Source organism: Pantoea sp. Ap-870 (assembly GCF_011752515.1).
In the GTDB taxonomy this organism is placed as follows: domain Bacteria; phylum Pseudomonadota; class Gammaproteobacteria; order Enterobacterales; family Enterobacteriaceae; genus Pantoea; species Pantoea dispersa.
This window is the reverse complement of the sequence record NZ_VWXG01000001.1, coordinates 1,147,120-1,204,626: the sequence shown is the minus strand read 5'-3', so window position 1 is coordinate 1,204,626 and position 57,507 is coordinate 1,147,120. Positions and strand designations below refer to the sequence as shown.

Annotated in this window: 52 protein-coding genes (2 of these 52 cut by a window edge); 35 read left to right on the top strand and 17 right to left on the bottom strand. The window is 59.5% G+C overall.

Going from position 1 to position 57,507, the window contains the following annotated elements; all coding sequences use genetic code 11:
* The 3 genes from F3J41_RS05825 to F3J41_RS05815 form a co-directional block, all read right to left on the bottom strand.
* A protein-coding gene (locus F3J41_RS05825; protein ID WP_059012964.1) for a carbon starvation CstA family protein crosses the window boundary here: on the bottom strand, positions 1–711 show its start. It extends 1,356 nt beyond the left edge of the window; only the first 711 of its 2,067 coding nucleotides appear in the window; its start codon is at positions 709–711; its stop codon lies off the left edge, out of view.
* A gap of 184 nt (positions 712–895) precedes the next feature.
* Positions 896–2,830, bottom strand: a complete 1,935-nt coding sequence (locus F3J41_RS05820; RefSeq protein WP_166710204.1) for an exoribonuclease II — start codon at positions 2,828–2,830, stop codon at positions 896–898.
* Positions 2,831–2,956: 126 nt separating this feature from the next.
* Positions 2,957–5,266, bottom strand: coding sequence for an FdhF/YdeP family oxidoreductase (locus tag F3J41_RS05815; RefSeq protein WP_166710202.1), 2,310 nt, complete (start codon positions 5,264–5,266; stop codon positions 2,957–2,959).
* A gap of 247 nt (positions 5,267–5,513) precedes the next feature.
* On the opposite strand from F3J41_RS05815, the gene F3J41_RS05810 reads away from it, so the two are divergent.
* Positions 5,514–7,103: a PTS transporter subunit EIIC gene (locus F3J41_RS05810; RefSeq protein ID WP_104092982.1), complete on the top strand. Its 1,590-nt coding sequence runs from the start codon at positions 5,514–5,516 to the stop codon at positions 7,101–7,103.
* 188 nt (positions 7,104–7,291) lie between these two features.
* Complete coding sequence (locus F3J41_RS05805) at positions 7,292–8,188, top strand: LysR family transcriptional regulator (RefSeq protein WP_132462945.1); 897 nt, start codon at positions 7,292–7,294, stop codon at positions 8,186–8,188.
* Here the strand turns inward: F3J41_RS05805 and F3J41_RS05800 are convergent.
* From F3J41_RS05800 to sapA, 7 genes are all read right to left on the bottom strand, one after another.
* Positions 8,185–9,315, bottom strand: coding sequence for an oxidoreductase (locus F3J41_RS05800; RefSeq protein WP_166710200.1), 1,131 nt, complete (start codon positions 9,313–9,315; stop codon positions 8,185–8,187). The two genes, F3J41_RS05805 and F3J41_RS05800, sit on opposite strands and share 4 nt — an antisense overlap.
* Positions 9,316–9,509: 194 nt before the next feature.
* Entirely contained in the window at positions 9,510–10,298 is a 789-nt protein-coding gene (gene fabI, locus F3J41_RS05795) for an enoyl-ACP reductase FabI (protein WP_021505963.1), read from the bottom strand.
* Positions 10,299–10,439: 141 nt separating this feature from the next.
* Positions 10,440–11,243 carry a putrescine export ABC transporter ATP-binding protein SapF gene (gene sapF / locus F3J41_RS05790; RefSeq protein ID WP_058758607.1) on the bottom strand — a complete coding sequence of 268 codons (804 nt, stop codon included), beginning with the start codon at positions 11,241–11,243 and terminating at the stop codon, positions 10,440–10,442.
* Positions 11,243–12,238, bottom strand: coding sequence for a putrescine export ABC transporter ATP-binding protein SapD (sapD, locus tag F3J41_RS05785; RefSeq protein ID WP_058774637.1), 996 nt, complete (start codon positions 12,236–12,238; stop codon positions 11,243–11,245). Before sapD ends, sapF begins: the two co-directional genes overlap by 1 nt.
* Positions 12,238–13,128 carry a putrescine export ABC transporter permease SapC gene (gene sapC, locus F3J41_RS05780; protein WP_021505967.1) on the bottom strand — a complete coding sequence of 297 codons (891 nt, stop codon included), beginning with the start codon at positions 13,126–13,128 and terminating at the stop codon, positions 12,238–12,240. Before sapC ends, sapD begins: the two co-directional genes overlap by 1 nt.
* On the bottom strand, positions 13,115–14,080 hold the full coding sequence (gene sapB / locus F3J41_RS05775) for a putrescine export ABC transporter permease SapB (protein WP_058771287.1): 966 nt from the start codon (positions 14,078–14,080) through the stop codon (positions 13,115–13,117). The genes sapC and sapB overlap by 14 nt, the downstream gene beginning before the upstream one ends.
* A 2-nt stretch (positions 14,081–14,082) precedes the next feature.
* The gene (gene sapA, locus F3J41_RS05770) at positions 14,083–15,705 is read right to left on the bottom strand and encodes an ABC transporter substrate-binding protein SapA (protein ID WP_166710198.1); all 1,623 of its coding nucleotides are present in this window, start codon (positions 15,703–15,705) and stop codon (positions 14,083–14,085) included.
* Positions 15,706–15,875: 170 nt separating this feature from the next.
* Between sapA and F3J41_RS05765 the strand changes: the two genes are divergently transcribed.
* The 16 genes from F3J41_RS05765 to F3J41_RS05690 all read left to right on the top strand — a co-directional run bounded on the left by F3J41_RS05765 (position 15,876) and on the right by F3J41_RS05690 (position 30,499).
* On the top strand, positions 15,876–16,103 hold the full coding sequence (locus tag F3J41_RS05765) for a hypothetical protein (RefSeq protein WP_166709609.1): 228 nt from the start codon (positions 15,876–15,878) through the stop codon (positions 16,101–16,103).
* A gap of 2 nt (positions 16,104–16,105) precedes the next feature.
* Positions 16,106–17,035, top strand: coding sequence for an ABC transporter substrate-binding protein (locus F3J41_RS05760; RefSeq protein ID WP_141495403.1), 930 nt, complete (start codon positions 16,106–16,108; stop codon positions 17,033–17,035).
* An 83-nt stretch (positions 17,036–17,118) separates the two neighbouring features.
* Positions 17,119–18,138 (top strand): dipeptidase, encoded by a 1,020-nt coding sequence (locus F3J41_RS05755; RefSeq protein ID WP_349844529.1) that lies wholly within the window; start codon positions 17,119–17,121, stop codon positions 18,136–18,138.
* Between the two features lie 149 nt (positions 18,139–18,287).
* Complete coding sequence (gene pqqA, locus F3J41_RS05750; RefSeq protein ID WP_010617686.1) at positions 18,288–18,359, top strand: pyrroloquinoline quinone precursor peptide PqqA; 72 nt, start codon at positions 18,288–18,290, stop codon at positions 18,357–18,359.
* 55 nt (positions 18,360–18,414) lie between these two features.
* Positions 18,415–19,341 (top strand): pyrroloquinoline quinone biosynthesis protein PqqB, encoded by a 927-nt coding sequence (pqqB, locus tag F3J41_RS05745; RefSeq protein ID WP_166710194.1) that lies wholly within the window; start codon positions 18,415–18,417, stop codon positions 19,339–19,341.
* Positions 19,338–20,093 (top strand): pyrroloquinoline-quinone synthase PqqC, encoded by a 756-nt coding sequence (pqqC, locus tag F3J41_RS05740; RefSeq protein ID WP_021505974.1) that lies wholly within the window; start codon positions 19,338–19,340, stop codon positions 20,091–20,093. The genes pqqB and pqqC overlap by 4 nt, the downstream gene beginning before the upstream one ends.
* 4 nt (positions 20,094–20,097) lie before the next feature.
* Complete coding sequence (pqqD, locus tag F3J41_RS05735) at positions 20,098–20,376, top strand: pyrroloquinoline quinone biosynthesis peptide chaperone PqqD (RefSeq protein ID WP_021505975.1); 279 nt, start codon at positions 20,098–20,100, stop codon at positions 20,374–20,376.
* Positions 20,363–21,505 carry a pyrroloquinoline quinone biosynthesis protein PqqE gene (gene pqqE, locus F3J41_RS05730; RefSeq protein ID WP_021505976.1) on the top strand — a complete coding sequence of 381 codons (1,143 nt, stop codon included), beginning with the start codon at positions 20,363–20,365 and terminating at the stop codon, positions 21,503–21,505. Before pqqD ends, pqqE begins: the two co-directional genes overlap by 14 nt.
* Entirely contained in the window at positions 21,505–23,829 is a 2,325-nt protein-coding gene (pqqF, locus tag F3J41_RS05725) for a pyrroloquinoline quinone biosynthesis protein PqqF (RefSeq protein ID WP_166710192.1), read from the top strand. Before pqqE ends, pqqF begins: the two co-directional genes overlap by 1 nt.
* Before the next feature lie 120 nt (positions 23,830–23,949).
* Positions 23,950–24,300: a hypothetical protein gene (locus F3J41_RS05720; protein ID WP_058758599.1), complete on the top strand. Its 351-nt coding sequence runs from the start codon at positions 23,950–23,952 to the stop codon at positions 24,298–24,300.
* Positions 24,301–24,349: 49 nt separating this feature from the next.
* On the top strand, positions 24,350–26,353 hold the full coding sequence (locus F3J41_RS05715; protein ID WP_166710190.1) for a protein-disulfide reductase DsbD: 2,004 nt from the start codon (positions 24,350–24,352) through the stop codon (positions 26,351–26,353).
* Entirely contained in the window at positions 26,353–27,075 is a 723-nt protein-coding gene (locus F3J41_RS05710) for a DsbA family protein (protein ID WP_166710278.1), read from the top strand. Before F3J41_RS05715 ends, F3J41_RS05710 begins: the two co-directional genes overlap by 1 nt.
* Positions 27,072–27,575, top strand: coding sequence for a thioredoxin domain-containing protein (locus tag F3J41_RS05705; protein WP_166710188.1), 504 nt, complete (start codon positions 27,072–27,074; stop codon positions 27,573–27,575). The genes F3J41_RS05710 and F3J41_RS05705 overlap by 4 nt, the downstream gene beginning before the upstream one ends.
* Before the next feature lie 257 nt (positions 27,576–27,832).
* Positions 27,833–28,669, top strand: a complete 837-nt coding sequence (locus F3J41_RS05700) for an MBL fold metallo-hydrolase (RefSeq protein WP_166710186.1) — start codon at positions 27,833–27,835, stop codon at positions 28,667–28,669.
* A gap of 115 nt (positions 28,670–28,784) precedes the next feature.
* Complete coding sequence (locus F3J41_RS05695; protein ID WP_021505986.1) at positions 28,785–29,207, top strand: DUF2231 domain-containing protein; 423 nt, start codon at positions 28,785–28,787, stop codon at positions 29,205–29,207.
* Positions 29,204–30,499 carry a sorbosone dehydrogenase family protein gene (locus F3J41_RS05690; protein WP_021505987.1) on the top strand — a complete coding sequence of 432 codons (1,296 nt, stop codon included), beginning with the start codon at positions 29,204–29,206 and terminating at the stop codon, positions 30,497–30,499. Before F3J41_RS05695 ends, F3J41_RS05690 begins: the two co-directional genes overlap by 4 nt.
* Positions 30,500–31,026: 527 nt before the next feature.
* On the opposite strand, the gene F3J41_RS05685 is transcribed toward F3J41_RS05690, so the two are convergent.
* A complete protein-coding gene (locus tag F3J41_RS05685) occupies positions 31,027–31,920 on the bottom strand; it encodes a LysR family transcriptional regulator (protein ID WP_058758595.1) in 894 nt (297 codons plus the stop codon).
* Between the two features lie 102 nt (positions 31,921–32,022).
* On the opposite strand from F3J41_RS05685, the gene F3J41_RS05680 reads away from it, so the two are divergent.
* On the top strand, positions 32,023–33,117 hold the full coding sequence (locus tag F3J41_RS05680) for an NADH:flavin oxidoreductase (protein ID WP_058774647.1): 1,095 nt from the start codon (positions 32,023–32,025) through the stop codon (positions 33,115–33,117).
* 44 nt (positions 33,118–33,161) lie between these two features.
* Here F3J41_RS05680 and F3J41_RS05675 read toward each other — a convergent pair whose 3' ends face one another.
* Together F3J41_RS05675 and F3J41_RS05670 are read right to left on the bottom strand one after the other, a co-directional pair.
* Positions 33,162–33,311, bottom strand: a complete 150-nt coding sequence (locus F3J41_RS05675) for a hypothetical protein (protein WP_166710184.1) — start codon at positions 33,309–33,311, stop codon at positions 33,162–33,164.
* 39 nt (positions 33,312–33,350) lie between these two features.
* The gene (locus F3J41_RS05670) at positions 33,351–34,253 is read right to left on the bottom strand and encodes a ParB/Srx family N-terminal domain-containing protein (protein ID WP_058774648.1); all 903 of its coding nucleotides are present in this window, start codon (positions 34,251–34,253) and stop codon (positions 33,351–33,353) included.
* Positions 34,254–34,390: 137 nt separating this feature from the next.
* On the opposite strand from F3J41_RS05670, the gene F3J41_RS05665 reads away from it, so the two are divergent.
* Positions 34,391–35,023: a DapH/DapD/GlmU-related protein gene (locus F3J41_RS05665; RefSeq protein ID WP_058774649.1), complete on the top strand. Its 633-nt coding sequence runs from the start codon at positions 34,391–34,393 to the stop codon at positions 35,021–35,023.
* A 3-nt stretch (positions 35,024–35,026) separates the two neighbouring features.
* Here the strand turns inward: F3J41_RS05665 and F3J41_RS05660 are convergent, their stop codons facing one another.
* Both F3J41_RS05660 and F3J41_RS05655 read right to left on the bottom strand, forming a co-directional pair.
* Complete coding sequence (locus F3J41_RS05660) at positions 35,027–36,346, bottom strand: MFS transporter (protein ID WP_166710276.1); 1,320 nt, start codon at positions 36,344–36,346, stop codon at positions 35,027–35,029.
* A gap of 201 nt (positions 36,347–36,547) precedes the next feature.
* Entirely contained in the window at positions 36,548–37,516 is a 969-nt protein-coding gene (locus F3J41_RS05655; protein WP_166710182.1) for a GT-D fold domain-containing glycosyltransferase, read from the bottom strand.
* Positions 37,517–38,087: 571 nt separating this feature from the next.
* On the opposite strand from F3J41_RS05655, the gene F3J41_RS05650 reads away from it, so the two are divergent.
* Positions 38,088–40,448, top strand: coding sequence for a membrane-bound PQQ-dependent dehydrogenase, glucose/quinate/shikimate family (locus F3J41_RS05650; protein ID WP_166710180.1), 2,361 nt, complete (start codon positions 38,088–38,090; stop codon positions 40,446–40,448).
* Between the two features lie 59 nt (positions 40,449–40,507).
* On the opposite strand, the gene F3J41_RS05645 is transcribed toward F3J41_RS05650, so the two are convergent.
* Positions 40,508–41,974 carry a catalase gene (locus F3J41_RS05645; RefSeq protein ID WP_021505996.1) on the bottom strand — a complete coding sequence of 489 codons (1,467 nt, stop codon included), beginning with the start codon at positions 41,972–41,974 and terminating at the stop codon, positions 40,508–40,510.
* A gap of 477 nt (positions 41,975–42,451) precedes the next feature.
* On the opposite strand from F3J41_RS05645, the gene F3J41_RS05640 reads away from it, so the two are divergent.
* From F3J41_RS05640 to F3J41_RS05630, 3 genes are all read left to right on the top strand, one after another.
* Positions 42,452–43,873 (top strand): carbohydrate porin, encoded by a 1,422-nt coding sequence (locus tag F3J41_RS05640; RefSeq protein WP_071813574.1) that lies wholly within the window; start codon positions 42,452–42,454, stop codon positions 43,871–43,873.
* A 167-nt stretch (positions 43,874–44,040) separates the two neighbouring features.
* Positions 44,041–44,718 carry a glutamate racemase gene (locus F3J41_RS05635; RefSeq protein WP_166710178.1) on the top strand — a complete coding sequence of 226 codons (678 nt, stop codon included), beginning with the start codon at positions 44,041–44,043 and terminating at the stop codon, positions 44,716–44,718.
* An 80-nt stretch (positions 44,719–44,798) separates the two neighbouring features.
* Positions 44,799–45,503 (top strand): pirin family protein, encoded by a 705-nt coding sequence (locus tag F3J41_RS05630; protein WP_166710176.1) that lies wholly within the window; start codon positions 44,799–44,801, stop codon positions 45,501–45,503.
* A gap of 116 nt (positions 45,504–45,619) precedes the next feature.
* Here the strand turns inward: F3J41_RS05630 and F3J41_RS05625 are convergent, their stop codons facing one another.
* Positions 45,620–46,078, bottom strand: a complete 459-nt coding sequence (locus tag F3J41_RS05625; RefSeq protein ID WP_021506001.1) for an RpiB/LacA/LacB family sugar-phosphate isomerase — start codon at positions 46,076–46,078, stop codon at positions 45,620–45,622.
* 433 nt (positions 46,079–46,511) lie between these two features.
* Here F3J41_RS05625 and F3J41_RS05620 point away from each other — a divergent pair, with 433 nt between their 5' ends.
* From F3J41_RS05620 to F3J41_RS05570, 11 genes are all read left to right on the top strand, one after another.
* A complete protein-coding gene (locus F3J41_RS05620) occupies positions 46,512–47,864 on the top strand; it encodes an MFS transporter (RefSeq protein WP_166710174.1) in 1,353 nt (450 codons plus the stop codon).
* Positions 47,848–49,593, top strand: coding sequence for a dihydroxyacetone kinase family protein (locus F3J41_RS05615; protein ID WP_166710172.1), 1,746 nt, complete (start codon positions 47,848–47,850; stop codon positions 49,591–49,593). Before F3J41_RS05620 ends, F3J41_RS05615 begins: the two co-directional genes overlap by 17 nt.
* Positions 49,594–49,595: 2 nt before the next feature.
* Positions 49,596–50,372: a triose-phosphate isomerase family protein gene (locus F3J41_RS05610; RefSeq protein ID WP_125308638.1), complete on the top strand. Its 777-nt coding sequence runs from the start codon at positions 49,596–49,598 to the stop codon at positions 50,370–50,372.
* The gene (locus F3J41_RS05605) at positions 50,369–51,187 is read left to right on the top strand and encodes a sugar phosphate isomerase/epimerase (RefSeq protein ID WP_166710170.1); all 819 of its coding nucleotides are present in this window, start codon (positions 50,369–50,371) and stop codon (positions 51,185–51,187) included. The genes F3J41_RS05610 and F3J41_RS05605 overlap by 4 nt, the downstream gene beginning before the upstream one ends.
* On the top strand, positions 51,184–52,041 hold the full coding sequence (locus tag F3J41_RS05600; RefSeq protein WP_166710168.1) for a phosphogluconate dehydrogenase C-terminal domain-containing protein: 858 nt from the start codon (positions 51,184–51,186) through the stop codon (positions 52,039–52,041). The genes F3J41_RS05605 and F3J41_RS05600 overlap by 4 nt, the downstream gene beginning before the upstream one ends.
* A 108-nt stretch (positions 52,042–52,149) precedes the next feature.
* Positions 52,150–53,115 (top strand): sugar-binding transcriptional regulator, encoded by a 966-nt coding sequence (locus F3J41_RS05595; protein ID WP_021506007.1) that lies wholly within the window; start codon positions 52,150–52,152, stop codon positions 53,113–53,115.
* A 156-nt stretch (positions 53,116–53,271) separates the two neighbouring features.
* A complete protein-coding gene (locus tag F3J41_RS05590; protein WP_058758581.1) occupies positions 53,272–54,375 on the top strand; it encodes an ABC transporter ATP-binding protein in 1,104 nt (367 codons plus the stop codon).
* Between the two features lie 27 nt (positions 54,376–54,402).
* A complete protein-coding gene (locus F3J41_RS05585; protein WP_058774660.1) occupies positions 54,403–55,680 on the top strand; it encodes an ABC transporter substrate-binding protein in 1,278 nt (425 codons plus the stop codon).
* Between the two features lie 10 nt (positions 55,681–55,690).
* Complete coding sequence (locus F3J41_RS05580; protein ID WP_166710166.1) at positions 55,691–56,602, top strand: carbohydrate ABC transporter permease; 912 nt, start codon at positions 55,691–55,693, stop codon at positions 56,600–56,602.
* Positions 56,599–57,417: a carbohydrate ABC transporter permease gene (locus tag F3J41_RS05575; RefSeq protein WP_021506011.1), complete on the top strand. Its 819-nt coding sequence runs from the start codon at positions 56,599–56,601 to the stop codon at positions 57,415–57,417. Before F3J41_RS05580 ends, F3J41_RS05575 begins: the two co-directional genes overlap by 4 nt.
* A gap of 12 nt (positions 57,418–57,429) precedes the next feature.
* Positions 57,430–57,507 carry the 5' end (the start) of a metallophosphoesterase gene (locus F3J41_RS05570; RefSeq protein ID WP_058774662.1) on the top strand. The gene runs 867 nt beyond the window's last position, so only the first 78 of its 945 coding nucleotides appear in the window; it begins with the start codon at positions 57,430–57,432; the stop codon falls past the right edge of the window.

The window sequence follows — 57,507 nt, the reverse complement described above, 5'->3', positions numbered from 1 at the left end:
ACCGCCGTAAATGATCGCCGCCATCATCAGCACAAAGCCGATGATCGACACTTCGGCGATTTTACCCGGACGCAGAAAGCGCATATACACGCCCATGAACAAGGCAATCGGAATGGTGGCGGCGATGGTAAACAGCCCCCACGGACTGTTAGCCAGCGCTTTCACCACCACCAGCGCCAGCGCGGAGAGGATAATGATCATCACGCCGAGCGCACCGAGCATGGTGACCACGCCGGCGAACGAGCCCAGTTCCTGGCGCGCCATCTCACCCAGCGAACGACCGTCGCGGCGCGTGGAGATAAACAGCACCAGAAAATCCTGCACCGCGCCGGCCAGCATCACGCCGACCAGAATCCAGATGGTGCCGGGCAGAAAACCCATCTGCGCCGCCAGGATCGGCCCGACCAGCGGACCGGCACCGGCGATGGCGGCAAAGTGGTGGCCAAATAGCACCCATTTGTTGGTAGGAACATAGTCCAGCCCGTCATTGAAGCGCTCTGCCGGCGTGCGGCGCCGGTCGTCCAGCTCAAAAATGCGCCTGGCGATAAACAGGCTGTAGAAGCGATACGCGATGCTATAGCAGGCGACGGAGGCGATCACCAGCCAGACGGCATTAACGTGCTCGCCGCGACTGAGCGCCAGCATGGCGAACGCAGCCGCACCAATTAACGCCACCGCTAACCAGATCAATCCGGTTCTAACGTTGTTCATGAGTTAACTCCTTGTAGGGACCGGGAAAAAGGCGATCGGAATACAACAAGTTAAAAGTAATGTAATGAATTGTTAACGACAGGGAATCGAATCAGAAGTGTGAAGCGGGAAACAAATTTAACAACCGTTCAGGCGGGCGGGGAAAAATGCGGGATAACGGCTGTTATCCCGCACGATTTCATGCTCAGGCGGCCGGACGGGCCACCACGCTGCGTGTTTCCATGCGCACTTCGGCGATGGTTACATCAATCACATCGGTCACGCGGTAGGCCACTTCACCTTTGATCTGCACGGTGCCGCTCTCCTGCGAGCACACCAGTTCGTCACGTACTGCGTGAATGAACGGGGCAGGGATAAAGGCGACCGCACCGTTCTCCAGCAGGCGCACGCGCATGCCGCCGCGCGAAACGTCGATGATCTCCGCGCTGAATTTACGGTCAGTGCCGGCAAACGGCGCGAGGAAGCGCGCGTACAGCCAGTCACCGACATCGCGCTCGGCCATGCGGTTGAGACGGCGACGCTCACTCATGATCAGGGTCACGTCATCCTGTGGCCGCGCAATGCTTTCGCCGCGCACGATAGCCTTCAGCAGACGATGGTTGATCATATCGCCGAATTTACGAATCGGTGACGTCCAGGTCGCGTAGGCTTCGAGGCCGAGACCAAAGTGCGGGCCCGGTTCGGTGCTGATTTCGGCGAAACTCTGGAAACGACGAATGCGGCTGTCGAGATACTGGGTTGGCTGCGCATCAAGCTGACGACGCAGCTGACGGAAGCCTTCCAGCGTGGTAATGGCCTGCGGATCAACCGTGATACCGTGACCAGCCAGTACCCCAGCCGCCTGTTCCGCGTTCGCCTGGTCGAAACCGGTGTGCAGGTTGTAGATACCGAAGCCAAGCTTCTCCTGCAGCACTTTAGCGGCGCAGACGTTGGCGAGGATCATCGCTTCTTCCACGATGCGGTTAGCGATGCGGCGCGGTTCCGCAATAATATCCAGCACTTCGCCTTTCTCACCCAGCACGAAGCGGTAGTCAGGGCGATCTTTAAACACCAGCGCGTGCGTCTGACGCCACTCGCCGCGCGCCAGGCACAGGCGATGCAGCAGGCGAATCTGCTGCGCGATGGTGTCATTTTCCGGCTGCCAGCTGCCGCTGTTCTCCAGCCAGTCCGACACTTCGTCGTATACCAGCTTGGCTTTGGATTCGATCCACGCGGCAAAGAAGTGGGCATCGTCAGCCAGGCTGCCATCCGGCAGCACAGTGACGCGACACACCAGCGCCGGACGCCTGACGTTAGGGCGCAGCGAGCAGACATCATCTGACAGTTCGCGCGGCAGCATCGGGATGTTAAAGCCCGGCAGATAGTTGGTGAAGGCGCGTCTGGAGGCCAGCTGGTCGAGTTCGCTGCCGGCAGCAACGTAAGCGGTCGGGTCGGCAATGGCGATGGTCAGCGCCAGCTTACCTTCTGCCAGCTCTTCAACATATAGCGCATCGTCCATATCTTCGGTGCTGGCGCTGTCGATGGTGACAAAGTTCAGCGCGGTGAGATCTTCACGCTGCAGCTGTTCGTCCAGCATCTCGCCAAAGCCCACTTCCGGCGCTTCGCGCTCCAGATTGTGGCGCGACAGCGTGACCCACCACGGCGCGAGGTGATCGTCCGCGGTGACAACAAATTCGGTCAGTTCGGCATAGAAACCGCGATCGCCTTTCAGCGGATGGCGGCGCATCTCTGCCACGGCCCAGTCACCGTTCTGGAAATCGTGGGTCAGGCCACGCACCGCACGGCACTGAATCGCGTCTTTCAGCAGCGGATGATCCGGCACGATAGACAGGCGGTCATCTTTTTTCTGCACGCGGCCGACAAAGCGCGTCAGGAACGGCTCAATCAGGGTTTCCGGCTCCGCGCTCTCGCGGTCTTTATCAGTGTGGATCACGGCGGAAATGCGGTCGCCGTGCATCACTTTCTTCATCTGCGGAGGGGGAATGAAGTAGCTTTTCTGAGCGTCAACTTCGAGGAAGCCAAAGCCTTTTTCCGTGCCTTTCACAACACCTTCGGCGCGCGGGGTCTGCGCGTGAAGCTTCTCTTTCAGCTGCGCGAGCAGCGGGTTATCCTGGAACATAATATATTTAGTTTCGTGGCCTAAGAGCGGTGGACAGTTTTACGCGAATCAGGTCCGCGCGGCAAGGCTAAAACAGGCGAAAAAGCCGCTTTACGCGGCTTTTTACTTTCTGGTAACGCACAGAACTCAGGCGATACGCTGGGTGGGCGCGGCGGCGGTCAGCGCCAGCTTCACCGGTACCGATTTGGAGGTGGGCGTACCGCTGCCGTCACCGTAGCTGGAGAGCGGTACCAGCGGATTGGTCTCCGGATAGTAGGCGGCAAGGTTACCGCGCGGAATATTATACGGCACCAGCTTAAAGCCGCTGACGCGACGCGTCAGACCGTCATTCCACAGGGTTTCAATGTCAACCAGCTGCCCTTCGCTGAAACCGAGGGACGCCATGTCGTCCGGGTGGATAAACACCACTTCACGCTGACCGTACACGCCGCGATAGCGGTCATCCAGGCCATAAATGGTGGTGTTGTACTGGTCATGTGAGCGCAGCGTCTGCAACGTGAACGGCACTTCAACGTCATTGCCCAGCTGCGGGAACAGCGAGGTCGGCAGTGCCGCCGCGCTGAATTCTGCCTGACGCGATGGCGTATTGAAGCGCAGTTCTGCGGCAGCGTTACCAAGGTAAAAGCCGCCGGGAATATCACACTGACGGTTAAAATCAGCGAAGCCGGGGATGGTCGCCGCAATGTGATCGCGAATGACGTTATAGTCAGAGGCCATGCCGAGCCAGTCGATGTGGTCGCTGCCCAGCGTCGCGTGCGCGATACCGGCCACAATGGCTGTTTCCGAACGCTGCGTCTCCGCCAGCGGAATGCCGACACCTTCTGAGGCATGCACCATGCTGAACGAATCTTCCACGGTGATGAACTGGTTGCCGCTGGCCTGGCGATCGCGCTCGGTACGGCCCAGCGTCGGCAGAATCAGGCCTTCGTGGCCCGGTACCAGATGGCTGCGGTTCAGCTTGGTACTGATGTGCACCGTCAGACCACAATGCTGCAGCGCTTCTTCGGTAACCGGTGAGTCCGGCGCCGCCGCGGCGAGGTTACCGCCCAGCGCAATCAGCACTTTGACTTCATCACGCAGCATGGCGTTGAGCGCTTCAACCGTGTTATGACCGTGTTCGCGCGGCGGTTCAAAAGCAAAATGTGCGCCCAGTGCATCGAGGAACGCTTTCGACGGTTTCTCGTCGATGCCCATGGTGCGGTTGCCCTGCACGTTACTGTGGCCGCGCACCGGACACAGACCCGCGCCTTGTTTGCCGAGCTGGCCAAACAGCAGCTGCAGGTTAACGATTTCCCGTACGGTATCGACCGAGTGTTTGTGCTGAGTAATGCCCATCGCCCAGGTGATGATCACCCGTTCGGCGCTCTGGTAAATGGCGGCGGCTTCGCGAATCTGCCCTTCGCTCAGGCCCGACTGCTGCACAATCTGCTCCCAGCGGGTCTCGTCGACGGCCGCCAGATACTGCTCAACGCCCTGGGTGTTGGCGTCAATAAAGGCCTGATCGAATATGCCTTTTTCACCGGTGGCCAGCCGTTTACGCTGCTCTTCCAGTAGCGCTTTAACCATGCCGCGCACCGCCGCCATATCGCCGCCGAGGTTAGGCTGATAATAGGCGGAACTGATGTTGCCGGCCATCGACGTCACCACTTCCAGCGGCTTCTGCGGATCGGCAAAACGTTCCAGGCCGCGCTCACGCAGGGTATTAAAGGTCACGATTCTGGCGCCGTGATCGGCGGCGTGACGCAGGCTGTGCAGCATGCGCGGATGGTTGGTGCCGGGGTTCTGACCAAAGACAAAAATCGCATCAGCGTGGTCGAAATCGTCCAGGCGAATGGTGCCTTTACCGACGCCAATGCTGCGTTTCAGTCCGGTGCCGCTGGCTTCGTGGCACATGTTGGAACAGTCAGGGAAATTGTTAGTGCCCAGCACGCGACCAAACAGCTGGTACAGCCACGAGGCTTCATTGCTGGCGCGACCGGAGGTGTACAGCTCCAGCTGATCCGGATGATCCATCGCCTGCAAATGCTGCGCGATCAGCGCAAAGGCGTCATCCCAGCTAATCGGTTCATAGTGATCGGTCGCGCTGTTGTAGCGCATCGGGTGGGTCAGACGGCCCTGATACTCAAGGAAATAGTCGCTCTGCTGATACAGGGTGCTGACGCTGTGCTGGGCAAAAAATTCTGGCTCAACGACGCGGCGTGTCGCTTCCCAGGTCACGGCTTTCGCGCCGTTTTCACAGAAGCTGAAGGTGCTCTTATTATCATCGCCCCAGGCACAGCCCGGGCAGTCAAAGCCGCGCGCTTTGTTCATGCGCATCAGGTTACGCATGTTTTTCAGGGCGGCTTTACTGTCAAGGACAAAACGGGTGGTGGCTTCCAGCGAGCCCCAGCCGCCCGCAGCGGCGCGATAGGGCTGAATCTTACGTTTAAATTTCATGATAGTCGCAGGCTTATTGTTTATGAATTGTTATCAGAATATGACTTCTGTTGGTGAGAAGTGTGCGACTGACGGCAAAAGTTGTCTAATTGATTGACTTAATGGTGCGATAGTTAACGTTTATCGCGCGGCAGGGTTGAAAGCGTGATCGGCATCATAAATTTTCGGCTGCTGCACGCCGGCGGGTAAGTGTGCGGCCAAATAGTGGCTAATAATTGCTCTTTCCGTTAGCAAAAGGGCGCGCTCCATGAAGCAACTTGCCAGTCAGGTTCACGCATTCGGCAAAGCCTTAATGATGCCGATCTCCGTCATTGCTGCCGCCGGTATTTTTCTCGGTCTGGCCGCCGCGTTGCAGAATCCGGCGATCACCGGTGAAGCATTTGCCAGTTTGCAGGTGCCGCAGCTGATCATCGGTTTTATTCGTAAAGTGGCGGGCGCGCTGTTTGCCAACCTGCCGGTATTTTTTGCCGTCGCCAGCGCGATTGGGCTGGCCAAAGCGGAGAAACCCACCGCCGCGTTTGCGGCAGTGATTGGCTATATCGCCATGAATGTGGGGATCAGCGCCACGCTGGCGGCGAAGGGGCTGACGGCAGCCACCACCACGCCCGAGGCGCTGCAGCAGGCGGGCATGGACCAGACCAGCGCCATGATGACGTCAGCCGAGTACATCGACATGCTCGGCATTTTTACCTACAACATGAGCGTGCTGGGCGGGGTGATTGCCGGCCTGCTCACTGTGATGCTGCACAACCGCTTCTATACCCAGCAGTTGCCCACGGCGATCAGCTTTTTTGGCGGGCGTCGCTTTGTGCCCATCGTGACGGTGGTGGTGCTGCCGCTGACGGGCGTGCTGCTGGCGCTTATCTGGCCAACCATCGGTCAGGGCATCGCGTGGGTCGGTCAGATGATCGGTAAAAGCGGTCAGTACGGTGCCTTTTTGCTCGGCGCCTGCGAGCGCCTGCTGATCCCGACCGGCCTGCATCACATCCTCAATGAAACCGTGCGCTTTACGCCGATTGGCGGCATGGCGACGGTGGACGGCCAGACCATCGTCGGCGCGCTGAATATTTTCAACACCTCGCTGACCCATCCCGGCGCGATTCCGGACGACACCGTGCGTACCGCCACGCAGTTTCTCGCCCAGGGCAAAATCCCGGTTATGATGTTCGGTCTGCCCGCCGCCGCGCTGGCCATCTATCACACTGCCAAACCTGAACATAAGCAGCGGGTCAAAGCGCTGGTGCTGGCCGGCGCGCTGACCTCGTTTACCACCGGCATCACCGAACCGCTGGAGTTCTGCTTCATCTTCGTCTCACCGGTGTTGTACGTGATGCACGCGCTGCTGACCGGCCTGTCATTTATGCTGATGTCGATGCTGCACCTGATGATCGGTAACGTTCAGGGCGGCGCGATTGATCTGCTGGTGTTTGGCATTCTCGGCGGCAGCAAAACCCACTGGTGGTGGACGCTGGTACTGGGCGCCATTTATGCGCCGGTTTATTACTGGGGCTTTCGCCTGGTGATTACCCGGATGCAGGTCGAAACGCCGGGGCGCGAATCCGAAGAGGAAGCCAAACCGCTGCAGGTGGCGGCGGATGAACGCACCCGCGTGATCATCAGCGGGCTGGGCGGAGAGGCCAATATAGAGGACGTCGATTGCTGCTTCACTCGCCTGCGCGTGCGGGTCAAAGAGATGAAAGAAGTGGTGGATCAAACGCTACTTTCGACCGGTGCCAACGGCGTCAACCGCGTCAGCGAGCACGATGTACAGGTGATCTACGGGCCGCAGGTCGAGAAGATCGCTAACGAGGTGAAAAGTGCGCTCGGCGTCGCCTGATGCCGGGCGGTACCGTTAATCATGTGGGGCGCGGTCGGTGGCGACCCGCCGCGTCTCCGCGTATACATCACCCGCTATCCGCCTGAGCAATCCGCCTGACAACGCAGAAATTTCTTCGCTGAGTGCGCGTTGGGGCGCGACGAGTTTTGTTACCATAACGCGATAAAAATTCGACGGTGGATAAGAAAATCGACATCAAGCAATTGATTTATTTGTGCAATCTGGAGCGCGAGCGCCATTTTGGCCGCGCGGCGGAGGCCAGCTTCGTCAGCCAGCCCACGCTCTCGATGCGGCTTAAAAACCTTGAGCGTGAGCTTGGGCTGTCGCTGATCAATCGCAGCAACAACTTTGACGGCTTCACGCCAGAAGGGGAACGCGTGCTGACGTGGGCGCGCGAAATTGTTTCGGTGTATCAGGGACTGAAGCTGGAAGTGGAGTCGCTCAAACACGGCGTCAACGGCACGCTGCGGCTGGGCGTGATGCCGCAGTGCAGCGTGGCGCTGCCGGCGTTACTGAAAGCGGTGGAAGCGCGCTATCCGCAGCTCGACTATCGCGTTTCCGCCATGAGCGCCGATCAACTGCTGGAAGCGCTTAACAGCCACACCGTGGACGGCGGTATCGGCTTTTTTGAGCTGACGTCACTGCGGGAACTGCATTTCCAGACCGCGCTGCTCAACGATCGCGGTGTCGAAGCCATTTTCCATCCCGATCACTTCCCGGCGCTGCTGCAGCATGAGCGGCTATCGCTGTACACGCTGGCGAGCCAGCCGCTGTGCCTGGCCGAGCCCACGCGCTATTTCCGGCGTTACCTCGACGGACAGCTGCGTGAAACCGGCGTGCTGCCGCGGGTGATTGTGGAAAGCGCCTCGGTGATGCAGCTGATTCAGAGTGCGCAGGTGGGCCTGGGCGTCATGGTGTCGCCCTGCGGCCATCTGCTACCGGAAATGCTGCACCATCTGGCGCGCCGGCCGATTGATATCGCGCCGATGGGACGCCAGGCGGCGCTGGTGATTGCTGAGCCGGGCAGGGCGTCGCCGCTGTCGCAGCACTTCTTTGACGAAGCACGACGCCACCTGGCGGATTAGCGCGCTTCGCCCAGCGCCATCAGCAGTCGATCCTGCCAGCTGGCAAATGCCACCGCCTGCATCAGCGTGAACAGGCGCTCGCTGCCCCAGCCCGCATTTAACAGCGGCTGCAGATGGGCGGCACTGAAGCGCTCCGGCAGCCGGGTAAGCTGGGCGCTCAGCGCGATTACCTGCTGCGTCAGGCTGTCATCGCTGGCCTGATCCACATCGTGCAGCAAACGCGTGCGCCAGCCGTTCGCCAGCTGCGCGAACTGGCGTCGGCAGCCCAGCACGCGCGCGCTGACTGCCTGCGCCAGCTGTTCCTCTTCCCCACCATAAGCCTCAAGCCGCTGACGCAGCGTCGCCCAGCCATACAGCGCCTGGGCATCGTGCACCAACAGCCAGACAGCGTCGTCGAGTCCGGCCATACCCTGACAAAAGGTCACCGCCGCCAGCTGGTCAGCGCTGGCATAGCGTAGCTCAACCGGCTTGATGGCGTGCTGCCAGGCAACGGCCTGACTGAACAGCGCCGCATCGGCGTCGGCGGGCGGCGTGACGCCAGGGATCCAGCGCACCGGCAGGCCCATCATCGCCTGAAGCGCGGCGACCACGCGCGCCTGATAGCTGACGTAGCCTACTAGCTGGTTGAGCGTAACGATATCGGGTTCAGTCAGGCCTACCGCATCCAGCGCGCTGATGCTGCTGGCGGAAATCAGCTCCGGCTGCATCGCCAGCTGGCGCGCATACTGCGTGATTTGCGTCAGGCGATTATTGCTTTCGCGCGAAGAATCCGGTCCCGGCAGCGGATTAAGCCGCGCCGAGTAGTGATTGCACAACCGCTGCACGCCAGCCACCTGCGCCACCGTGAGTGCGGTGCTGAGACGATCGTACAGCGTTAGCGTGTGGGTCAGCGAGGTGCTGACCGCATCAGGCAGCAGGGTATGGCTCAGGTCGCGTGCCGCCTGTAGCACTGGCTGGAAGCGCTGCAGCAGCGGCTGCAGGGCGCTGGCTTCCTGCTGCAGGCCGAGCAGAAAACGGTCATCAATATGAGCGGCTTCGGGAACCAGGGGAGCAGCAGCGGACGTATGCGGGCGAGTCTGGCTTTCATAAAACCAGTGGTCATGGCCGGGAGAACGGCGGTGTTCCATGGTCATTCCTTTCGCAAAAAACGGACTGAGTGCACAACGGGCAAATCTGAAAAGCGCATCGCCACTCAAGGGCTAGCTTATCGTCGCTGAACGGCTGTCCACGGCAAAAGAATGATGGGGAATAATTAATAGCGTGTGGCTATAAGGCGGGGAGAGAAAAGAAAAAGGGCGAGCACCTGGCTCGCCCGCAGAACTTATTTCAGTTCCAGCTCGTTCATTGCGGCAATGCTGAAGCCGCCATCCACGTGCACCACTTCACCGGTGATACCACCCGCCAGGTCTGAGCACAGGAAGGCCGCAGAGTTGCCTACGTCTTCGATGGTGACGGTACGACGAATCGGGGTTACCGCTTCGCAGTGTGCCAGCATCTTACGGAAATCTTTAATGCCTGATGCGGCCAGGGTACGGATTGGACCGGCAGACACGGCGTTAACACGCACGCCTTCCGGACCCATCGCGTTCGCCATGTAACGCACGTTGGCTTCCAGCGACGCTTTCGCCAGACCCATCACGTTGTAGTTCGGAATAGCGCGCTCTGCACCCAGGTAAGAGAGGGTCAGCAGTGCTGCGTTCGGGTTCAGCATCGCGCGGCACTCTTTGGCCATCGCCACAAAGCTGTAGGCGCTGATGTCGTGCGCGATTTTGAAGCCTTCACGGGTAACGGCGTTCACGTAGTCGCCATCCAGCTGGTCGCCCGGGGCGAAGCCGATGGAGTGAACAAAGCCGTCAAATTTCGGCCAGGTTTTTGCCAGTTCAGTGAACAGGGCAGTGATGCTCTCGTCTTCTGCCACATCGCACGGCAGAACAATGTCTGAACCCAGTTCTTTAGCGAACTCTTCCACGCGACCTTTCAGTTTGTCGTTCTGGTAGGTGAAAGCCAGTTCTGCGCCCTGTTTGTGCATCGCCTGCGCAATACCGTAGGCGATGGAAAGTTTACTGGCAACGCCAGTAATCAGAATGCGCTTACCGGAAAGAAAACCCATAGCTGTAATCCTTATGGTCATTGTTGTTGGCGGTCGCGATGATTAAAAATTGTGCGACCGACGTTAATCGACGTGCGGATTCTAGCACGTCTGTATCAAATGGGGTAAATCGCGCCGCGTTTTCCGCTACGGCCGTAGCACTCAACGCTCGCGCCGCCACGCCTCGGCGGTTAACGCTTCGCCAAAATGGCTGGCAATCAGCCGTTTGGTTAAGTCGTGCAGCGGCGAGGCCAGCACGTCAGCGGTGCCGCCGCGCTCCACCACTTCGCCCTGATGCATCACCAGCACCTGATCGCTGATGTGCTTCATCATGCCAAGATGCTGAGTAACATAAATATAGGCGATGCCGTGTTTCTCCTGCAGCTCCAGCATCAGGTTCACCAGCTGCGAACGCATAGTCATATCCAGCGAGGCGAGGGCTTCATCGGCAACAATCACCTTCGGCTGCAGAATCAGCGCGCGCGCCAGCGCCAGACGCTGCTTCTGGCCGGGCGCCAGCATGTGCGGATAGTAGCCGGCGTGGTCGCGCAGCAGCCCGACCTGACGCAGCGTGGCAATGATGCGCTTTTCGCGTGCTTCATCATCAAGATCGGTATTCAGCCGCAGCGGAAAGTCGAGGATCTGGCTGACGCGCTGGCGCGGATTGAGCGACGTCGACGGATCCTGAAAAATCATGCGAATCCGCTGGCTGCGGTAGCCGTAATCGCCGTAGCTAAGCGGGTGATCGTCAATCAGCATCTCACCTTCGCTTGGTGCCACCATGCCGCTCAGCATCTTCGCCAGCGTGGATTTGCCCGAACCGTTCTCGCCGATAATGGCCAGCGTCTGCTTTTCACGCAGGGTAAAACTGACGTTTTTCACCGCTTCAACATGCTGGCGCCGGAACAGCCCGGTGCGGTAGCGGTAGGTTTTGCTCAGGTTGCGCACTTCCAGCAGGGTTTCCATTATTGGCTCTCCATATTCAGCGGGAAGTGACAGGCGTAAAGATGCGCTTTGCTGCCGCTCAGGCGCGGCGTTTCGATGCATTTACGCTGTGCGTAAGGGCAGCGCGGACCGAGACGGCAGCCAATCGGCAGATGTTCCAGCGACGGTATCGCGCCGGACAGCGTATTCAGGCGGCTTTTATGCGGCAGCGCGCGGCCAAAGTCGGGCATGGCGCGGATCAGCGCCTGGGTATACGGATGGTGCGGCGTTTCCATCAGATCGTCACTCTGCGCGGTTTCCACCGTTTGTCCGCAGTACATCACGTTGATGCGGTCCGCCCACTGACTCATGGTACGCAGGTCATGGCTGATCAGCAAAATCGTGGTGTTGTTATTCTGATTGAGGCGGCTCAGCAGACGGAAAATCTGCGCCTGCGTGGTGGGCTCCATGGCATTGGTCGGCTCATCGGCAATCAGCAGGCGCGGCTGATTAGCCAGCGCGATGGCGATCATCACCTTCTGACATTCGCCCTCGGTCAGCTCATACGGGAAGCTGCGCATAATGTCTTTGTGATCTTTAATGCCGACGCGGTGCAGCAGCTCAATGGCGCGCTCTTTGCGCCAGAACCACAGGCGCTGATACCAGCGGCCTTTAAAGGTCCAGCGTGGAATGGCCTGCATCAGCTGGCGGCCGACACTTTCAGAAGGATCGAGACAGGATTGCGGCTCCTGAAAAATCATCGACACGTTATGGCCAACGATGCGCCGCCGTTCGCGCGGCGACAGGCGCAGCAGATCGATATCATCGAACACCATGCGATCGGCGGTGACACGCCAGTTATCTTTGGTCACGCCGCAGATGGCTTTCGCCACCAGACTTTTCCCCGAGCCGGATTCGCCCACCAGGCCACGCACTTCGCCCTCGTTTAGCGTCAGATTGATGCGATCGACCGCTTTCACCGGACCTTCAGCGGTCATGAATTCAATGGTCAGATTTCGGATGTCCAGTAACGGCATTATTCCACTCCCGCAGCGACGGCGCGACGGATGCCATCGCCGAGCAGGTTAACAATCAATACGCTTACCATCAGCGCGGCACCCGGCAGCATTACCGTCCACGGCGCCACGTAAATCAGCTCCAGCGCGTCACCCAGCATCGCACCCCATTCGGGCGAGGGCAGCTGCGCGCCAAGGTCAAGAAAGCCGAGCGCGGCGATGTCGAGGATCGCCATCGACAGCGAGCGGGTAAATTCACTGACCAGCAGCGGCAGAACGTTTGGCAGCACCGCATTCCACAGAATATTCAGGTTGCGCGCACCATCCAGCCGCAGCGCCACCACATACTCTTTTTCCATCTCGTCATGCACCGCCGTGTAGATTTCGCGCACCAGACGCGGGATCAGCGCCAGCAGTACCGCCAGCATTGCATGCTCCAGTCGCGGGCCAAGAAAGGCCACCACGATAATCGCCAGCAGCAGAGAGGGAATCGACAGCAGCGTATCCAGCACGTGATTCATCACCGCCGAGCGCAAACCGTGGGTAATCCCCGCCAGCACGCCCAGCAGCAGCGCGCAGATTGCTGCCAGCACCGTTACCAGCAGCGCAGAGCCAACCGTCGGCGCCACGCCGCTCAGTAAACGGCTTAGCACATCGCGCCCGAGATCGTCAGTACCGAGAAAGAAGGAGACATCGCCGTAGCGCGACCACGACGGCGGCAACAGCTGATAGCCGAGGAACTGCTGGTCGATGCCGTAAGGGGACAGCAGCCCGCCGAACAGGCAGAGAAACAGCAGGATGCCGAAGCCGTACAGGCCAATCATGGCGCTGGTATCGCGATAAAAGCGCTGCCAGCTGAGGCGAAACGCACTCGGCAGCCGCTTCTCGGCGTAGATGTTATCTGAGGGCATACCACTCCTTGTGTTTCAGCGGATTGAGCGCCGCACCGATAATATCCGACAGTACGCTGACCAGAATTACCAGCCCGCCAACCACCATCACGCCCGCGGAGATCGCCGCGTAATCCTGCTGACGGATGGCGTTAATCAGCCAGCGTCCCAGTCCGGGCCAGTTGAACACCACTTCGGTGATCATCGCCAGCGTCAGCATGGTGGAGAATTGCAGGCCAAGACGCGGGATCACCGGCGGCAGTGCGTTGTGCAACACGTGACGGCGAATCACGGTGAAGCGCGACAAGCCGCGCGTTGCCGCTGCCTTGACGTAATTTTTATCCATCACGTCGCTGGTGCTGTTGCGCAGCAGGCGAATCACTTCGGTGGTCGGTGCCACAGCCAGCACAATCACCGGCAGAATCAGGTGCGTCAGCGCGCTGACCAGCATCTCATGCCGCCACGGTGAAGGGCTAAGCCAGGCGTCAATCAGGGCAAAACCAGTAATGTTCTGCACCGGATAGAGCAGGTCGAAACGGCCGGAAACCGGCAGCCAGCCCAGCGTCAGCGAAAACAGCAGGGTAAACAGCAGCGCCAGCCAGAACACCGGCATCGAGAAGCCGAGCAGCGCCAGCGCGCTGATGGCTTTATCCTGCCATTTATTGCGCATTACGCCGGCGCAGATGCCGAGCGGAATACCGACCAGCAGCGCCAGCATAAACGCCAGCACGCACAGTTCCAGCGTGGCGGGAAACACCTCGCGCAGCTGTATATCAATTGCCTGACCGTTGGTACTGGAGACGCCGAAATCAAACTGCAGCAGCCCTTTAAACCAGAACCACCAGGCATCGAACAGCGAGGCGCCTTCCAGCGGCGCGTTAGGCGTGAAATAGCTCAGGCTGAAACTCACCAGCGAGAGTAAGAACAGGGTGATGATCAGCAACAGCATGCGACGCAACAGATAGATGATCATGCTTACTCCTCGCCGTGCTCATCGCGGTAAACCCCGGCGAACGAGGCGTTACCGAAGGGACTCAGCACCAGGCCTTTAATATCGTGCCGGTAAGCCTGCAGGCGCAGCGACGACGCCAGCGGCAGCACCGGCAGCGCCTGCGCCAGCATCTGCTGGGCGCGATCGTAGCTGTCGATACGTGCCGACAGCTGCTGCGACAGCAGCGCGCGCTGCAGCGCCTCATCAAACGCCGGCGAACACCAGTGCGCGTAGTTGGTCTGCGAACGAATCGCCGCGCAGCTCAGCAACGGGCGGAAGAAACTGTCCGGATCGTTACTGTCGGTGGCCCAGCCGGTCAGGGTTAAATCGTGATTCATGGCCATCAGCTGTGCTTCCTGAAAACGCCCCTCGACTGGCGCGATGGTGACGCGCACGCCCACCTGCGCCAGATCCGCCTGCAACAGCTCGGCGGTTTTAAGCGGGCTGGGGTTCCACGACATCGAGGTGGTCGGCACCACCAGACGCAGATGCAAATCTTCAATGCCCAGCGCTTTTAATGCTTCACGCGCTTTTGCCGGATTGTATTCCGTCACGCGCGCATCATTATCGTAAGCCCACGAGGCGCGCGGCAGAATAGAGGCTGCGGTTTCCGCCGTGCCGTAATAAATCGACTCCATCAGCCGCTCGTTGTTGATTGCCAGCGCCAGCGCGTGGCGCACTTCCGGCCGGTCGAGCGGCGGTTTGCGGGTGTTAAACGCCAGATAGGCGATGTTCATGCCGGGACGCAGCGTCATGCGCAGGCGCGGATCGTCGCGCAGAATCGACAGCTGGCTGGCGGCCGGGTAGGCCAGTACGTCACACTCGCCGGTCAGCAATTTCGACAGGCGGCCAGTGCCGCCCACGCCGAGGTCGATCACCACCTGTTGCAGACGCGGCACGCCTTTCCAGTAGTGCGGATTGCGCGCCAGACGCAGATATTGCCCGGTGCGGTACTCACTCAGCTGGAACGGGCCGGTGCCCACCGGCTGGCGATCCAGCTGTTCCTGCTGGCCTGCCGCGCTCAGCTGGCTGGCGTACTCCTGCGACAGCACCGGCGCGTAGTGGGTGGCGATATGCCACAGGAACGAGGCGTCCGGGCTGTTGAGGCGGATCTCTACCGTGTCGTTATCCAGCTTCTTCACGCTCTGCACCGAGTCGGCAAACTGCAGGCTGTCGAAGTAGGGATAGCTGCCGCCGTTGACGTTATGCCACGGATGCTGGCGATCGAACATGCGGGCAAAGCTGAAGACCACATCGTCGGCGTTCATTTTGCGCGTCGGCGTAAACCAGTTGGTGTGCTGGAACGAAACATCTTTGCGTAAGTGGAAGCGGTAAGTCGCGCCGTTATCGCGCACTTCCCAGCTCTGCGCCAGATCGGGGATCAGGCGATAGGTATAAGGGTCGACGTCGAGCAGGCGGTCATACAACTGTGCCGCCAGCGTATCGACCACCAGCCCGCTGCTGACCATCTGCGGGTTGAAGGTGTTAACCGTGCCGTTTACGCAATAGACAAAGCCGCTGTGGCGGATAGAGTCCGCGGGCGCGGCGAGCGCAGAGGCACTCAGGACGCTGAGACCAAGCAGCAGCGCGGGTAATAATTTTGGCATAGAACTCAACGATTCTCGGGCAATAGCGAGAGTGTATCGCAAAGCACGCGCACTCCCCAAATCCGCCGCGCATCTGCGCTTTTTTTACCCAGCGGGAGACGGGGGTAAGCACAACCTTAGTGTGGAAATGAGAAAAATTCTCAATTAGAGCTTTACAGATGATAATAGGAATGATTATTATTCTTCTGCGCTTCGACGGTGGCTCTACCGAAGAAGAGCACGACATTGCTCACATTGCTTCCAGTATTACGTTGCCCGCACCTCGTGTTGCGGGCTTTTTTTTTGCGCCATCGTCAGCCGCGCATCGTTATGTTACTTCCGGCAATCCTCATGCGAAATCGGCATCGGTCATTTGTTACGCGCAGGGTAGTCTGAGCTTTTCATCTGCTGAGAAATGATAATGAAAAGAGTGACTTTAACGATGCTGTTACTGGCCAGCGGCAGCGTCGCGGCGCACGGCGTTACCCTGCGCATTGCCGATCAAAAGGGCAACATGCGCGCCGAGCTGGAAGCAGCGCAGCAGCTCAACGATCTCTCCTACCGTATCGAATGGGCGGAATTTCCGGCCGCCGCTCCGCTGGCCGAAGCCCTGAATGCCGGGGCGGTTGATGCCGGTATTATTGGTGATGCGCCGCTGCTGTTCTCGCTGGCCGCGGGTTCGCAGGTTAAAGCGGTGGCCGTCAGCAAATCCACCCCGGCCGGGCTGGCGGTGCTGGTTGCGCCGGACTCACCCATCAAAACGCCGCGGGATCTGCGCGGTAAACGCATCGCCACCGGGCGCGGGTCGATCGGTCATTTTATCGCGCTGAAAGCGCTGGAAAGTGCCGGGCTGAGCGATAAAGCAGTCAGCTGGCGCTTTCTCACGCCTGCTGATGCGCGCATTGCGCTGGCTAGTGGTTCCGTCGATGCGTGGGCAACCTGGGATCCTTACACCGCGCTGGCAGAAGTAACGCATACCGGCCGCGTGCTGATCAACGGCGTGGGGCTCTCCAGCGGCAACAGCTTCCTCGCCGCCACCGATGCGGCACTGAGTGACGCCAGTAAACGTGCGGCGCTGCAGGATTATATTAACCGGCTGGCGGCCGCTGATCGCTGGGCCAATCGCCACGTTGAGGCGTATTCCGCCTGGCTGGCAAAGATCATCGGCTTTCCTCAGGAGGCTGCCGCCAAATCTTTTGCCCGACGTCAGTCACACTGGCAGAGCATTGACGACCACACCGTACAACAGCAGCAGGAAACCGCCGACTTTTATCAAAAGTACGGCCTGATTGCTCAGCCACTCGATGTCAAGCCGACCTTTTATCGCGGTCTGCAGGTGGCACAACAGTAACCCTTTGTGCGCCGGTATTTGGCGAACAGGCGGGATGCGCGTAGCATGGCGGCATCAAATCCGTGGCGGATAACCCAATGTTAATCAAAACCTTTGATGGTCATAATGACCTGTTGCTCAACCTGTGGTTGCATCATCGCGACGATCCGGCCACTGCCTTCTTTAGCGGTATCGAAAAAGGACACCTCGATTTTCCGCGCATGCAGCAGGGCGGCTTTGCCGGCGGATTGTTTGCGCTGTTTGTGCCGCCGCAGCGCTACGTCAGCGAAGTAGCACCTCAGCTGGCCGGTGAAGCGTGGCAGCCGCTGGAGATCCTGTGGCAGCAACTGGAGATTCTGAAAACGCTGGTTGCCCGTTCTGATGGCCGGGCGCGCCTGTGCCTCAGCACCGCCGATATCGCCGCCTGCCGGCGCGACGGCGTGCTGGCGATGGTGGCGCACATTGAGGGCGCGGACGGTTTTGACGGCGACGGCGCCGACCTTGCCGCCTTCTGGCAGGCGGGCGTGCGCAGCATCGGTCCGTTCTGGAATCTGGAAAATCGCTTTGGCGCTGGCGTCACCGGCGCGTTTCCCGGTTCGCCGGATAGCGGTCCGGGACTGACCGCAGACGGCGAGCGGCTGATCGCGCTGGCGAATCAGCAGCGCATGATGATCGACGTGTCGCACATGAATGAAAAAGCGTTCTGGGACACGGCCCGGCTCTCATCCGCGCCGCTGGTCGCCAGTCACTCGAATGCGCACGCGCTGTGCGCGCAGCCGCGCAACCTTACCGACGACCAACTGCGGGCGATTCGCGATAGCGGTGGCGTGGTCGGCATTAATTTCGGCAACGCCTTTCTGCGCGCCGACGGTAAGCGCGACGATGATGGCGGCTTGATCGAAATTGTTAAACACTGTGAGCATCTGATGACTATTATGGGAAGCGATCACGTCGCGCTGGGGTCGGATTTTGACGGCATCAGCGTGCCCGCAGAGCTTGAAGATGTCACCGGTTTGCCGCGGCTGTATGCGCTGATGCGCAGTCTCAACTATGATCAGGCATTGCTGGAACAACTTGCCTGGGGCAACTGGCAGCGGGTATTGCACCAAATCTGGCAGGCGTAAGTGTATTTCCTTACGCAATCAGGGTTGATCTGCTCGCTACATTGGCGCAACATCGCCCCGCGTTATCCATTGCTGGCGGAAGCCTTGTTTCTGCCGCAATGTTTTTAGCAGAGCCTGCTCTGCGTTTTAAGACTATGAGGAAGAATATTATGTGGAAAAAACCTGAGTTTGTTGACCTGCGTCTGGGCCTGGAAGTAACGCTGTACATCTCCAACCGCTAAGACGTCCTGCCCGCCGTTCGTGCGGGCATTTTCTTTTCCTGCTTCGGTCCTTCACATGTTTATTAAAGTCCTCGGTTCGGCGGCTGGCGGTGGCTTTCCGCAGTGGAACTGTAACTGCGCCAACTGCAGCGGGCTGCGTAACGGCACGCTCCAGGCGCAGGCGCGCACCCAATCCTCAATCATTGTCAGCGATAACGGTACCGACTGGGTGTTGTGCAACGCTTCGCCGGACATCAGCCAGCAAATCGCCCGGACACCGGAACTGGTGAAACACGGCGTGCTGCGCGGAACGGCGATTGGCAGCATTATTTTGACCGACAGCCAGATCGATCACACCACCGGTCTGCTGAGCCTGCGTGAGGGCTGCCCGCATCAGGTATGGTGCACGCCGGAAGTGCATGCCGACCTCACCAGCGGCTTCCCGATTTTTACCATGCTGCAGCACTGGAACGGCGGCCTGCAGCATCGGGCGCTCACGCCGCTTGAGCCGTTTCGCGTTGATGTCTGCGCCAGTCTGCAATTCACCGCCATTCCAATTCTCAGCAATGCGCCACCGTATTCGCCGTATCGCGATCGTCCGCTGCCGGGACATAACGTGGCGCTGTTTATCGAAAACACCGCCAGCGGGCAGACGCTGCTGTATGCGCCGGGCCTCGGCGAACCGGATGCGGTGATTATGCCGTGGCTGCAAAAAGCCGACTGCCTGCTGATGGACGGCACTGTGTGGCAGGATGATGAGCTGCTGACCACCGGCGTCGGCAAAAATACCGGCAAAGCCATGGGCCATCTGGCGCTGGCGGAAGAGCAGGGGCTGATGGCGCTGCTGGCCGCTCTGCCGGCCAGACGCAAAATTCTGATTCACATTAACAACACCAATCCGATTCTCAACGAGCATTCGCCGCAGCGCCAGTTCCTGACGCAGCAGGGCATTGAAGTGAGCTGGGACGGCATGGCGATTCATTTGCAGGAGTCCGCATCGTGATCATTACCGAGGCGTTGTCACCCGAAGCCTTTGAACAGGCGCTGCGTGCCAAAGGCGCGTATTACCATATTCACCATCCTTACCATATCGCGATGCACAACGGTGCCGCGACGCGCGAGCAGATTCAGGGCTGGGTGGCGAACCGTTTTTACTATCAGACCAATATTCCGCTGAAAGATGCGGCGATCATGGCCAACTGTCCGGATCCGGCAACGCGCCGTAAATGGGTACAGCGTATCCTCGATCACGACGGTCGTAACGGTGAGGAAGGCGGCATTGAAGCCTGGCTGCAGCTGGGAGAAGCGGTTGGTCTCGATCGCAAAGTCTTGCTGTCAGAGAAGCTGGTGTTGCCAGGCGTACGGTTTGCCGTTGATGCCTATGTCAACTTTGCGCGTCGCGCCAACTGGCAGGAAGCGGCGTGCAGCTCGCTCACCGAGCTGTTTGCCCCGCAGATTCATCAGTCGCGCCTCGACAGCTGGCCGCAGCACTATCCGTGGATCAAAGAGGAAGGCTATTTCTACTTCCGCAGCCGCCTGAGCCAGGCGAACCGCGATGTGGAACACGGCCTGGCGCTGGCGCTGGAAGTCTTTACCAGCGCTGAGCAGCAGAACCGTATGCTGGAGATCCTGCAGTTTAAACTCGACATTCTCTGGACCATGCTGGATGCCATGACCATGGCATACGCGCTGCAGCGTCCGCCGTACCACACGGTGACCGATCAGGTCGCCTGGCACAGTACAAGACTGGTGTAATCACATGAAAGAGACTCTGATTCCGGCGTTTCGCCGCGGCTATCGTCTGCAGTGGGAAGCCGCGCAGGACAGCCACGTGGTGCTTTACCCGGAAGGGATGGCGAAGCTGAATGAAACCGCTGCCGCCATTCTGGAACTGGTGACCGGCAAGCAGGATGTGGCGGCCATTATCGCCACGCTCAATGCGCGTTTTCCGGAGGCGGGCGGCGTCGATGATGACGTCAAAGACTTCCTGCAATCGGCCATTGAACAGAAGTGGATCCAGTGTCGTGAACCCGAATAAACCTGGCGTGAATGCGCCGCTGTGGCTGCTGGCGGAGCTGACTTATCGCTGCCCGCTGCAGTGTCCTTACTGCTCGAACCCGCTGGATTTTTCGCAGCAGGAACAAGAGCTGAGCACCGAACAGTGGATCGAGGTGTTCCGCCAGGCACGCGCCATGGGCAGCGTGCAGCTGGGCTTTTCCGGTGGTGAACCGCTGACGCGCAAAGATCTGCCGGAGCTGATTCGCGCCGCGCGCGATCTGGGCTTTTACACCAACCTGATCACCTCCGGCATTGGCCTGACGGAGAAAAAGCTTGATGCCTTCGCCGACGCCGGGCTGGATCACATCCAGATCAGTTTCCAGGCGAGTGATGAAACGCTGAACGCCGCACTGGCCGGTTCGCAGAAGGCGTTTCAGCAGAAGCTGGCGATGGCAAAAGCGGTGAAAAAGCACGGCTACCCGATGGTGCTGAACTTCGTGCTGCATCGTCATAACATCGACCAGATCGATAAAATCATCGATCTGTGTATTGAACTGGAGGCGGATGATGTCGAACTGGCCACCTGTCAGTTCTACGGCTGGGCGCATCTTAACCGTCAGGGATTACTGCCAACGCGCGAGCAGATTGCCCGCGCCGAAGCGGTGGTTGCGCGCTACCGTGAGCGCATGGGCAGCAGCGGTAATCTCACCAATCTGCTGTTCGTCACGCCGGATTACTACGAAGAGCGGCCAAAACCCTGTATGGGCGGCTGGGGATCGATATTTCTCAGCGTGACGCCGGAAGGTACGGCGTTACCCTGTCACAGCGCGCGCCAGCTGCCGGTGCAGTTCCCCTCAGTGCTGGAGCAGAGCCTGGAGGATATCTGGTACAACTCGTTTGGCTTCAATCGCTATCGCGGCTTCGACTGGATGCCGGAACCGTGCCGCTCATGCGATGAGAAAGAGAAAGATTTCGGCGGTTGCCGCTGCCAGGCATACATGCTGACCGGCAATGCCGACAACACCGACCCGGTTTGCAGCAAGTCGCCGCATCACGGAAAAATTCTTGAGGCACGCCGCGAAGCCAGCTGCAGCGATATCAAAATCGCCCAGCTGCAGTTCCGCAACCGCAGCAACTCTGAGCTGATTTTCAAACAGCGGGTCACCTGATGTGCGAACGCAGCCTGACGCTGGCTAACGGTCTGCGCTGTCATCTGTCGCACCAGCCCGACGCGCGGGAAAGCGCAGCGCTGGTGCGCGTCGGCGCGGGCAGCCTGCACGAACCCGATCGCTGGCCCGGCCTGGCGCATCTGCTGGAACATCTGCTGTTTTGCGGCAGCGCTGGCTTTACCGGCGATGAGCGCCTGATGCCGTGGCTGCAGCAACAGGGTGGTCAGGTGAATGCCACCACGCAACTCAGCCGCAGTGCCTGGTTCTTCCAGCTGCCGGCGCAGGCGCTGGCGGCGGGCGTGGCAAGGCTGGCAGATATGCTGGCTGCGCCACTGCTAACCGGTACGGCGATTACGCAGGAAGCGGCGGTCATTGAGGCAGAATATCAACTGCTGCGGCATCATGCCGAAACGCTGAGTGAAGCAGCGCTGCTCGACGCGGCCGGTGGCGCACTGCGCCGCTTTCGCGTCGGGAGTGCAGCGTGTTTTGGTGACAACGTAACGGAACTGCAGCAGGCGCTGCGGCTGTTTCATCAGCAGCATTTTGTCGCCGCCAACCAGCAGCTGTGGCTGAGCGGACCGCAATCGCTGGATGAATTACAGCAGCTGGCCGAGGCGTTTGCTGTTCACCAGTCAGGCGGTGCGGCGCACTCCTTATTGCCAGCCATTTCCGCGCCGGAGCCAGTTGAAACGCTCATCCAGCTTGCCGATGAAGAGTCATTCTGGCTAAGCCTGTTTATCAACGGCGAAGAAAGCGCTTTGCGTGACAACGTCACATTGCTGGAGGCTTTCTGGCAGGATGAAGCCCCTGGCAGCCTGATGGCGCAGCTGCGCAGCGAGCAACTGTGCGCATCGCTGCAGTGTGAATGGCTGTGGCAGAGCGCCGATCATAGCTGGCTGGCGTTGCGCTTCAGTGCGCCAGCGCTGTCAGCGTCGGCGGCAAGACGCATTGAACAGCTCTTCTGGCAGCATCTGCGTGCGGTGCGCGCCGCCACGCCAGCGCAACATCGCCACTATTTGCAACTGGCACAGCAGGATTTCGCTGCGCTGTCGCCGCTGACGCAGCTGCGCGGACGGGCGCTGGGATCGGCGCCGTCAGCTGACGTTCCCGCAGATTTTACCGGTTTCATCGCCGCGCTGTCACAGGCACCGTGCACGCGGCTGCTGACGCAGCGACAGCTGTCCGCCGCGCCTTACACCACGCAGGGATTCTGCCTGCAGCGCGCGCCATGGCCACCGACCGCGGCTGGTCCGGTCGCGCCGGTTAACTGGTCATTTTATCCTTGCGCTGACGTCCTGCATTTGCCGGAACTCCCGGCAAATTGCGCGCCGTTGCTGCGCGCAAACCCGGTGCAGCCGCGGGAAACGCTGCTGGTGCGCCCGGCGTTTTATCACACCCTGAGTGACGAGGCGGCGCTAAGCTGGCAGCAGCAGCTGCGCCCACGGCTGGCCGCACTGCGCCATGCCGGTGGCAGCGGACGCTGGCAACAGCAGCAGGGCGTCTGGCAACTGGTGATTAATCTGCCTGACGATGCAATGCCCGCGCTGCAGCAGCTGCCTGGCGTGCTGGCGGCGCTGAATGCGCCGGTGCTGCCGCAACCGCACCGTGCTGCACAAAGTATTGTGATTCGTCAGTTGCTGGAAGCGCTACCGCAGCAGTTGCTGGCCCCGGCTGCGCATCCTGCATGGCAGGCCGCCTGGTGCGGCCACAGCGAAAGCGTCAGTCAGCATGCCGCGCACGGGCTGAGCGAGGTGGTTCAGACTCAGCCTACGCCGGCGCGCGCGGCTGCGCTACAGCACGGCGTCAGCGCGCTGCGCTGTGCGGCGAACGATCAGGCCTTGTTGCTGTTTATTCCGCTGCCCGCTGCCGATGATGCCAGCCTCGCGGCGCTGCGTGCGCTGGCGCTGATGTTCGAACCACGCTTCTTTCAGCGCCTGCGGGTTGAGCAACAGATTGGCTATGTGGTGTCAGCGCGCTACCAGCGCGTGGCGGATGTGGATGGACTGCAGCTGGCGCTGCAATCACCGTCCATTGGCTGGCGTACACTGCTGCAACACTGCAAAGCGTTTTTGCGCGACATGGTGAGTGAACTCGCCGCCATCAACGATGAAACGCTGCGGGGCTGGCAGGCAACGCTGCTGGCGCAGTGCCAGCCACACCAGAACGCCGACGCCGCCAGTGAGGCACTGCGAAAACAGCAGGGACTGCCGGTGCTTACGCCAGAAGCGGTCGCGGCGCTCACGTTACCCCAGCTGCAGCGGCTGCATCAGCGCCTGCTGCGCGAACGCCGCCGCTGGCGCTTGCTGATTAATCAACGTGAATAATTTCTCCCTCTCTGCAGTCAGCCTGCTCCCGCTGGCATAAAGACAAAAGTTTACACAGCAGGGGTTGGTGTTTCTGCTGCTTTTGCATAAACTGGCCGCACTTTTCTCTGAGGCTGTGGCATGACGATATCGCCCCAACGCGCAAAATGGATTCTGGCACTGGTTTGTCTGGTGCTGGCGTTTTGTCTCGTCCAGCGCAGCTTCAATCTCCCGACCCAGCCTGTCGTTAGCATTACTGCTCACAGCGCCGCCGTTGATGACGGTGCCAGCAGTGATAAACCCTGTGCGCTGGGCGCTAAGTCACTCAGCGGCAGCGCGCCGCTGCTCGATACCGCGCTGCCATTCCTCGTACTGCTGCTGGCGTTGATCGCCACGCTCTTCCAGACCTCGTCTGCCACTGTCTGGCGGCGTGAACCGCTGTTTGTGCCGCTGCGACGGCGCCATCTCACGCTCTGCGTCTTCCGGGAATAACACCACGCGATCCACCGCGTAAACCCTGTTATTCACCGGAGAAACGATTATGACATTCCTGATCAGGAGCCTGCTGCTCCTCGTGGCGAGCTGCGCGCTGAGCGTGCAAGCCGCCGATACCGGCTGGCTGCGCAATGCGCAAAACAGCCACGCCGAAGTGCGCCTGCGCGCCGCGCCGCAGGGCGATCACCTGCAACTGCTGCTGGATATTCGCCTGCAGCCGGGCTGGAAAACCTACTGGCGCTCGCCGGGCGAAGGCGGCGTCGCGCCGGAAATCCGCTGGCAAACGCCGGATGTCAACGCCCGCTGGTCGTGGCCAGTGCCAGCGCGCTTTGACGTCAGCGGCCTCACCACGCAGGGCTACAAAGGCAACGTTACGCTGCCCATCGTGCTCGAATCTGCCCCGCAGGGCACGCTGGCCGGCACGCTGACGCTGTCCACCTGTAGCGACGTCTGCATCCTGACGGATTTTCCGTTCCAGCTCGATCTCTCGCAGCCCGCCAGTCCGGATTTTGCACGTGATTTCGCCCAGGCGATGGGGCAGATCCCGGCTGACAGCGGGCTGACCGATCAGCTTGATGCCAGCTTCGTTGATGGCACGCTGCAAATCCGGGCGCAGCGTCAGCAGGGCTGGCAGCAGCCGGAACTGTTCTTTGATTATCCGCAGGGCAGTATGCTGGCGACGCCGCAAATCAGCGTGCAGGGCGAGACGCTGACGGCCCGCGTGGCGGTGACCGATGAATGGGGCGAGGCTGCGCCGGACCTGCGCGGTAAAGCGCTGTCGCTGGTTATCGCTGACGCCGGTATCGCTCAGCAAAGCCAGCTGACCCTTGGTCATCAGCCGCTGTTTTCTCCCTCTGCCGGAAACGCCACGCTGTGGTCGGTAGTGCTGCTGGCGCTGCTCGGCGGGCTGATTCTCAACCTGATGCCCTGCGTGCTGCCGGTGCTGGCGATCAAACTGAGCAGTCTGGTGCAGCAGCAGGGACAGACGCAACGCCAGACGCGTCAGCAGTTTCTCGCGTCCAGCGCCGGTATTCTGTTCTCTTTCCTGCTGCTGGCGCTGCTGATGACCGTGCTACGGCTCAGCGGTCAGGCGCTGGGCTGGGGCATTCAGTTTCAGAGCAGCGGCTTTCTGCTGGTGATGGTGTTGGTGATGTTCCTGTTCAGCGCCAGTCTGTTCGATCTGCTGCATTTCCGCCTGCCTTCCGGCCTGACTACCCGGCTGGCGACGCATGGCGGTGCCGGTCTGGCAGGACATTTTGGCCAGGGGGCCTTTGCCACGCTGCTGGCGACGCCGTGCAGCGCACCGTTTCTTGGCACCGCCGTCGCCTATGCGCTGACCGCGCCGCTGCCGCAGCTGTGGCTGCTGTTTGTCGCGCTCGGTGTCGGCATGAGTCTGCCGTGGCTGCTGGTTGCGGCGCTGCCGGGTATGGCGTGCTGCCTGCCGCGTCCGGGGAGCTGGATGCTGCATCTGCGCACGCTGCTGGGGCTGCTGATGCTGCTGGCAACGCTGTGGCTGGTGACGCTGCTGATTCCCCACTGGGGCAGCACCATCGCCATTCTGCTGGCGGCCATCCTGCTGCTGGCGCTGACGGGCTGGCTAATCGCACGCCGCGCGATGCCGCAGGCAGGTCTGGTGTTCATTACCGTGACGCTGGCGGGCGCGCTGTTACTGCTGACGCGCCTCTCCCCGGAAGAAGAATCGCTGGTGTGGCAACCGCTGACCGAAGCCGCCATCAATCAGGCGCTGGAGCAGGATAAGCGCGTCTTTGTCGATGTCACCGCTGACTGGTGCATCACCTGCAAAGTGAATAAATCGCGGGTGCTGAATCAGCCTGACGTGCGTGCCGCCCTCGGCGCAGAGGATGTGGTGCTGCTGCGCGGTGACTGGACTCAACCGGATCCGGCCATCGGCGAGTTCCTGCGCCGCCGCGATCGCGTAGCGATCCCCTTTAACCAGATTTATGGCCCGGCACTGCCGCACGGCCAGATTTTATCGCCGTTATTAAGTCGTGATGCGGTGATTTCAACACTCTCTGAGGCAAAAAAATGATGAAAAAAACCCTGTTACTTTCGCTGATGTTACTGGCAGCACCCGCCCTGGCCGCCGCGCCATTTACCCCTGAGCAGGAGGCGCGCATCAAACAGCTGATTCGCGAAACCCTGGTGCAAAATCCGGCGATTCTGGCAGAAGCCGCTGACGCATTTGATAAAGAAGCCGCGCGCCAGCAGCAAAACGTGGTTGCGCAGATGGTAGAGAAAAACCGCGCGGCGCTGTTTAACGATGCCGGCTCACCGCGCATCGGTGCCAAAAAACCGGCGCTGACGCTGGTCTATTTCACCGACTACAACTGCGTCTTTTGCAAAAAGTTTGAGGCGGATATCGAAAAACTGCTGCAGAACTATCCGCAGGTGGCGGTGGTACTGAAGCCGCTGCCGTACCGCGCTGAAAGCTCGCTCAGTTCGGCGCGTCTGGCGCTGACGGTGTGGGAGCAGCAGCCGAATAACTTTCTTAAGCTGCATGAACGGCTGATGGCAAAGAAAGGCAACCATGATGAAGCCAGCATCGCCGCCGCGCTGGACAAAAGTGGCATCAGTTTATCGGCGCCGAGCACCGCCAGCCTCGACACCATCAACCTTAACCTGACGCTGGCGCAGCAGCTGGGTGTGCAGGGTACGCCCGCCACGCTGGTTGGCAATCAGCTGATCAGCGGGGCAGTGCCTTATGCACAGCTGGAAGCCGCGGTGAAAGGTGCGCTGCAGGCTAAGCCATGAGCCGGTTAACGCGCTGGCTGCGCGAAGGCGTGCTGTTGGTGCTGATGGCAGCGGCGCTGCTGCTGGCCATGGACTGGCTGCGTGCACCGCAGCTGCCCGCGGATGTGGCCCGGCAGCCGCTCAGCGCGCTGCAGGGCGAGGTGAACCTGGCGACGCTGAGCCAGCAGCGGCCGGTGCTGGTTTACGTCTGGGCCAGCTGGTGTGGCGTGTGCAAACTCACCACACCGACGGTAGCCGCGCTCAGTCAGCACGGCACGCAGGTGGTCAGCGTGGCTCTGCGATCCGGCAGCGATGCGCGCGTTGCCACCTGGCTGGATAAAAAAGGAGTACGGGGATTCGCCGTCAATGATGAAAGCGGGGCGCTGGGACAGCGCTGGCAAATCAGCGCCACGCCGACGTTCATCGTGCTGCATCAGGGCAAGGTGGTCAGCACCAGCAGCGGCTGGACCAGCAGCTGGGGGCTCAAGCTGCGCCTGTGGTGGGCGGCACGCGCTGCCTGATTAATCAATAACGGTAATTGACCGCGTTAAATAACCGTAGCGTGAATAACCTTGCGCTGCGGTTATTTTTTTGCTTATTAAAAATCTGCATTCAATATTTCAATGCATTGAAATTAAATGAGTAATAAATAAATTGATAAATGAATCATTCTGGTTTATTTGCAATTAGCATCATCATGGCACATATATGTTAAATCACTTTTTATTTATTCATTTAATAACGGCGCGCTCGCGCCATTTTATTTTGGGGGAGAACAATGCGAATTCATCACCTCAACTGTGGCTGCATGTGCCCGCTCGGTGGCGCGTTATTCGATGGTTTCAGCAAAGGTCCGTTTGCTGAACTGGTGTGCCACTGCTTACTGCTGGAAACTGACCGTCACGGTTTAATCCTCGTGGATACCGGTCTGGGCACGCAGGATATGCGCCATCCTGACCGCCGCCTGTCGGGCTTTTTCCGCGCGCTAAATAATATTCGCTATAACGAGCAGCTCAGCGCGCTGGCACAGATTCAGCTGCTGGGGTTTCGCCCGGAGGATGTGCGCCACATTATTCTGACCCACCTCGATTTTGACCACGCCGGCGGCATCAGTGATTTTCCGGCCGCCCGCATTCATCTGCTGCAGCGTGAACTGGATACCGTAACCCAGGCGGGCGACAGCAGCTGGCTGGCGCGTCAGCGGTTTCGCCCGCAGCAGTGGACTGCGCACGATGGCTGGCGCGGTTACACCAGCGGCGGCGAGCGCTGGTATGGCTTTGATGCGGTGAAGGCGGTCGACGATCTCAGCGATGAGATTCTGCTGGTGCCGCTGCCGGGACATACGCTGGGCCATGCGGGCGTGGCGATTCGTCACCAGGGCGGCTGGCTGCTGCATGGCGGCGACGCCTGGTTTTATCGCGGTGAAATGTACCACAGCCAGCGCCACTGTACGCCTGGCCTGCGCGCCTATCAGCGCCTGATGTGCAGTGACCGCGCCGCCTGGCACAGCAATCAGCAGCGGCTGCGTGAACTGTCACTGCACCACCCGCAAGAGGTGCAACTGTTCTGCAGCCACGACGCGCAGGAACTGAACCAGTTCCGTCGGCACGGTTAACTTTTTGTGCGGGCTCTGCGCATGACTCTTTATCTTTACTAATATTTCTCAGGCGTGCGAAGCGATGCCTGGCCGGATCGCTCTCGCCTGGAAAAACTGTGATAGGGAGAGTGCGATGTACCATACCTCGGGACGCTCGGTTGTTGGCGTGACGCTGTTTACCCTGCTTGAGCCGTTGCCGCTGGGCTTTTTCTTTGCTGCCTGGCTGTTTGATATTATCTATCTGCAAACCTTCATCGTCATGTGGACCAAAGCCGCCAGCTGGCTGATAGCCATCGGGCTGGTGCTGGCGATTGTGCCGCGACTAATCAGCCTGATTCATTTATTCCGTGGCGCACCTGCCGCAGAGAAAACCCATTTCTGGCTGTCGCTGCTGGCAATCGTGCTGGCCATCGTCAACGCATTCATTCACAGCCGCGATGCCTATGCAGTGGTGCCGATGGGCGTGACGCTCTCCACCCTGGTGGTGGTGGTGTTGCTGATAGCGAATCTGCAGCTGGCGCTGCGCGAGCGTCGTTTACAGGGAGGTCGCCCATGAAATTTCGTGTTATGAGTGCGCTGGGAATTGCAGTACTGCTGAGCGCCTGCGACAGCGGATCGGACCTCGATCCGCAACGGCAAATCGGCCCTGATCCGCAGCTGCCGCAGGCTAAAAACTTCTTTATGCCGCCGATGCAGGTGCCGGAAGGCACCGCGTGGAAAGAGGGCGAGACACCAAAAGTGGCCGACGGCCTGAAGATCGAGAAAATCCCGGCCAGCCTGATGCACCCGCGTCAGCTGTATGTGCTGCCGAATGGCGACGTGCTGGTGGCAGAAGCCAACGGGGTGAAAAACCCGGTCACGGCACCGAAAGAATTGATCATGAGCCTGGTGCAGAAATCTTCCGGCAAAGGTGGCCCGGGCGGCAACCGCATCACGCTGCTGCGCAACGTAAACGGCAAGTGGGAACAGCACCGGTTTATCGAAAACCTCAACGCGCCGTTTGGCATGCAGCTGATTGGCAATACGCTGTATGTGGCTAACGCCGACAGCCTGGTGAAATTCCCTTACCAGACCGGTGAAACCGAAATCCGTACGCCGCCGGAAGAGGTGACGTCGCTGCCGGGCGGTGAGCTGAATCACCACTGGACCAAAGCGCTGCTCGCCAGTCCGGACGGCAGCAAACTGTACGTCGGTGTCGGCTCCAACAGTAACATCACCGAGAACGGTATCGGCGCAGAGTATGGCCGCGCGGCGGTGTGGGAAGTGGACGCCGCAACCGGTGCCAGCCGCATCTATGCCAGCGGCATCCGCAATCCTACCGGTCTGCAGTGGGAGCCGCAAAGCGGCAAGCTGTGGGCCATCGCCAACGAGCGTGACGAAATCGGGTCGGATCTGGTGCCGGATTACCTGACCTCCGTGCAGGACAAAGGTTTCTACGGCTGGCCGTACAGCTACTTTGGTCAGCACGTCGACGAGCGCGCGCAGCCGCAGCGGCCGGATCTGGTGGCGAAAGCCATCAAGCCGGACTATGCGCTGAGCTCACACGTGGCACCGCTCGGCCTGCTGTTCTATGGCGCGGATAATATGCCGCAGTACCGCGGCGGGGCCTTCATCAGTGAACACGGCAGCTGGAACCGCACGCCGCTCAACGGCTATAAAGTGATTTGGGTGAAATTTGAAAACGGCAAACCGGTCGGGCAACCGCAGACGGTGGTGTCAGGATTCCTCACCGACGATCAGAAGCAGGTACGCGGTTTGCCGGTAGGACTGGCGACGGATAATCAGGGCGGGGTGTTGATTGCCGACGATGCCGGCAACGCGATCTGGCGTATCAGCGCCGCACAGTAGGGCCATCGCAGGTAATAAAAAAGGATTTGGCCAGGTCGCCAAATCCTTTTTTTATGTTCGTCACCCGGCTGGTAACCGCGCTCGGAACGGGGTGCTCAGCACTCCTCACAAAAGGAATGATAAAATGTGCAGCGAAAGATTTCAAGTTTCGCTAAAATACTGTATGGTTATACAGGTGTTGAGCGCGGCGGATGCTTATTGTTTTCTGATGACTCCAGGGGCGCGGATAGTCAAACCCCGGCAGGTTTCAGGTGGTGCTGGCCTGTGGCTTTCACAATGAGTGCCGCTCAGCGCTCCTCACAGATGTGCTTAGGCGGTCGGCGGGTAGAGTCAGGGCCCCGAAAGCTGAACAGCGCGCTCCTGTCAGAGGAGAAGGAAAGTGATGGAACTTGTTCGATTACTCCTGGACCTGGTCCGGGTGATCCTGCAAATCATCGTTGCCCTTTTGCAACTGACCGGTCAGGCGCACTGACCGGAACTTGAAACAAGGCGGAGCTCACCTCTCCGCCTTTTTTCGTACGTCCGCGTCACGCGCCGGGCCGGCTTTGCTGTTGCATCGCCTGTCTGAGCGCCGCAACAAACACGCTAACGCGCGCCGGCAGGTGGCGCGTGGTGGGAAACAGCGCCCACACGCCCAGCATCTGCGGCTGCGCGTCCTCCAGTTCCAGCGCCACCAGTTCGCCGGATGCCAGCTCTTCCCGCACATCCCACTCAGAAAGCTGCGCGATGCCGCTGCCGGCCACGCACAGCGCACGCACCCCTTCGACATTGCTGCCGCTGAAGCGTCCGTCAACGCTCAGGCTGGAGAGATGGCCGTCCACCATAAAACTCCACTGCACCACATTCGACAGGCGCAGACAGTGGTGTTGATGCAGATCCGCCAGATGACGCGGCGTGCCGAAGCGTTGCAGATAGCCTGGAGCCGCACACAGCCGGCGCGGGTTATCGGCCAGACGGTGTGCCACCAGGCGGGAATCGCGCAGCGGGGCGATGCGAATCGCGACATCAAAGCCCAGCCCGACAATGTCCGTGACATCGTCGCTGAGCTGAAACTCAACGCGCAGCCCGGGGTTTTGCTCCATCAGTGACGGCAGCAGCGGAATGATGGTGCGGCGGCCAAACCCCGTAGGCGCGGTGATGCGCAGCTGGCCGGTGGCCCCCTGTTTATCGGGCGCGAACAGGTTGCGTGCGCTCTGTTCGGTCTCGGCCAGCGTTCTGGCATAAGGAAGAAACTCTTCGCCTTCATCGGTGAGGGCAATGGCGCGCGTGGTGCGATGCAGCAGCCGTACGCCGAGATCCTCCTCCAGTGAGGCCAGCCGGCGCGACACGGTCATAGTGGTGGTGCCGAGCCGCCGCGCCGCCTGCGTCAGGCTGCGGGTTTGCGACACCATCAGAAAAACATCAATATCCCGGGAGTTCATTGTAACGGTTTCCGTTAAGCAGACGTATCATAATCGGTCATTTTTGCCACAATGGCGACTCACTATAATGGCTCCTGATGATAATTTATTTCAGAGCGCCAAATGTCCGACAAACACCTGTTTCAGAGCAGTACGCTTAACCACCTCTATTTAACCAATCGCCTGATGGTAGCACCGATGACGCGCATCTCCGCCAGCGTGGACGGTGTCCCGGGCGAGCGTATGCAGCAGTACTACACGCGTTTTGCCCGCGGTGGCTTTGGCGCAGTAATCACCGAAGGCCTCTACATTGATGAAGCCTGGTCACAGACTTACGCTTTTCAGGCCGGGCTGGTCAATCGCCAGCAGATCGCCGGCTGGCGGGCCATCACCGACAGCGTGCACCAGCACGGCAGCAAAATCATTGCACAGCTGATGCACGCCGGTGCGATATCGCAGGGCAATATTTACCGGCGCGATACGCTGGCGCCTTCGGCGATCCCGCCACGTGGCGAACAACTGCGGTTTTACCATGGCCACGGCGCTTATCCGTTGCCGCGCGCCATGAGCGATGCGCAGATTGAGCAGGTGATTGACGCCTTTGCTGACAGCGCGGCGCGTGCCATTGAGGCAGCCGGTTTTGACGGCATTGAAATTCACGCGGCCAACGGTTATCTGCTCGATCAGTTCTTTACCGATTACACCAACCAGCGCAGCGACCGTTGGGGCGGCGATATTATCGCAAGACTGACGCTGACGCGGGAGGTGATCGCCGCGGTGCGTCAGCGCATCGGTGCCAACGTCACGCTGGGCGTGCGGATTTCTCAGGGGAAAGTGAATGATTTTACGCATAAATGGCAGGAGGGCGCTGCCGGAGCGCGCCAGGTGTTTGCGCTGCTTGCCGACTCAGGTATCGATTATCTGCACCTGACCGAGCATGATGCGTTGCAGCCAGCGTTCGCGGACGCGGCAGAATCGCTGCTACAGCTGGCGCGCCAGGCTGCGCCACAGTTGCCGGTGGTGATCAACGGGTCGCTGTCAGATGCCGAACGCGCCGGCATGGCGTTGTATCAGGGCGCAGATTATGTGGCGCTGGGCAAAAGCGCGCTGGCCAATCCGGACTGGCCACAGCGCGTTCGCCACGGCCAGCCGCTGCGCGCCTTCGATCAAAACCTGCTGGCACCGTCCGCGGATGTTAAAAACAGCGAGCTGGTATAAGCGCCGTTTTCGGTCGCCATCCATGGCGACCCTGCCACAACGGCTCAAAACGCATGCCCGCGCACCAGCAACAATGCTATGGTGTTTTTGTCGGGTGCGTATTGCTGCGCATCAGCAACAATGGTGTGTGATTTTGTCGGGTGGGTATTGCTGCGCATCAGCAGCAATAGTGTGTAATTTTGTAGGGTGCGCATTGATGCGCACCTGGATAAACCCAACACTACCCAGCCCGCTTAACGTTTAAACGCCCAGCTCAGCTTACCGTTATCGGCGCTTAACTTGTGCAGCGCCTTCTGGTTCACCGCGTCTCTGGCACCGAGCGCCTTTGCCGTCAGCGGACCGCTATCACTCTGCGCAATCACCGTATCCTTCGGCACGCTCACCATCTTCTCCGCCACCTTTTTCACCGCTGCGGCGTAGCCGTCGCGGTCGCGCAGGTTGAACGCTTTCAGCGGCAGTTCCCGGCTCAGCCACTGTCCCCAGAAAAATTCAAGGAACGGCGGCGGGTTGTCTGGCTTATCGAAGCCGATATCGCGCACAAAGTAGATCAGCGAACGATACTCATCATCCTGCATATGCTGGCGACCCAGCTCCTGCGGCAGTGCTTCGGGGGCGATCTTACCGTTTGGCGTCTCCAGCCACACCAGATGTGCCGCCGCCATTTTCTGCCAGAAAGCAGCCTGGCTTTTCAGCGGGCGGAAATCATCGGTAATGCGCACCTGCACCGGCGTTGACAGGCCGGCCATGTCAGCAAAGTTGCTGAACGTGTGGTGGCCATCAGTCAGGTACAGTTGATTATCCGGGCCGATCACCGCGGTTTTCATCGGGCCGGGTTCGCTGCCGACCGGCGCCTTACAGCTGAAACTGGCCGGATCGCGCACGGTGGAGCGCGGCGTGAAACTTTTCACCCCTTTTTGTCCCATGCTTTCGCAATAGTCATCGAACAGCTTTTCCGGATCGGCCTGATAACGATGCTGCTTGTAATCCAGCTGGCGATAACCAATGGCGGCCTGAGTGGGATGCAGCTGCGCCAGTTCGACCTGCACAATTTCTCCGGCTTTGATGTCGGGCGGCAGGGCGGCAAAGGCGGGGACGGTACTGAATAGCAAGGCTAATAACGGCAGGGACGCTTTCATTCCATTTTCTCCTGAAGATCTCCCGGTGGAGCAACACGATAGCATTCCTGTCATCTTCCCGCTCTAGTGTTGTGGCTCGCGGTTGCGTTGAGGCAACCACTTATCCAGACATCTGACCACAACGGAGCACCTGCTTTATGATTTCTGCCACACAGCCTCCCGCTAAACTGCAACACACCGCGATCAATCCCAGCGTCCGTCTGCGCGACACGCAGATTGGTCAGCAGTGTGAAATTCTGGCGCACAGTTATCTGGAATACAGCGAACTGGGTGATTTTTCCTACCTTGGGGAACACTGCTGCGTGGCGGATGCGCAGATTGGCCGCTTCACGGCCATCGCCAATCAGGTGCGTATCGGGGCACCGAATCATCCGATGGATCGCGCCTCACAGCATCGCTTCACCTACTGCCCGGAGTATTACGACAGCCGCGCGCAGCGCGATGCCGGTTTCTTCGCCGGACGCCGTGCCGATCGGGTGATCATTGGTCACGATGTGTGGATCGGTCACGGCGTGATTGTCCTGCCTGGCGTGACGGTCGGTGACGGCGCCGTGCTGGCGGCCGGGGCGGTGGTGAGTAAAGATGTGCCGCCTTACACCATCGTCGGCGGTGTGCCGGCGAAACCGATTCGCGCCCGTTTCAGCGCTGACATCGCGGCGCAGCTGCAGGCGATTGCCTGGTGGAACTGGCCGCTGGAGAAGCTGATGGCGCACCTGGCGGATTTTCAGTCGCCGGATATCGCCGCCTTCTGCCAGCGGCACGGGCGATAACCCTTACACGGCCTGCTGCGCGGCGGCTGGCGGCGCATCGGCTTGCAGGCGTTTCTCGGGCTGCAGCAGCGTCATGGCCAGCATGCTGCCAAAGGCGATACAGGCGGTGACGGTAAACATGGCGTTATAACCGTAGTACTGCGCCAGCCAGCCGCACAGCATCGGTGAAATGATCGACGCGAGGTTGGCGATAGCCAGAGTCATGCCGCTGAAGGTGCCGACCGATGCCTTCGGCGTCACGTCAATCACGATCGACCAGTAGACGTTATTCACCAGCGCATTGAGCGCGTTGCCGAGCGTCATCAGCGCGATAATCCCGACAGCAGATCCGACCCAGGGAATGGCCATAAAGCAGCAGGCGGTGGCGCACAGCGTCACAGCGGCAAACAGGTTGCGCGCCAGCCGCAGATTGTTAAAGCGCGCCAGCAGGCGATCGGCGATGCGCCCGCCCAGCAGCACCGTCAGGCAGGCACCGCTCCAGGGGATCATCGCCACATACCACAGCGAGTGCAGTTCATAGTGGAAATTATCCTGCAGATATTTCGGCAGCCAGGTCACCAGGGTAAAGGTGATGTAGAGGAAACTGAAATAGCCCAGCGCGTTACACACCAGCGTGCGGCTGGTGAAGAAGCGCCACCACGGCAGCGCGCCTTCGTCCTGCACCTGCTGGCGTTGCCCGGCAATGATCAGCTGACGCTCGACGGCATTGGCACGCGGATGCTGCTGTGGCGTATCAGTAAAGTGGCGGGCGAACAGCAGCATCGCCAGCAGTGAAAACGCACCGAGCAGCATAAACATCATGCGCCAGTCGTTGGTGAGCAGCAGCAGTCCGACGGCAATCGGTGCGGTCAGCAGCGAGCCCACCTGGGTGCTCAGCAGGCCAATTCCCAGCGCGAAACCGCGTTCGTTATCCGGTGCCCAGTGGGCGATGGTTTTGTTCATCAACGCGTAGGCCGGCCCTTCGCTGAAGCCAAACAGCACGCGCAGTGCAGCAAACCCCATGATCGCCGAGCCGCCAAACAGCGCCATGCCCAGCTCTCCGGCCCAGGCGGTGGCGATCTCCAGCAGCGACCACAGAATGCCGGCCATCAGCCAGACCTTTTTGGTGCCCAGCCGATCGGCAAGGAAACCGCCGCACAGCGACCCGAACAGATAGCCAAAGCCAAAGTAGCCCAGCACAGCACCGAGTTGCACTTTACTGAAGTGAAATTCCTGCGAGATGGCGTTGGCGGCGAACGAGAGCGCACCGCGGTCGATGTAGTTAATCAGTGCGATGAGAAACAGCAGCGAGAAAATGGTGTAGCGGGTTGAGGACGCTTTCATCATGCGACTCCTGAAAATGAACACAGGAATCATTAAGCAAAGGTAATGCCAGATTGCTAAGGCTGCTAACTAATTAGTGTCCGCTATGCCATAGTGCCCGCGCCGCCGCAGTGGGAACCATCGCGCTGGCTAATAAATAGTCGCTATCTGAGCGTGCTGCACCAAACCGATCGCCGGCACGATCGGTTACGGTGCGCTGCATCACACTACCGGCTGCGTAACCACCGCGGCACTGCGCAGTGGCTCCTGACCTAAGCCAACGTGCAGCAGAATCTGGCTGCGGTAATGCGCATCCGCTTCATGCTGCTCGTCACTCTGTAATAAACCGACCTCATTCACATTTTTTCCCGCGACCTGCACCTTAGTGCGTGCCGCGCTGCGCATCCACTCATACTCAATATCGATATGGCCGGTATCAATGCAGCGAATGCCGTGCTGACTGAGGTCGTAAGCCAGCACGGTTGCCGTCGGTCCAAGGGAGATCAATACCATGTCGAACTCGCGCGCGTGCGCCAGAACATTACTGTATAGCTCGTTATAAACCGAAAACGCGTTACGGTTGAGGGTGGTAATGCGCCGGATCTGCCGTGCGCCATCCAGCAGATCGTTCCCGAGACCAAGGCGCGTGCCGCTACCCTCAACAATCAGAATTTTTTTATCGTGAAACAGCTGTTTAAATTTGGCAAAAATACGTGCCGCCGGCTGTTTATCTTTATAATCATGATAAGGTCGCGTTACCGACGTATTACCATAGCGATAGCCTTTCTTTAATAAATGCTCATAGTGGCGAAAGAAAAACGCTTTATGAAAAAACCAGAAAAGCGCTGAGCCAAAACGCATATTCCCGGTGCCGCGAAAGGCATCAGGCATACACAGCAGACAGCGATTATCGCTCTGCGTGCCACGGCGCATGATCTCTTTCAGGCGAATGGAAAGGCGTTCATCAAAAGACTGAAAGCCAATATTCTTAAATAGCGTCATTTCCAGTTCCCCATCCCCATAGCGGCACACTGAGAGCCGGTCATCGCTGAGCAGCAGATCGATGGTCTGTTCTGCTGACAGGACCTGGTATTGCCGGGCGTGCGCATTGGCCACGGGAAATTTAATGGCAGCGTGTGTGAGTTTAAATGGAAAACGTAATTTGCGATAAAAAGCGTCTGCGCTGATCATAATAACCTTCTTTTTATAAGCGGCTTTGCCGCAGAGCAGTCAGATAATGTATATCACCGATTAATTTGTCAGACAGGCTAAGGAAACTCTCAAAATAATAAATACGCTATTTCATTTATCAATGTCACTGCGCCGGACAGACGCTATTTTTAGAGCAAAGCGCAGCGTTGCCTGCTTTTTTACCATCAGCTTCTGACATGACCAGGACAAATCGCATTTGTATGCCACTAATCAATTAAATAATTTCACCAGAAATACGTACGCCGACAAATTGCAGGCTGCCGGGAAGCACGCCTGTCGCGCCTTTAGTCATATCGCACGCTGCGTTATCAAAAAATGCGGATTTTCCTGATGATTGATTAATTTCCTCCAACAAAATTGAAACGTGATTTCACTCACACTACGAGCGAAGCGGGGCGCAGCATGAAGGAGCAGAGCTACATTGATAAGCGGCACTAACGACACGCCGCCAGGCAGATTTTTAACTAACGGTTACGTAAGTTAAGATTTTGTTGAGTTTATGTGTCTTTAGTTTGGGGTGGTTAATAATGATGAGCGTTGAGGGATTCGCATGATAAACAAACTGACCAGTCTCGTGCTGGCGATTCTGGGTGTTGCGCTGCTCTATATGGGCGGCAAGCTGCTGATGATGGGCGGCAGCGCATTTTACGCATTGATGGCGGTGGGATTACTGATCACCGCCATTTTACTGTTCCGCAATCAGCGCAGCGCGCTGACCCTGTATGCGGTGCTGATGTGGATCACGCTGGCATGGATGATCTGGGAAGTCGGCTTCGACAAGTGGCAGTGGATCCCGCGCGGCGATCTGTTTGGCGTGATCGGCCTGTGGCTGGCGATGCCGTGGGTGGTCAAACCGCTGTATCAGGGACAGCGTCGCTTCCACGGCCTGCTCGGCAGCACGGTGGCCATCATGATTGTACTGGTGATTGGATTATGCTTTTACGATCCACTGCCGCAGGCCGGCACCATCACCAATGCGCGTGAACAAAACAGCGAGCAGGGCGCGAGCGCTGACTGGACCGCCTACGGCGGCACCGCCGACGGCCTGCGTTTCTCCGCCCTGAATCAGATCACCAAAGAGAACGTGCGCAATCTCGAAGTGGCCTGGACCTATCACACCGGCGATCTGCGTCAGGATAACGATGCCACGGAATACACCTTCGAAGCCACGCCGCTGAAAGCCAACGGCATGCTCTATTTCTGTACGCCGCACAATGAGGTCCACGCGCTCGATCCGCAGAGTGGTGCGGTGAAGTGGAAATACACGCCGGCGAAAGATCGTTCTTATCTGCAGCAGCATCAGACCTGCCGTGGCGTCAGCTATTACGCGGGCGCACCGGTTGCCGCACAGGACACGGCGGCGACGCCGGCGATGTGCCGCAAGCGCATCTTTAACGCCACCACCGATGCCCGGCTGATTGCGCTGGATGCCGACAGCGGCAAACCGTGCGCCGATTTTGGCAACAACGGAGTGGTGGATCTGCATGCCAATATGGGTGAGGTTCGTCCACACGCGTTGATGCAGACCGCCGCGCCGCTGGTCGCGGGCAATCTGGTGATTGTCGGCGGCTCGGTTATGGATAACGGCTTCAACAGCGGTAACCCCTCTGGCGTAATTCGCGCCTATGATGTGCAAAGTGGTCGTCTGGTGTGGAACTTTGATCCGGCTAATCCGCAAAATACCGCGCCGATAGCTGCTGGCCAGACCTATCCGCAGGATACGCCGGTGGCCTGGGGTACGCTGAGCGCTGACCTGAAAAACGGCCTGATGTATGTGCCGTTTGGCAACGCCTCGCCGGATGAACTGGGCATCGAGCGCGATGCCAATAGCAATACAGAGAAATTCCGTGATGCGTTAGTGGCGCTCGATCTGCAGACCGGTGCATTCAAATGGCGCTATCAGAGCTCCCATCACGATCTGTGGGACCGCGATAATCCGTCACAGCCATCGCTGGTCGATATCGATTATCAGGGCCAGAAACAGCCGGTGGTGATCCTGCCGACCAAAACCGGCAACCTGTTTGTACTCAATCGCCTGACCGGCCAGCCGGTTTATCCGGTTAACGACGTGAAGGTTTCGACGGAAGGCGGCGTGCCGGGCGAGAAATTCGCCGCCACCCAGCCGGTATCCAGCCTGAACTTTATTCCGCAGCCGCTGACTGAGAAGTCAATGTGGGGCATCACGCCGTTTGATCAAATGGCCTGCCGTATGGATTTCCGCAGCCTGCGCTATGACGGCAATCCGTGGACGCCAGCCACAGAAGGCGGCTCGCTGGTGTTCCCGGGCAATATCGGGGTGTTTAACTGGGGATCGGTGGCGGTTGATCCGCAGCGTCAGATGCTGATTGCCGCACCGGTGCGCCTCGCCTACAAATACAACCTGATCAAGCGTACGCCTGCCACGGCGACGGAGCGCCTGTTCACCAAAGATGGCCAGCCTTACTGGAACGAAAACTTCCACGGTGATTACGCCATCCACATCCAGCAGCTGGCCTCCGGTCTCGGCATTCCGTGCATTGCACCGCCGTGGGGCCGCATGGTCGGCGTAGATTTGAAAACCGGCAAAACCGAATGGCTGCGTCGCGTTGGCACCACGAAAAACCTGAAAACCAGCTTCCTGCCAGGCCGCTTCCCGATTGGCTTCCCGATGGGCATGGTGGCGCACGGCGGGCCACTGCTGACGGCCGGCGATCTGGTGTTCCACGGTGCGACCGCAGATAACTTCATTCGCGCCTATGACAGCACCACCGGCGAACTGCTGTGGCAGCAGGAGCTTAGCGCCGGCGCGCAGGCGACGCCATCCACTTACATGGGCAGCGACGGTAAGCAGTACGTGGTGATTGCCGCAGGCGGTCACGGTTCGCTCGGCACCAAAGCCGGCGACAGCGTGGTGGCGTTCCGTCTGAAATAATCCTGTCTATGCAATAAAGGCGCCCGCGGGCGCCTTTTTTATTTTTATAAATCAGCTCATTAACGCTTGGCGCGCTCGGTTTGCACCCGCTGGGCAATGCGATCGCCAATCGTCTGGTCGATGTTGCGCCAGTACTCAAACGCGCGCGACAGCACTGGCTCCTCCACGCCGTTGAGCAGATGACCGCTGACGTTATTCACCAGACGATCACGTGCCGCCTCATCCAGCACTTTATTGACCAGCGTATTGGCCTGGCCAAAGTCATCATCATCCTGACGCAGCGTGTAGGGCGCGCGCACCATGTTGCCGTGCGCTTCCCAGGTGGAATCCGTCGGGTAGCGCTCGCCGTCCGCCGCCGGACCGCCTTTCGAGTTCGGCGCGTAGACCGGATCGCTGACCGGATTGATGCGCATCGCGCCATCCTTGCTGTAGCTGTGCACCGGTGCCTGTGGGGCGTTGACCGGAATCTGCTTGTAGTTAACGCCAAGACGGGCGCGGTGGGCATCGGCATAGGCAAACACCCGGCCAATCAGCATTTTATCCGGGCTCAGGCCAATGCCGGGCACCAGGTTGTTTGGTTCAAACGCCGCCTGTTCAATCTGCGCATGGTTGTCGGTCGGGTTACGGTTGAGCATCAGTTTGCCGACTTTAATCAGCGGATAATCGCTGTGTGGCCAGACCTTGGTCAGATCAAACGGGTTGAAGCGGTAGGTTTCCGCCTCGGCGAACGGCATGATCTGCATGTACAGCGTCCAGCTGGGGAAATCACCATTTTTGATGGCGGTGAACAGATCGCGCGTGTGGTAATCGCCGTCCTGGCCGGCCAGCAGATCGGCGTTATCCTGCGTCAGGAACTCCACGCCCTGATCGGTTTTGAAGTGGTATTTAACCCAGAATTTCTCCCCGGCGGCGTTAACCCACATATAGGTGTGGCTGGAGTAACCGTTCATGTGGCGCCAGCTTTTCGGAATGCCGCGGTCGCCCATTAGCCAGGTCACCTGGTGCGCCGACTCTGGCGACAGCGTCCAGAAATCCCACTGCATATCGTTATCGCGCAGATTGTTGTCGGCACGGCGCTTCTGCGAACGGATAAAGTGCTGGAACTTCATCGGGTCACGAATAAAGAACACCGGCGTGTTATTGCCCACCATGTCGTAGTTGCCTTCGCTGGTGTAAAACTTGATCGCGAAGCCGCGCGGATCGCGCCAGGTGTCCGGGCTGCCACGCTCGCCGGCCACGGTGGAGAAGCGCATTACCACATCAGTTTTGGTGCCGGGCTGAAATACCGCCGCTTTGGTGTAGCGGCTGACATCTTCTGTCACCTGAAAATAGCCAAACGCACCGCTGCCTTTGGCGTGCGGCTGACGCTCTGGAATCCGTTCGCGGTTGAAGTTAGCCATCTGCTCAATCAGGTAGTGATCGTGCAGCATCAGCGGGCCGTCAGGACCGACGGACAAAGAATGTTCGTCGCTGGCTACCGGAATGCCAGCATCCGTGGTGGTCGGCTTGCGATCGTCATTGCTCATAATATCTCCAGCTTTTGTAAGGATAATCCAACCACTAAGCGTAGCAGCGAGGCGCAGGCTTGCCCGAATAATTGCGCCGTCTCATCTGGTTGCCGCATTAAGCGATGCGGCACAGCTCGCAAATTTGTTTTTTATTTCTGCTGCTGGCTAAGCAGATTTTCCCTGCCGGAAAAAGCGCCATTCTGCGAATGGGATCGGAAAAGAAAAATTAATTCACCCGTCTTTTAAGACAGGTCGCAAAGGATTTTTCCATTTAAGTAAAAACAGACCTCGAATTAATCAATCATTTTATAACTTCATGTAAAATATCACTTTTTAATTTAATGATATTGATCAAAAAGAACCGCAATCCGCTTATTTATGCTCTCGCTGCGTCAAAGGCAATCCCGTTGTAATTAATGAATGGACATAATAAGAGAGATAAATATGGTGATGCATAAGGCTAAAACCGCGCGCCTGGCGCTGGCTATCGCGGGGATGATGGTGGGTGGCAGTGCAGCGGCACAGTCATTAACGCTGGAGCAGCGTCTGGCCCAGCTGGAAGAGAAAATCGCGCGCGATGAGCAGCAGCAAAAGGAGGCGAGCGCCGGAACAACCAACACGTTCCGCTTTTCCGGCTACGCCCGTTCCGGCCTGCTGGTTAATGATAAAGGGCGCGGTGGACGTGCCGGACCTGCTATTTCGCCTGCCAGTTCGATCGGCGGCGATGCGCATATTGGCCGGTTAGGTAATGAAAAAGATCACTACATCGAGCTGGGCTTTCATAACCAAACCCGGTTCAGTAATGGTTCGTGGGCCAATTTCAAAGCGCTGCTGGCAGATGGCTCATCCAGTCCGGACCCGTGGGTGCAGAATAATGACAACAACCTGAATATCCGCCAGGTATATGTCGAAATGGGGGATCTGCCCAGCTTTGGGGGCGCCGCGCAACATGCCTCGCTGTGGGCGGGCAAACGCTTTGACGGCGACAATTTTGATCTGCACTTCACCGATACCGATATCGTCTTTCTTGGCGGCACCGGTGGCGGCATCAGCAACCTGCAATGGAACGAGCAATGGCGCAGCGATTTCTCCATTTATGGCCGCAGTTTTGGCGACCTGGGCAGCAGCCGCTACGACGATAACAACGTGCAAAACCTGCTGCTGACCTCTAACCAGTTTTACGGTAACTGGCAGTGGATGCTGACCGGCATGAGCGCAAACGGCAACGACGAGCTGAAAGGGCGCGCATCGACCACCGGCAGCTATGCGCTGCGCAGTGACGATACGGCAAAGCACGGCGTGTTTACCATGCTGGCCTGGCACGATAAAAACCGCTTCTACGGACTGGCACCGGGCAGCAGCACTCACGCCATTCAGTGGGGGAAAGGGCTGGGCGCAGAAACCCGGCAGATCGGTGGCGACGGCGACTTAACGCGCAACGCCAGCGCGCTGCGACTGGCCACTTTTGGCGTGATGCCACTGAGCGATCGCTGGTCAGTGGCCCCGTCGCTACTGGCGCAGCACAGCGAGGATCGCTACCGTAAAGGCGATCGCTATGACTGGGCAACCATCAACCTGCGCGCATCCCAGGCGATTACGGAAAACTTTGCGCTGCAATATGAAGCGTCGTGGCTGTATATGGACCTCAAACCCAATGGCCGCAGCTATCAGGATGGCGGCAGCATCGCGACGTACAACGCGGTGAAGGGCGACGTATACAAGCTGACCTTTGCGCCAACATTTAAAGTCGGCAACATCAACGACATGCTGGTGCGACCGGAGATTCGGCTGTTCGCGACCTGGATGAACTGGTCTAAAGCGCTGGACAACTATGCGCTGAACGATGATTTCGGCAGCGCGGGCTTTACCGCTGGCGGTAGCTGGAACTTTGGCGTACAGGCAGAAGTGTGGTTCTGAGTTCGCCTTTCGCGCTGACCGGCTGAAGGAAGGTTGCACGGTGCGAGGCGTTGAAAAATGCCTCGCACCGCATCCGACGAAGCCTGCCAGCCAGCGGTAAAGCTGCATTCAGTCACCGATTGCGGCTATAGTGCAACGTACTGAACCTGAAGCGATAAGGAATCGTTGTGACCATTGCCTGCCTGCATACCGCCGCCAGTAATATTGCTATTTTTGATGACGCCGCACAGTCGCTCGGCATTCCGCCTCAGCAAATCAGCCATCTGGTGATGCCACATCTGCTGGCAGAAGCAGAGCTCAGCGGTGGCATGACGCCGGCCCAGCAGCAGCGTCTGGAGCAGCTGTTACTCAGCCTGACGCCGTGGTTCGACGCGATACTGATTACCTGCTCAACCTTAGGTGCCGCCGCGGACAGCCTGCGCGATGCACAACAGCGCTGTGCGGTTTATCGCACTGACCGTATGCTGGCGGACGAAGTGCATCGCCGTGGCGCACCCGCGCTGGTGCTGTGTGCCGCGGAGTCTACGCTGCACAGTACGCGCCAGCTGTTTTGCCCGGAGAGTCTGGCACCTGACCAGCGTCCGCAAGTCAGGCTTATCCCTGATGCCTGGGCCGCATTCAAAGCTGGCCGGCTGGACGACTATTACACGCTGATTGCCGATGCGGTCGCTCAGGGACAGCAGCAGGGCGCGGTTCAGGTGGCGTTAGCGCAGGTGTCAATGGCCGGCGCCGCGTCGCGTTTTCCTGTGCCACAGCGGCCACTCACCAGCCCGCACCTGGCGCTCAGCTTCGTACTGCAGCGGACTAAAGGCGCGGACGAAAGTCATTCAAAACCACTGATTTAAGCCAACAAAAAGCCCTACTGTTACGCAATTTTGCAGCCTTTATGATGGTCATCAGAACCTGATTTTTGAGGAAGCCACTGATGAACGTGATTAAAGCGCAGCGTGACCAGCTGTTTGAATACGGTCCCTTTACCATTCGCCGGCAGCGGCCGGGAGAACAACTGGGCGCGCTGGCGATTGTCGACCAGATGACGCTGAAGCCCGGCGCGGTGGTACCGATGCGCCGTCATCAGGATGATGAAATTTTCAGCTATGTCTGGCGCGGCTCGGTGCAGTACCGGCGCGAGGAGGGAGAGACTCTCGCCCTCAACGGCAAACGCGCACTGCTGGTGAACGCGGGCAGTGGGGTACGTCATGAAGAGTCAGCACCGCTGATTGAAAGCGAAATGCTGCAGGCGTACATCCGCCCGGCATCCGGCGGCGGTGAAGGGCAGGTGCAGAGCGTGTACCGGGCAGAAGGGGCGGCGCTTAACCAGTGGACGCTGCTGGCCGGTCCGCAGCACAGCGCGGCACCTTTGACGCTGCGTCAGGCCGTTTACATCTATGACGTCAGGCTGGATCGTGGCGCACAGATCGAGGTGCCGCATTTGCCGGGTTATGCCAGCTGGGTCACGGTGCTGGAGGGCATTGCACGCACCGGGGATGTGCGGCTGCTAAAAGGCGATGCGGTGAGCGATAGCGCTGCCTTGCCGGCTATCCACGGTGAACGCGACGCCCTGCTGGTCGCCTTTCTGGTGCAGCAGAATGCGCCTGCGGTGCTGAGCGGTACGCTAAGCGGCAGTTAAAACACCGGGTATGACACGGCTGGCATGCACGAAAGTGGCCAGTCGTGTCAGCGTGCCGCTGGCGATGTCACGCACTCAGGCGCTGCCGGCTTTTCGACTCAGCGTCCGATAACCCCTTATTTCGCGTGTGACACCTGTTCGTAGTAACCGATCTTCTCCACTTTGGCGGTCGAACCGCCACCTTCAAACTCGGATGCCAGCCAGGCGTTAACGATGTTTTTCGCCAGCTCCGGCCCGATTACGCGTGAGCCCATGGTCATGATCTGCGCATTGTTACTTTTGCGCGCGCGCTCGGCGGAGAAGGTGTCATGGCACTGCGCGGCGCGCACGCCTTCCACTTTATTGGCAACAATCGCGACGCCAATGCCGGTGCCACACAGCAAAATGCCGCGCTCAAACTGCTTTTGCTGCACCGCCGTAGCCAGCGCAAACGCCACGTCCGGATACATCGGGCGGTCATTCTGCGCATCGTTACTGTAATCAGTTACCTGATAATCCTGCTCTTCCAGCAGCTTTTTAATAATGTTTTTCAAATCGATAGCCGCATCATCGGCACCAATAGCGATAGTTTTCATCACGTCTCTCCAGTGATACAGGGTCTGACACCTGCACATATGTTCGTCAGGTGATTAGATGTTCACTGATAGCCTGCCACAAAATCAAACATATGTTCAATACTTGTTCATATGATTTAGCGATAGGCCAGTCAAAATCTCGCGCACCCCCTGATGTAACGATCGCGCAGCGCCGCTCTGCTGCGAAAAATCCTGAAAATGTCGCTGAAATCAAATCTCATGCGCACTGTCACACTTTCGCCAACTGCGCTTGAGGAGTGAGCAAATATCCGTGTAGTGTTCATTTGTTCGCATGACCCTATCCATGTACAAGAAGACCCATTGAGGACTCGAACATGTGTCATTTGCTTCTTACCTCGCATTTTGTCTGTCGCCAGCGCCGGTTTTGCGCCTGGCCAACACCGTCTCACTGCGCACGTTTCGGAGGTGCGTTATGAATCACTCTGCTGTCAGCGCGGTTGAGCAGACCGCAATCCGCAAAATCTCCTGGCGCCTGGTACCGTTTGTGGCGCTGATGTTCTTTATCAACTTCCTCGATCGCACCGCCATTTCCTTTGCCGGCCCAAACGGCATGACGCAGGACCTCGGCCTCAGTGCGCTGCAGTTTGGTCTCGCCTCCGGCATCTTCTTTATTGGTTACATCCTGCTGGAAGTGCCCAGCAACCTGGCGCTGCATAAGTTCGGCGCGCGGCGCTGGCTGGCGCGCATCATGATCAGCTGGGGCATCGTCTCGCTGCTGTTTACCTGGGTCAGCAGTGTCGAAGGGCTGTATACGCTGCGCCTGCTGCTGGGGATTGCCGAGGCCGGTTTCTTCCCGGGCGCCATCCTTTATCTCAGCCTGTGGGTGCCGGCGCGCCACCGCAGCAAAATTCTCTCGCTGTTCTACCTGGCACAACCGCTGACGGTGGTATTTGGCGCACCGCTGGCTGCCTCGCTGATTGAGCAGCACGGCCTGTTTGGCCTGGAGGGCTGGCGCGTAATGTTTATGGGCGTGTCGCTGCCGGCAATCCTCATCGGTGTTGTGGCGCTGTTCTGGCTGGTGGACTCGCCGCGTCAGGCGAAGTGGCTGAATGACGACGAGAAAAACTGGTTGATAGCCGAACTGGAAGCGGAACATCAGCACAAGCAGGGCCAGCACCCGCACAGCGTGCGTTCGGTGATGGGCAACAGCCGCGTGTGGATGCTGTGCCTGATCTACTTCGGCTTTATTTACGGCCTGTACGCGCTAGCGTTCTTCCTGCCGACCATTATCGCCGGCTTCCAGCAGCAGTTTGGCACCACCTTCAACGTGATGCAGAAAGGGCTGATCACCGGCGTGCCGTACCTGATCGCCGCCGTCGTGATGTTTTTCTGGTCGCGGGATGCCGCGCGGCGTGGCTGTAAAACCTGGCACATCGCGATTCCTGCGGTCGCGGGCGGCGTCAGCGTACCGCTGGCGCTCTACATGGATTCACCGTTTACCACCATCCTGGTGATCGCCGTAACGGCCAGCGCCATCTTCGCCGCATTGCCCAATTTCTGGACGCTGCCAACGCAGTTCCTGACCGGCGCATCGGCAGCGGCGGCGATTGCGCTGATTAACACCCTGGGCAACGTGGCGGGTTTCTCCGCCGGTTACATCACCGGCGCACTGCATGATGCCACTCACAGTTATGTGTTACCGATGTTCGTGGTTGGCGGCTTCATGCTGCTCTCCGCCGTGCTGATGCTGTTCCTTAATCGCCGTCGCGTGCAGCCTCAGCCAACCTCATTCGTACAGGAGCAAAAACATGACGTACCTGTTTAACCAGCCATCCGCGTTTGCCGCGGAGCTGATCGAAGGCTTTGTGGCCGCCAACGCCGATAAAGTACGCCAGGTGAGCGGTGGCGTGGTGCGCAGCACGCGCAGCCAGCCGGATACCGTGGCGGTGATTGTCGGTGGCGGTTCCGGTCACTATCCCGCCTTTGCCGGATTGGTCGGCCAGGGCCTGGCGCACGGGGCGGCAATGGGCAATCTGTTCGCTTCGCCGTCGGCGCAGCAAATCTACAACGTCGCGCGCGCGGCGCATAACGGCGCGGGTGTGCTGTTGCTGTTTGGAAACTATGCCGGTGACGTGCTGCATTTTGGTCAGGCGTGCGAGCGGCTGCGCGCTGAAGGTATTGCCTGTGAGGTGCTGGCGGTAACGGATGATGTGTCCAGCGCCAGCCACGATGAGCGTCTGAAGCGACGCGGCGTCGCCGGCGATCTGTGTGTGTTTAAAGTGGCGGCGGCCGCGGCAGAAGCGGGTGACGATCTGGCTACGGTGCTGAAAAAAGCGCAGCACGCCAACGATCGCACCCGCACCTTCGGTGTGGCCTTTTCCGGCTGTACGCTGCCGGGCGCTTCGCATCCGCTGTTTGAGGTAGAGAAAGGGCGCATGGCGCTCGGGCTGGGCATCCACGGTGAGCCGGGCATCAGCGAAACGGCGGTGCCGCGCGCCGACGAGCTGGCAGAAATCTTTGTCGACCGGCTGCTGAGTGAGCGGCCAGCGGATGTGGCGCAGGTGGCGGGACAGCGCGTGGCGGTAATCCTCAACGGTCTTGGTTCAGTCAAGTATGAAGAGCTGTTTGTGGTGTATCGCCGCATCGCCCAGCTGCTGTCGGCGGCGCAGTTGCAGGTGGTGGAGCCGGATGTCGGCGAATTCGTCACCAGTTTTAACATGGCAGGCGTCTCGCTGACGCTGATGTGGCTTGATGATGAACTGGAAACGCTGTGGCGCGCGCCGGCCAATACGCCAGCCTACCGCAAAGGCAGCGTCCTGATTGCCGAGCCGCTCAGCGCCGCCGAGTGCGAAGAGATCAGTGAAGAGACGTTACCGCAGGCCAGCACTGCATCACAACACAGCGCCCGGCGCGTTCTTGAACTGCTGGAAGCGGTGGCGGTGATGATTCAGCGTCATGCCGGCCAGCTGGGCGACATTGATGCGGTAGCGGGCGACGGCGATCACGGCATTGGTATGGAGCGCGGCGTACTCGGCGCGGTGGAAAAGGCGCGTGAGGTGGCCGCGCGTGGCGCCGGCGCTGGCAGTCTGCTGTGTCGCGCCGCCGATGCCTGGGCGGATAAAGCGGGCGGCACGTCCGGAGCCCTGTGGGGCGTGGCACTGACCGCGCTCGGCACCGCGCTGGGCGACAGCGCGGCAGCGGATGCACCACGCGTCGCTGCCGGCGTCCGGGATGCAAAAGAGGGCATTATGCACTTCGGCAAAGCGCGCGTCGGTGATAAAACCATGGTTGACGTGCTGGTTCCGTTTAGCGACACGCTAAGCGCTGCGGTCGCGCAGGGCGCATCACTCACCGAAGCCTGGTTACGTGCGGCAGCGGTGGCGGAGCAGGCCGCGCAGGCCACCGCGCAGCTGGTACCGAAAGTGGGGCGTGCGCGGCCGCTGGCCGAGAAAAGCGTTGGCACGCCGGACGCCGGTGCGGTTTCACTGGCGATGATCGTCAACACCGTTGGCAATCTGTTAAAAGAACACAGTGCATCTGAACAGGGAGCGTAATTATGGCTCAGCCTAAAATCTGGCTTGGCGTCAGCCTGAAAATGTATTTCGGCTATCAGCAAACGCTGGCGTGGTGTCGCGAGGTTGCGACGCTGGCGCAGCATCCGGCAGTGCAGCGCGGTGATGTCGGGCTGTTTGTGCTGCCCGCTTATCCGGCCATCCCGGCGGTGACGGAAATCTTTGCCGGCACGCCGGTGCGCGTCGGCGCGCAGGACGTGTGTCAGGCGGAAAACGGCGCCTGGACCGGTGAGGTCAGCGCCAGCATGCTGCAGGAGCTGGGGTGCTCACTGGCAGAGATCGGCCACGCCGAACGCCGTCGCCATTTTCATGAAGATAAAACGCAGATTGCCGCCAAAGTGGCGATGGCGCTGCGTTATCGCCTGACCCCGGTGCTGTGCATCGGTGAACCGCAGCAGGGCACGCCTGAGCAGGCGATTGCGCTGTGTCAGCAGCAGCTGCAGGAGGCGCTGGCGGAGACCGCGCAACACGCGCTCAGCGGTGAGGTGTTGTTTGCTTACGAGCCGCAGTGGGCAATTGGTGCGCCGCAGCCGGCGCCGGACAGCTACATCCGCGCGGTGTGCAGCGGGCTACAGCAGCTGACGACGCCAGACGGCATCACGCTGCGGGTGATTTACGGCGGCAGCGCCGGGCCGGGTCTGATTCAGCGCCTCGGCGGCCACGTCAACGGCCTGTTCCTCGGCCGCTTTGCCCACGATCCGCAGGCGCTGGCGCAGATCGTGCAGGAAGCCAGTAAGCTGGCTGAGGAGCTGCCGTCATGAGCCGCATCGGACTCAGCACCTACGCGTTTTTCTGGCGCATGTCGCCCCAGGTACCACAGCCGCTCACGCTGGCGCAGATGCTGCAGCACACCGCCGATCTCGACGTGTCAGTATTCCAGATCTGCGACTACCCGGCGATTGAGCAGTGGTCAGATGACCAGCTGCTGGCGCTGCGTCAGCAGGCGGATGCACTTGGCATCACGCTGGAGCTGGGCACGCGTGGTCTCGGCAGCGCGCACCTGCGCCGCTATCTGCACATCGCCGCTATTCTCGACGCGCGCGTGGTGCGCTCAATGTTCAACACCGCCGATCACCGGCCATCGCTGGATGAAGCGGCCAATCTGATTGCTGCCGTGCTGCCGGATTTTGCCCGCCAGCAGGTGCGGCTGTGCCTGGAAACCTACGAGCAGGTCAGCAGCGCGGCGATGATGTCGGTGATCAACCGCTTTCTCTCACCGTGGCTGTGCGTGTGTCTCGATCCGGCCAACTGCGTCGCCGGACTGGAGCTGCAGGAGCAGGTGATCGCCAATACCGCTGCGCGCGTCGGCAATCTGCACATCAAAGATTTCGCCTTTACCCGCCGTGCCGGCTGGGTCGGTTTTACCCTGGCCGGCTGTCCGATGGGCGAAGGGAAGCTGGATTATGACCGGCTGATCGCCAGCGTGCGGCCAGCCGATCGCGACATCAACCAAATCATCGAACACTGGTTGCCGTGGCAGGACGATGCCGCGCAGACCTGCGCGCGGGAAGCCGAATGGACCCGCCGCGCCGTTGAATTCCTACGCAGTAAACAAGATCAGGAGTCGTTAACATGAGCAAGGCATTGAAAACCATCACCGTGATCGGCGCAGGCGGCAAAATGGGCATGCGTATTTCCGCTAATTTGCAGCACAGCGCTTATCAGGTGTTTTACTGCGAGAATTCACCGCAGGCGCAGCAGCAGGTGACTGAACAGGGACGCGAGCTGTCGGATGCCGCGTCGGTGGTGCCGCTGAGTGACGTGGTGATCCTCGCCGTGCCGGATATCGTACTGGGCAAAGTCTCGCAAAGCGTGGTGCCACAAATGCAAAGCGGTGCAGTGCTGCTGACGCTCGATCCGGCCGCGGCCTACGCCAACCTGATCGCCCAGCGTGACGGCATCGAATACGCGGTCGCGCACCCGTGCCATCCGTCGGTGTTTCTTGCCCGCTACACCAAAGAGGAGCACGCCGATGCGTTTGGTGGCGTCGCTGCCGTTCAGCACGTCGCGGCAGCCTGGGAAAGCGGCAGCGCTGAACAGAAGGCAGAGCTGAGTAAGGTGATTAGCGTGATGTACGGCCCGGTTGATCAGGTGCACTGGGTCACGGTGACGCAACTGGCGTATCTGGAACCGACGCTGGTCGAAACCGTCGCCTGCATGGTCGGTGCCTTCATGAAAGAGGCGCTGGATGAAACGGTGAAACACAGCGGCGTCCCGGAAGAAGCAGCGAAGGCTATGCTTTACGGCCATATTCAGATTGCGCTGGCGGTGGCTTTCCGCGCCACCAACCCGTTCTCGGACGCCTGCATGATCGCCATGGAGTATGGCCGCGAGAAGATCATCAAACCGGACTGGAAACAGATCTTCGATCAGCAAGAGCTGGATAAGGTTATTGCCCGCATGCTGAAAATTGACGCCATTCAGCGTTAAGCGTGACAGCCGCGGCGACTCGCGGCGTTGCTGGCTGGCGAAGCGAGTCGCATCAATGATATAACTCCCTGCTGAGCACTCCGCACGACGATACAAGACAGGTAACGGATGGAAAAAAACACGCTTTCTCAGGACTCCGAGCTGCTGACGGAAATTGCCGTCGCCTACTATCAGGACGAAATCACCCAGGAGGAGATTGCGCGTAAGTTTGGGATTTCCCGTATCAAGGTGGGGCGACTGCTGAAACGCGCGCGTGAAGAGGGCATCGTCGAGATCAATGTGCGCTACCATCCGGTGTTCAGTACGCGGCTGGAACAGCAGTTGCAGACGCGCTTTCCTCATCTGCAGCGCGCGCTGATTGCCCTCGATTCGCCAGACAGCGACGAGCAGCGGCGTCAGGTGGCGGCGCTGGTGTCGGCGCATCTCGCGCAGTCGCTGAAAGACAACGCCATTGTCGCCGTGGGCCAGGGGCGCAACGTGGCGGCCGTCGCCGATTATCCCGGTCAGGTGCCGACGCGCAACTGCCTGTTTATCAGCGGCATCGGCGGCACCCATCGTCCGGGGGATGCCATCAACGCGGACCACATCAGCCGCCGGCTGGCCAAAAAGTTTGGCGGCATCAGCGAAACCCTGTACGCCCCGGCTTACGTCGAAAACCGGGCGCTACGCGACGCCTTCATGCAAAACGGCACCATCAAAGAGACGCTCGACCGCGCGCGGAAAGCGGATGTGGCACTGGTGGGCATCGGCGACATGAACGAAAACAGCTATATGGTGAAGCTCGGCTGGTTCACACCGCATGAAATCATTGATGCCAGCGTCAATCAGGGCGTGACCGGTGATGTGGCCGGCTATGATTTTTTCAATGCCCAGGGCCAGCACGTGGATACGGTGATGAACGACCGGGTAATTGGCCTGAGTATCGACGAGCTGCGTAAAATTCCCTGCGTGATTGCCATTGCCGCTGAAAACACCAAAGCCATGGCGATCCTCGGCGCGCTGCGCACCGGCGCTATCGATATCATTGCCACCACGGCGCAAAACATCCGCACCATTCTGAGCATGTCGCAGTAACGCATAAGCGCCTGCCCGGCGCGGCCTGCGGGTGCGCCGGGTGAGGGGGATTCTGCGCCAGGTCGCCGTCCATCACTCAACCGTCACGTCAGCGCCATAAATCTTTCATCCGCCTCAGCTAGCTTACCGCCATTCTGATTTCAGGACTGCGGATGCATGAGCCATCTCTCGCTGCAACACATCACCAAAACCTGGGGCGATAAAATCGCGCTGCAGGATATCAGCTTCGACGTGGCGCAAGGCAGTTTCGTCGCACTGCTGGGGCCTTCAGGCTGCGGTAAATCGACGCTGTTGCGCACCCTCGCCGGGCTGGAAACGGCCGACAGCGGCCGCATTTATTTCAATCACACCGACGTCACGCCTCTGCCACCGGCGCAGCGCAAGCTGTCGATGGTGTTTCAGTCTTACGCGCTGTTTCCTCACCTGAGCGTGCGGGAAAATCTGCTGTTTGGCCTGAAGGCGCGCGGTGAAGATAAGCAACAGTTTGCCGCCCGGCTGGCGCAGGTCAGCGCACTGCTTGAGCTGGAACCGCTGCTGGCGCGCCTGCCTTCACAGCTCTCCGGCGGGCAGCAGCAGCGCGTGGCGCTGGGCAGGGCGGTGATCGCCAACAATACGCTGTGCCTGATGGATGAGCCGTTATCCAACCTGGATGCCAAACTGCGTCAGAGCATGCGGCGCGAAATCCGCGCGCTGCAAAAGCAGCTCGGGCTCACCATGTTGTACGTCACCCACGATCAGACCGAAGCGATGAGCATGGCCGATCACATCATTCTGCTCAACGATGGCCGCATTGAGCAGCACGGCACGCCAGACCAGCTCTACAACCAGCCGGCGAGCTGTTTTGCCGCGCAGTTTATTGGCGCACCGCCAATGAATATCCTGCCACTGCACAGCAAAGGCGCGCATCACTACCTCAGCCATCTCAGCACACCGCTGCTGAGCTATGCCGGCGAAACGGCGCTGAGTCTGGGCCTGCGCGCGGAGGATATCCAGCTGGTCGCCCCGCAGCAGGCCGCGCTGAGTGCGCGGGTAGTGAGCTACGAATACATGGGCGCGGATACGCTGCTGGTCTGTCGGTTGCCCGGCATCACGGAATCACTGACCGTCAAAGTGCCCGGCCTGCAGCGCTTCACGGATGACAGCCTGGTCGGCCTGCAGTGGTCCACCAGCCGGCAATACCTGTTTTCCACCACCAGCGGCCAGCGCTGTGTCGCTGCTGAACACCCGATGTTGCTCGCTGAGAAAAAATACGCTGTTTAACCGTTGTCGTTTATTCAAGGGAAAATCATGTCTGCGATCCGTTTCTCGCCTCTGGCTTGTGTCGTTATGCTGTGTGCCTCCGCGTCAGTGTTTGCTGCTGAGCCGGTGAAATTACAGATGTACTATCCGATTGCGGTCGGCGGTAAAGTCAGCCACACCGTGGAAGCCCTGGTGGCGGATTTTGAAAAACAGCACCCTGAGATCAGCATTCAGCCGGTCTACACCGGCGATTACGCCACCACCGTGACCAAAGCGCTGACGGCGTTTCGCGGTGGCAACGCGCCGCAGCTGGCGGTGATGGGCGATATCGAAGCCTGGTCGCTAATGGATGCCGGTGCCATTGTCGCCGCCAGTGATTTAGCCACGGGTGAAGAGGGAAAAAAATGGATCGACAGCTTCTATCCGGCCTTTCTGCGTCGCATTGAGGGCAAAGTGTGGGGCGTGCCTTTTCAGCGCTCAACCGTGGTGATGTACTGGAATAAACAGGCATTTGAGAAAGCCGGCCTCGATCCGAATACACCGCCCGCCACCTGGCAGCAGGTGGTGGCATTCAGCAAAAAACTGACGCTGAAACAGGCCAGCGGCGTCAGCCAGTGGGGCATTGAGATCCCTTCCACGCCGAACGGCTACTGGAATTTCCAGGGGCTGGCAGCCACCAATGGCGGACGGCTGGATAACGGTAAGGGCAACGCCGTGTATTTCAACACGCCGGGCAACGTGGAAACCCTGCAGTGGCTGACCGACCTCGGCCAGAAAGAGGAAGTCTCGCCGAAAGGCGCGATTGCCTGGGGCACCACGCCGCAGGACTTTATCAGTGGTAAAACGGCCATGATGGTCACTACCACCGGTAACCTGACCAACGTGCACGATAACGCGACCTTCCCGTTTGGCGTCGCCATGCTGCCGGAGAAAACCCAGCGCGGCAGCCCGACCGGTGGCGGCAACCTGTACGTGTTCAGAAGCGCTTCACCGGCGCAGCAGCAGGCGGCGATGCGCTTCATCCGCTGGGTCACCGCACCGGAACAGGCCGCGCGCTGGAGTATCGCTACCGGCTATGTCGCCACCTCGCCGGCAGCGTGGGACACAGCGGCAATGAAAGCCTATGTGCAGCAGGTGCCTCAGGCACTGGTGGCGCGTGAGCAGCTAAAATATGCTCAGCCGGAGCTCTCGACCTACAACAGCGTGCAGATTCAGGACGCGCTCAATCACGCCATTGAAGCAGCGGTGACGCAGAGCAAAACCCCGGCCCAGGCGCTGGCCGATGCGCAGAAACAGGCTGACCGCCTGCTGAAAAACTATCAGTGATGGCCGCGTGATGAGCTCATTCTCTGGCAGCGCCGCCACGCTGCGCTCGCGCGGGTGGTCACTGCAGTTCAGCGGCTATTTGCTGCTGCTGCCCGCGCTCAGCTTCCTGCTGCTGTTTACCCATTATCCGGCGCTGGCCACGCTGTGGCAGAGCCTGTTTAGCGCCGCGCGCGCTTCGCATCCGGCCCATTTTGTCGGGCTGGATAACTATCGCGCGCTGCTGGATGACGACATTTTTATGCAGTCGCTGTGGAATAACCTGCTGTATGCGCTGATCACCATTCCGCTGGCGGTGACGCTGGCGCTGCTGATGGCGCTGGCGGTCAATCGTCGGCTGCGCGGCAACGCGCTGGTGCGTGCGGCCTTCTTCATTCCGTCGCTGCTGCCGATGATCGCCATCGCCAACCTGTGGCTGTTTTTCTACACGCCGCAGCTTGGCATCCTGAATAGCCTGCTGGCATGGTTTTCGCTACCGGCGGTTAACTGGCTCGGCGAGCCGGATACCACGCTGTACTGCCTGATGGCGGTTTCGGTATGGCGCGAGGCGGGTTTTTTCATGATCTTTTACCTCGCCGCCCTGCAGCAGATCGATCCGCGCCTCAGCGAAGCCGCCGCCATTGAAGGCGCATCGCGCCGTTACTTTTTCCGCCGCGTGCAGTGGCCGCTGCTGTTGCCAACCACGCTGTTTGTGCTGATCAACGCCTCGATGAACGCCTTCCGCATTGTCGATCAGGTGATTGCCATGACCAACGGCGGCCCGAACAACAGCAGTAGCCTGCTGCTGTTTTATATCTATCGTACCGCGTTCAGTTTCTGGGACATGCCAGCCGCGTCGGCCATGACGGTGGTGCTGCTGGTGATCCTCGGATCGATTGCGTTGATCAAATTTCATCTGCTGGATAAGCGAGCCCATTATCAATGAAAGCTGCATCCTCTCCGGGCGGTTTTGCGCTCAACCTGCTGATTTGGCTGGCCGCGCTGCTGTGGAGCTTGCCGATGCTGGTGGCGCTGTGGATTGCCATTCATCCGGCCGCCGGACAGGGGCACTTTTCGCTGCTGGCACCGCTGACGCTGGAGAACTTCATCAATGCCTGGCACGCGGCACCGTTTGCCCGCTACTTCCTCAATACCACGCTGCTGGTGCTGATGATTGTGGTGGTCCAGCTGGTGCTGGCCACGCTGGCCGCTTATGCCCTGGTGCGGTTCCGCCTGAAATTTTCCGGTTTCCTCTTCGCGCTGATTCTGCTGCAGCTGATGATCAGCCCGGATGTGCTGATTCTGAATAATTACCGCACCATCAGCGCGCTCGGGCTGCGCGATACCCTGACCGGCATTGCGCTGCCGTACTTTGCCTCGGCGTTCGCCATCTTTCTGCTGCGGCAGACATTCAAAAGCATTCCGCTGGTGCTGGAAGAGGCGGCAACCGTTGAGGGGGCCAGCCGGTTTTACATTCTGCGCCACATCTACATTCCGCTGGCAAAGCCAATCTATGTGGCGTTCGCGCTGGTCTCGATCAGCTTCCACTGGAACGATTTTCTCTGGCCGCTGGTGATCACCGACTCGGTTCAGGTGCGTCCGTTAACCGTCGGGCTGCAGCTGTTTTCCGCGCCGGAGCAGGGCGTGCAGTGGGCGCTGATTGGGGCAGCAACGCTGATGACCACCTTGCCGTTGCTGCTGCTGTTTTTGCTGTTCCAGCGGCAGTTTATTCAGTCATTCATGCGTGCCGGTATTCGCTAAGGAGAGCCAGAGATGGGATATGCCCATGCGCTAACCGCAGCGCAACGCCAGCGGCTGGGTGATGTCGCTGAGCTGTATCAGTTACCGGAT

Bases quoted from the DNA above. Each gene is read 5' to 3' on its own strand.
- F3J41_RS05820 (WP_166710204.1), bottom strand. From the start codon at position 2,830: ATGTTCCAGGATAACCCGCTGCTCGCGCAGCTGAAAGAGAAGCTTCAC.
- F3J41_RS05815 (WP_166710202.1), bottom strand. From the start codon at position 5,266: ATGAAATTTAAACGTAAGATTCAGCCCTATCGCGCCGCTGCGGGCGGC.
- F3J41_RS05810 (WP_104092982.1), top strand. From the start codon at position 5,514: ATGAAGCAACTTGCCAGTCAGGTTCACGCATTCGGCAAAGCCTTAATG.
- F3J41_RS05800 (WP_166710200.1), bottom strand. From the start codon at position 9,315: ATGGAACACCGCCGTTCTCCCGGCCATGACCACTGGTTTTATGAAAGC.
- fabI (WP_021505963.1), bottom strand. From the start codon at position 10,298: ATGGGTTTTCTTTCCGGTAAGCGCATTCTGATTACTGGCGTTGCCAGT.
- sapF (WP_058758607.1), bottom strand. From the start codon at position 11,243: ATGGAAACCCTGCTGGAAGTGCGCAACCTGAGCAAAACCTACCGCTAC.
- sapD (WP_058774637.1), bottom strand. From the start codon at position 12,238: ATGCCGTTACTGGACATCCGAAATCTGACCATTGAATTCATGACCGCT.
- sapC (WP_021505967.1), bottom strand. From the start codon at position 13,128: ATGCCCTCAGATAACATCTACGCCGAGAAGCGGCTGCCGAGTGCGTTT.
- sapB (WP_058771287.1), bottom strand. From the start codon at position 14,080: ATGATCATCTATCTGTTGCGTCGCATGCTGTTGCTGATCATCACCCTG.
- sapA (WP_166710198.1), bottom strand. From the start codon at position 15,705: ATGCCAAAATTATTACCCGCGCTGCTGCTTGGTCTCAGCGTCCTGAGT.
- F3J41_RS05765 (WP_166709609.1), top strand. From the start codon at position 15,876: ATGATTATTATTCTTCTGCGCTTCGACGGTGGCTCTACCGAAGAAGAG.
- F3J41_RS05760 (WP_141495403.1), top strand. From the start codon at position 16,106: ATGAAAAGAGTGACTTTAACGATGCTGTTACTGGCCAGCGGCAGCGTC.
- pqqB (WP_166710194.1), top strand. From the start codon at position 18,415: ATGTTTATTAAAGTCCTCGGTTCGGCGGCTGGCGGTGGCTTTCCGCAG.
- pqqD (WP_021505975.1), top strand. From the start codon at position 20,098: ATGAAAGAGACTCTGATTCCGGCGTTTCGCCGCGGCTATCGTCTGCAG.
- pqqF (WP_166710192.1), top strand. From the start codon at position 21,505: ATGTGCGAACGCAGCCTGACGCTGGCTAACGGTCTGCGCTGTCATCTG.
- F3J41_RS05720 (WP_058758599.1), top strand. From the start codon at position 23,950: ATGACGATATCGCCCCAACGCGCAAAATGGATTCTGGCACTGGTTTGT.
- F3J41_RS05715 (WP_166710190.1), top strand. From the start codon at position 24,350: ATGACATTCCTGATCAGGAGCCTGCTGCTCCTCGTGGCGAGCTGCGCG.
- F3J41_RS05710 (WP_166710278.1), top strand. From the start codon at position 26,353: ATGAAAAAAACCCTGTTACTTTCGCTGATGTTACTGGCAGCACCCGCC.
- F3J41_RS05705 (WP_166710188.1), top strand. From the start codon at position 27,072: ATGAGCCGGTTAACGCGCTGGCTGCGCGAAGGCGTGCTGTTGGTGCTG.
- F3J41_RS05700 (WP_166710186.1), top strand. From the start codon at position 27,833: ATGCGAATTCATCACCTCAACTGTGGCTGCATGTGCCCGCTCGGTGGC.
- F3J41_RS05695 (WP_021505986.1), top strand. From the start codon at position 28,785: ATGTACCATACCTCGGGACGCTCGGTTGTTGGCGTGACGCTGTTTACC.
- F3J41_RS05690 (WP_021505987.1), top strand. From the start codon at position 29,204: ATGAAATTTCGTGTTATGAGTGCGCTGGGAATTGCAGTACTGCTGAGC.
- F3J41_RS05685 (WP_058758595.1), bottom strand. From the start codon at position 31,920: ATGAACTCCCGGGATATTGATGTTTTTCTGATGGTGTCGCAAACCCGC.
- F3J41_RS05680 (WP_058774647.1), top strand. From the start codon at position 32,023: ATGTCCGACAAACACCTGTTTCAGAGCAGTACGCTTAACCACCTCTAT.
- F3J41_RS05675 (WP_166710184.1), bottom strand. From the start codon at position 33,311: ATGCGCACCCTACAAAATTACACACTATTGCTGCTGATGCGCAGCAAT.
- F3J41_RS05670 (WP_058774648.1), bottom strand. From the start codon at position 34,253: ATGAAAGCGTCCCTGCCGTTATTAGCCTTGCTATTCAGTACCGTCCCC.
- F3J41_RS05665 (WP_058774649.1), top strand. From the start codon at position 34,391: ATGATTTCTGCCACACAGCCTCCCGCTAAACTGCAACACACCGCGATC.
- F3J41_RS05660 (WP_166710276.1), bottom strand. From the start codon at position 36,346: ATGAAAGCGTCCTCAACCCGCTACACCATTTTCTCGCTGCTGTTTCTC.
- F3J41_RS05655 (WP_166710182.1), bottom strand. From the start codon at position 37,516: ATGATCAGCGCAGACGCTTTTTATCGCAAATTACGTTTTCCATTTAAA.
- F3J41_RS05650 (WP_166710180.1), top strand. From the start codon at position 38,088: ATGATAAACAAACTGACCAGTCTCGTGCTGGCGATTCTGGGTGTTGCG.
- F3J41_RS05645 (WP_021505996.1), bottom strand. From the start codon at position 41,974: ATGAGCAATGACGATCGCAAGCCGACCACCACGGATGCTGGCATTCCG.
- F3J41_RS05640 (WP_071813574.1), top strand. From the start codon at position 42,452: ATGATGGTGGGTGGCAGTGCAGCGGCACAGTCATTAACGCTGGAGCAG.
- F3J41_RS05630 (WP_166710176.1), top strand. From the start codon at position 44,799: ATGAACGTGATTAAAGCGCAGCGTGACCAGCTGTTTGAATACGGTCCC.
- F3J41_RS05625 (WP_021506001.1), bottom strand. From the start codon at position 46,078: ATGAAAACTATCGCTATTGGTGCCGATGATGCGGCTATCGATTTGAAA.
- F3J41_RS05620 (WP_166710174.1), top strand. From the start codon at position 46,512: ATGAATCACTCTGCTGTCAGCGCGGTTGAGCAGACCGCAATCCGCAAA.
- F3J41_RS05615 (WP_166710172.1), top strand. From the start codon at position 47,848: ATGACGTACCTGTTTAACCAGCCATCCGCGTTTGCCGCGGAGCTGATC.
- F3J41_RS05610 (WP_125308638.1), top strand. From the start codon at position 49,596: ATGGCTCAGCCTAAAATCTGGCTTGGCGTCAGCCTGAAAATGTATTTC.
- F3J41_RS05605 (WP_166710170.1), top strand. From the start codon at position 50,369: ATGAGCCGCATCGGACTCAGCACCTACGCGTTTTTCTGGCGCATGTCG.
- F3J41_RS05600 (WP_166710168.1), top strand. From the start codon at position 51,184: ATGAGCAAGGCATTGAAAACCATCACCGTGATCGGCGCAGGCGGCAAA.
- F3J41_RS05595 (WP_021506007.1), top strand. From the start codon at position 52,150: ATGGAAAAAAACACGCTTTCTCAGGACTCCGAGCTGCTGACGGAAATT.
- F3J41_RS05590 (WP_058758581.1), top strand. From the start codon at position 53,272: ATGAGCCATCTCTCGCTGCAACACATCACCAAAACCTGGGGCGATAAA.
- F3J41_RS05585 (WP_058774660.1), top strand. From the start codon at position 54,403: ATGTCTGCGATCCGTTTCTCGCCTCTGGCTTGTGTCGTTATGCTGTGT.
- F3J41_RS05580 (WP_166710166.1), top strand. From the start codon at position 55,691: ATGAGCTCATTCTCTGGCAGCGCCGCCACGCTGCGCTCGCGCGGGTGG.
- F3J41_RS05575 (WP_021506011.1), top strand. From the start codon at position 56,599: ATGAAAGCTGCATCCTCTCCGGGCGGTTTTGCGCTCAACCTGCTGATT.